At 73.0% G+C, this 57,671-nt stretch carries 47 protein-coding genes (1 of these 47 running past the window's edge); 23 read left to right on the forward strand and 24 right to left on the reverse strand.

The features are described 5' to 3' along the window. Positions 1-723 precede the first annotated feature (723 nt). Positions 724-1,044 (forward strand): Lsr2 family protein, encoded by a 321-nt coding sequence (locus AB0I04_RS44545; protein WP_360899084.1) that lies wholly within the window; start codon positions 724-726, stop codon positions 1,042-1,044. Here the strand turns inward: AB0I04_RS44545 and AB0I04_RS44550 are convergent. After that, entirely contained in the window at positions 986-1,513 is a 528-nt protein-coding gene (locus AB0I04_RS44550) for a DUF6879 family protein (RefSeq protein ID WP_360899087.1), read from the reverse strand. The genes AB0I04_RS44545 and AB0I04_RS44550 overlap by 59 nt on opposite strands. 128 nt (positions 1,514-1,641) lie before the next feature. Between AB0I04_RS44550 and AB0I04_RS44555 the strand changes: the two genes are divergently transcribed. Beyond that, positions 1,642-2,289 carry a spermidine synthase gene (locus AB0I04_RS44555; RefSeq protein ID WP_360899090.1) on the forward strand — a complete coding sequence of 216 codons (648 nt, stop codon included), beginning with the start codon at positions 1,642-1,644 and terminating at the stop codon, positions 2,287-2,289. Here the strand turns inward: AB0I04_RS44555 and AB0I04_RS44560 are convergent. Next, on the reverse strand, positions 2,262-3,200 hold the full coding sequence (locus AB0I04_RS44560; protein WP_360899093.1) for an SRPBCC family protein: 939 nt from the start codon (positions 3,198-3,200) through the stop codon (positions 2,262-2,264). The genes AB0I04_RS44555 and AB0I04_RS44560 overlap by 28 nt on opposite strands. Positions 3,201-3,292: 92 nt before the next feature. On the opposite strand from AB0I04_RS44560, the gene AB0I04_RS44565 reads away from it, so the two are divergent. Further along, on the forward strand, positions 3,293-4,492 hold the full coding sequence (locus tag AB0I04_RS44565) for a transposase (protein WP_360899096.1): 1,200 nt from the start codon (positions 3,293-3,295) through the stop codon (positions 4,490-4,492). Between the two features lie 42 nt (positions 4,493-4,534). On the opposite strand, the gene AB0I04_RS44570 is transcribed toward AB0I04_RS44565, so the two are convergent. Genes AB0I04_RS44570 through AB0I04_RS44585 form a run of 4 tightly spaced genes read right to left on the reverse strand, consistent with a single transcriptional unit; the run spans position 4,535 to position 8,830 of the window. Continuing rightward, positions 4,535-4,852, reverse strand: coding sequence for a metalloregulator ArsR/SmtB family transcription factor (locus AB0I04_RS44570; RefSeq protein ID WP_360899099.1), 318 nt, complete (start codon positions 4,850-4,852; stop codon positions 4,535-4,537). A gap of 54 nt (positions 4,853-4,906) precedes the next feature. Then, on the reverse strand, positions 4,907-6,025 hold the full coding sequence (locus AB0I04_RS44575) for an alkene reductase (RefSeq protein ID WP_360899102.1): 1,119 nt from the start codon (positions 6,023-6,025) through the stop codon (positions 4,907-4,909). 28 nt (positions 6,026-6,053) lie between these two features. Next, positions 6,054-7,511 carry an aldehyde dehydrogenase family protein gene (locus tag AB0I04_RS44580; protein WP_360899105.1) on the reverse strand — a complete coding sequence of 486 codons (1,458 nt, stop codon included), beginning with the start codon at positions 7,509-7,511 and terminating at the stop codon, positions 6,054-6,056. Between the two features lie 17 nt (positions 7,512-7,528). Beyond that, the gene (locus AB0I04_RS44585) at positions 7,529-8,830 is read right to left on the reverse strand and encodes an MFS transporter (protein ID WP_360899108.1); all 1,302 of its coding nucleotides are present in this window, start codon (positions 8,828-8,830) and stop codon (positions 7,529-7,531) included. A 93-nt stretch (positions 8,831-8,923) separates the two neighbouring features. On the opposite strand from AB0I04_RS44585, the gene AB0I04_RS44590 reads away from it, so the two are divergent. Then, a complete protein-coding gene (locus AB0I04_RS44590; protein WP_360899111.1) occupies positions 8,924-11,623 on the forward strand; it encodes an AAA family ATPase in 2,700 nt (899 codons plus the stop codon). Between the two features lie 52 nt (positions 11,624-11,675). Further along, the gene (locus tag AB0I04_RS44595) at positions 11,676-12,476 is read left to right on the forward strand and encodes a class I SAM-dependent methyltransferase (protein ID WP_360899114.1); all 801 of its coding nucleotides are present in this window, start codon (positions 11,676-11,678) and stop codon (positions 12,474-12,476) included. 45 nt (positions 12,477-12,521) lie between these two features. Here AB0I04_RS44595 and AB0I04_RS44600 read toward each other — a convergent pair whose 3' ends face one another. Beyond that, positions 12,522-13,379: a M23 family metallopeptidase gene (locus tag AB0I04_RS44600; RefSeq protein ID WP_360899117.1), complete on the reverse strand. Its 858-nt coding sequence runs from the start codon at positions 13,377-13,379 to the stop codon at positions 12,522-12,524. Between the two features lie 23 nt (positions 13,380-13,402). Continuing rightward, entirely contained in the window at positions 13,403-13,927 is a 525-nt protein-coding gene (locus AB0I04_RS44605; protein ID WP_360899120.1) for an ArsR family transcriptional regulator, read from the reverse strand. Between the two features lie 158 nt (positions 13,928-14,085). Between AB0I04_RS44605 and AB0I04_RS44610 the strand changes: the two genes are divergently transcribed. The 5 genes from AB0I04_RS44610 to AB0I04_RS44630 all read left to right on the forward strand — a co-directional run bounded on the left by AB0I04_RS44610 (position 14,086) and on the right by AB0I04_RS44630 (position 19,242). Next, positions 14,086-14,868 carry an SAM-dependent methyltransferase gene (locus AB0I04_RS44610; RefSeq protein WP_360899122.1) on the forward strand — a complete coding sequence of 261 codons (783 nt, stop codon included), beginning with the start codon at positions 14,086-14,088 and terminating at the stop codon, positions 14,866-14,868. Positions 14,869-15,012: 144 nt separating this feature from the next. Beyond that, complete coding sequence (locus AB0I04_RS44615) at positions 15,013-15,765, forward strand: FadR/GntR family transcriptional regulator (RefSeq protein ID WP_360899125.1); 753 nt, start codon at positions 15,013-15,015, stop codon at positions 15,763-15,765. Between the two features lie 194 nt (positions 15,766-15,959). Then, complete coding sequence (locus AB0I04_RS44620) at positions 15,960-17,966, forward strand: beta-galactosidase (protein ID WP_360899128.1); 2,007 nt, start codon at positions 15,960-15,962, stop codon at positions 17,964-17,966. Positions 17,967-18,013: 47 nt separating this feature from the next. Then, positions 18,014-18,193 carry a hypothetical protein gene (locus AB0I04_RS44625; RefSeq protein ID WP_360899131.1) on the forward strand — a complete coding sequence of 60 codons (180 nt, stop codon included), beginning with the start codon at positions 18,014-18,016 and terminating at the stop codon, positions 18,191-18,193. A 23-nt stretch (positions 18,194-18,216) separates the two neighbouring features. Beyond that, the gene (locus AB0I04_RS44630) at positions 18,217-19,242 is read left to right on the forward strand and encodes a Gfo/Idh/MocA family oxidoreductase (protein ID WP_360899134.1); all 1,026 of its coding nucleotides are present in this window, start codon (positions 18,217-18,219) and stop codon (positions 19,240-19,242) included. A gap of 195 nt (positions 19,243-19,437) precedes the next feature. Here the strand turns inward: AB0I04_RS44630 and AB0I04_RS44635 are convergent, their stop codons facing one another. After that, positions 19,438-20,370 (reverse strand): LysR substrate-binding domain-containing protein, encoded by a 933-nt coding sequence (locus tag AB0I04_RS44635; protein WP_360899137.1) that lies wholly within the window; start codon positions 20,368-20,370, stop codon positions 19,438-19,440. Between the two features lie 101 nt (positions 20,371-20,471). Here AB0I04_RS44635 and AB0I04_RS44640 point away from each other — a divergent pair, with 101 nt between their 5' ends. The 3 genes from AB0I04_RS44640 to AB0I04_RS44650 are packed head-to-tail and all read left to right on the forward strand — an operon-like array spanning position 20,472 to position 23,866. After that, on the forward strand, positions 20,472-21,599 hold the full coding sequence (locus AB0I04_RS44640; RefSeq protein ID WP_360899140.1) for a diaminopropionate ammonia-lyase: 1,128 nt from the start codon (positions 20,472-20,474) through the stop codon (positions 21,597-21,599). Positions 21,600-21,647: 48 nt separating this feature from the next. Then, positions 21,648-22,790, forward strand: coding sequence for an ArgE/DapE family deacylase (locus AB0I04_RS44645; protein WP_360899143.1), 1,143 nt, complete (start codon positions 21,648-21,650; stop codon positions 22,788-22,790). A gap of 41 nt (positions 22,791-22,831) precedes the next feature. Further along, positions 22,832-23,866 (forward strand): alcohol dehydrogenase catalytic domain-containing protein, encoded by a 1,035-nt coding sequence (locus tag AB0I04_RS44650; RefSeq protein ID WP_360899146.1) that lies wholly within the window; start codon positions 22,832-22,834, stop codon positions 23,864-23,866. Here the strand turns inward: AB0I04_RS44650 and AB0I04_RS44655 are convergent. After that, positions 23,853-24,308, reverse strand: coding sequence for a MarR family winged helix-turn-helix transcriptional regulator (locus AB0I04_RS44655; protein ID WP_360899149.1), 456 nt, complete (start codon positions 24,306-24,308; stop codon positions 23,853-23,855). The genes AB0I04_RS44650 and AB0I04_RS44655 overlap by 14 nt on opposite strands. Positions 24,309-24,367: 59 nt before the next feature. Here AB0I04_RS44655 and AB0I04_RS44660 point away from each other — a divergent pair, with 59 nt between their 5' ends. Then, entirely contained in the window at positions 24,368-24,772 is a 405-nt protein-coding gene (locus tag AB0I04_RS44660) for a VOC family protein (protein WP_360899152.1), read from the forward strand. A 27-nt stretch (positions 24,773-24,799) separates the two neighbouring features. Here AB0I04_RS44660 and AB0I04_RS44665 read toward each other — a convergent pair whose 3' ends face one another. Beyond that, complete coding sequence (locus AB0I04_RS44665; RefSeq protein WP_360899155.1) at positions 24,800-25,441, reverse strand: sulfotransferase family protein; 642 nt, start codon at positions 25,439-25,441, stop codon at positions 24,800-24,802. Positions 25,442-25,521: 80 nt separating this feature from the next. Next, entirely contained in the window at positions 25,522-26,124 is a 603-nt protein-coding gene (locus AB0I04_RS44670) for a hypothetical protein (RefSeq protein ID WP_360899158.1), read from the reverse strand. A 561-nt stretch (positions 26,125-26,685) separates the two neighbouring features. Here AB0I04_RS44670 and AB0I04_RS44675 point away from each other — a divergent pair. The 4 genes from AB0I04_RS44675 to AB0I04_RS44690 all read left to right on the forward strand — a co-directional run bounded on the left by AB0I04_RS44675 (position 26,686) and on the right by AB0I04_RS44690 (position 31,364). Then, positions 26,686-27,204, forward strand: a complete 519-nt coding sequence (locus AB0I04_RS44675; RefSeq protein WP_360899161.1) for a hypothetical protein — start codon at positions 26,686-26,688, stop codon at positions 27,202-27,204. 522 nt (positions 27,205-27,726) lie between these two features. After that, on the forward strand, positions 27,727-29,223 hold the full coding sequence (locus AB0I04_RS44680; RefSeq protein ID WP_360899164.1) for a tryptophan 7-halogenase: 1,497 nt from the start codon (positions 27,727-27,729) through the stop codon (positions 29,221-29,223). A 558-nt stretch (positions 29,224-29,781) separates the two neighbouring features. Beyond that, positions 29,782-30,018 (forward strand): phosphopantetheine-binding protein, encoded by a 237-nt coding sequence (locus AB0I04_RS44685; RefSeq protein ID WP_360899167.1) that lies wholly within the window; start codon positions 29,782-29,784, stop codon positions 30,016-30,018. A gap of 674 nt (positions 30,019-30,692) precedes the next feature. Beyond that, positions 30,693-31,364: a TetR/AcrR family transcriptional regulator gene (locus AB0I04_RS44690; RefSeq protein ID WP_360899170.1), complete on the forward strand. Its 672-nt coding sequence runs from the start codon at positions 30,693-30,695 to the stop codon at positions 31,362-31,364. Between the two features lie 57 nt (positions 31,365-31,421). Here AB0I04_RS44690 and AB0I04_RS44695 read toward each other — a convergent pair whose 3' ends face one another. The 3 genes from AB0I04_RS44695 to AB0I04_RS44705 form a co-directional block, all read right to left on the reverse strand. After that, positions 31,422-32,933, reverse strand: coding sequence for an acyl-CoA carboxylase subunit beta (locus AB0I04_RS44695; protein WP_360899245.1), 1,512 nt, complete (start codon positions 32,931-32,933; stop codon positions 31,422-31,424). Between the two features lie 83 nt (positions 32,934-33,016). Next, positions 33,017-34,084 (reverse strand): NAD-dependent epimerase/dehydratase family protein, encoded by a 1,068-nt coding sequence (locus AB0I04_RS44700; RefSeq protein ID WP_360899173.1) that lies wholly within the window; start codon positions 34,082-34,084, stop codon positions 33,017-33,019. Positions 34,085-34,116: 32 nt separating this feature from the next. Next, entirely contained in the window at positions 34,117-35,436 is a 1,320-nt protein-coding gene (locus tag AB0I04_RS44705; RefSeq protein WP_360899176.1) for a salicylate synthase, read from the reverse strand. 275 nt (positions 35,437-35,711) lie between these two features. Between AB0I04_RS44705 and AB0I04_RS44710 the strand changes: the two genes are divergently transcribed. From AB0I04_RS44710 to AB0I04_RS44730, 5 genes are all read left to right on the forward strand, one after another. Beyond that, positions 35,712-37,130, forward strand: coding sequence for a condensation domain-containing protein (locus AB0I04_RS44710; RefSeq protein WP_360899179.1), 1,419 nt, complete (start codon positions 35,712-35,714; stop codon positions 37,128-37,130). A 23-nt stretch (positions 37,131-37,153) separates the two neighbouring features. Then, entirely contained in the window at positions 37,154-40,462 is a 3,309-nt protein-coding gene (locus AB0I04_RS44715; protein WP_360899182.1) for an AMP-binding protein, read from the forward strand. A 10-nt stretch (positions 40,463-40,472) separates the two neighbouring features. Beyond that, on the forward strand, positions 40,473-42,077 hold the full coding sequence (gene cmdF, locus AB0I04_RS44720; RefSeq protein WP_360899185.1) for a tyrosine 2,3-aminomutase: 1,605 nt from the start codon (positions 40,473-40,475) through the stop codon (positions 42,075-42,077). Positions 42,078-42,162: 85 nt separating this feature from the next. Beyond that, entirely contained in the window at positions 42,163-42,672 is a 510-nt protein-coding gene (locus AB0I04_RS44725) for an SRPBCC domain-containing protein (protein ID WP_360899188.1), read from the forward strand. 285 nt (positions 42,673-42,957) lie between these two features. Then, positions 42,958-44,595 (forward strand): AMP-binding protein, encoded by a 1,638-nt coding sequence (locus tag AB0I04_RS44730; RefSeq protein WP_360899191.1) that lies wholly within the window; start codon positions 42,958-42,960, stop codon positions 44,593-44,595. A 112-nt stretch (positions 44,596-44,707) separates the two neighbouring features. Here AB0I04_RS44730 and AB0I04_RS44735 read toward each other — a convergent pair whose 3' ends face one another. The 9 genes in view from AB0I04_RS44735 to AB0I04_RS44775 are tightly spaced (at most 8 nt apart) and all read right to left on the reverse strand, a layout consistent with a single transcriptional unit that may run on beyond the window. Further along, entirely contained in the window at positions 44,708-45,484 is a 777-nt protein-coding gene (locus AB0I04_RS44735) for an alpha/beta fold hydrolase (protein ID WP_360899194.1), read from the reverse strand. Beyond that, the gene (locus tag AB0I04_RS44740) at positions 45,484-46,542 is read right to left on the reverse strand and encodes an HAD-IIIC family phosphatase (protein WP_360899197.1); all 1,059 of its coding nucleotides are present in this window, start codon (positions 46,540-46,542) and stop codon (positions 45,484-45,486) included. Before AB0I04_RS44740 ends, AB0I04_RS44735 begins: the two co-directional genes overlap by 1 nt. Next, entirely contained in the window at positions 46,539-47,726 is a 1,188-nt protein-coding gene (locus tag AB0I04_RS44745; protein ID WP_360899200.1) for an acyl-CoA dehydrogenase family protein, read from the reverse strand. Before AB0I04_RS44745 ends, AB0I04_RS44740 begins: the two co-directional genes overlap by 4 nt. After that, positions 47,723-47,971: a phosphopantetheine-binding protein gene (locus AB0I04_RS44750; RefSeq protein WP_360899203.1), complete on the reverse strand. Its 249-nt coding sequence runs from the start codon at positions 47,969-47,971 to the stop codon at positions 47,723-47,725. Before AB0I04_RS44750 ends, AB0I04_RS44745 begins: the two co-directional genes overlap by 4 nt. 8 nt (positions 47,972-47,979) lie before the next feature. Continuing rightward, positions 47,980-48,849 carry a 3-hydroxyacyl-CoA dehydrogenase NAD-binding domain-containing protein gene (locus AB0I04_RS44755; protein ID WP_360899206.1) on the reverse strand — a complete coding sequence of 290 codons (870 nt, stop codon included), beginning with the start codon at positions 48,847-48,849 and terminating at the stop codon, positions 47,980-47,982. Continuing rightward, the gene (locus tag AB0I04_RS44760; RefSeq protein WP_360899209.1) at positions 48,849-54,245 is read right to left on the reverse strand and encodes an SDR family NAD(P)-dependent oxidoreductase; all 5,397 of its coding nucleotides are present in this window, start codon (positions 54,243-54,245) and stop codon (positions 48,849-48,851) included. Before AB0I04_RS44760 ends, AB0I04_RS44755 begins: the two co-directional genes overlap by 1 nt. Beyond that, positions 54,242-56,131: a non-ribosomal peptide synthetase gene (locus AB0I04_RS44765; RefSeq protein ID WP_360899212.1), complete on the reverse strand. Its 1,890-nt coding sequence runs from the start codon at positions 56,129-56,131 to the stop codon at positions 54,242-54,244. Before AB0I04_RS44765 ends, AB0I04_RS44760 begins: the two co-directional genes overlap by 4 nt. Next, entirely contained in the window at positions 56,122-56,817 is a 696-nt protein-coding gene (locus tag AB0I04_RS44770) for a dihydrodipicolinate reductase C-terminal domain-containing protein (protein ID WP_360899215.1), read from the reverse strand. The genes AB0I04_RS44765 and AB0I04_RS44770 overlap by 10 nt, the downstream gene beginning before the upstream one ends. Before the next feature lies 1 nt (position 56,818). Next, on the reverse strand, positions 56,819-57,671 hold the 3' portion of the coding sequence (locus AB0I04_RS44775; protein ID WP_360899218.1) for a hypothetical protein. It continues 116 nt past the right edge of the window; 853 of the gene's 969 nt are visible here — the last part of the coding sequence; the start codon falls outside the window, past its right edge — the gene reads right to left on this strand; its stop codon occupies positions 56,819-56,821.

Below are 57,671 nucleotides of genomic sequence, written 5' to 3' on the forward strand. Positions count from 1 at the left end.
CCCACCGCCGCCTGGCCCGCGACTACGAACGCCACCCGGCCACCTCCGAAGCCATGATCCGCTGGGCCGCCATCAACACCATGGTCCGCCGACTGGCACGCGGCCGACCCGCCACCCGGCCCGGACCACGGCCCCTGGAATACGAATGAGATCAACTTCTCAAACACTCACTCAGATTGGGCGGCTCAGCGCCTTGTGAATGCCAAGGATGAAATCGCTCTTCACCGGGCTGCGCGAGTTCTTCCGATCCTGCGACGAATCGTGCTTCACCTGACCAACGAGCCGAATGGGACACGGTGGATCCACGACCTGGGTGGGTTGCGGCGCACCAACTAGCACAGTCGGGCATGCGCACCAACCCGAGACTGGCTGATGCTCGTGGCGCTGCACACCGGCCTTCATCGGCACTTGGCTGGTCGTGCGGGGTATGAGCGAGCCTGGTGGTCTTCGGCCGAGGTTTCCTCTCGCCGCCGTACCGGGAAGCCTCTAGTGGTGCGCACGTCGATTCGACTGACGCACAGCAAGAGGCCGACGAGCATCTTTGACCGAGTGAATATCGATGCGGGTGTGCATTACTGGCTGTGTTGCCGAAGGCGGTGACGCTGGCTTCGCTGCCGCCTTGCAGGCCAGATGGGTACTGCTGTCGACTCCGACTTAGCACGCCAGGCAACGAATAATGCTACATTAGTCCGCACCGATTACTCAGAAACCCTAGGTGGGAACATGGCACAGCAGGTCATCAAACGACTTATCGACGATCTGGACGGCACTGAGGCTGAGAAGACCGTTCCGTTCTCGATCGACGGCGTGGCCTACGAGATCGACCTCAGCGCCGATAACGCGAAGAAGCTGCTCGCCGGCCTGTCGCCGTTCATTGAGCATGCGCGCCGAGCCGGTGGCCCGAAGCGCCGCCAGGCCCGTGCCGCCTCGAGCCGCGAGCGCGGCGCGGACATTCGTGCGTGGGCCAAGGCGCGGGGCATCCAGGTCAACGAGCGCGGCCGTATCCCGGCGACTGTCGTCGAGGAATACGAACGCGCCAAATGACGGATCGCTGAGCCGCTCCAATCCCGAGCGACCAGTCGTATGGTCGGGTAATCTGAAGTGTGTTCGCGGTGACGAACAGTCCATGTATGTCGTGGGCGGCGGCCTGTATTACGTGCGCGTCGGTGATCTTCCGGGCGCCCCGCAGGTCACCCTTATCATCGTAGATGACCTCGTAAATGACCTGAGAGCCGATGATGACGGCCTCGGACAGGGGCGCTCCTCCTCCTAGGTGGCGAATCGCGCCTGCGTCAAGGACGTGGATCTGTTCGCCGGCCTCGGCTCGCAATCGAATGTAGTAGAGCTCCCATTGCGGGTAGGGCGTGTAAGGCTTGTCCACGATCCACAGACGCCGCAGTTCGACGCCGGGATAGCGCGGCACGGGGTCTTGGATGTCGTTTCGGCGTCCGTCGATGAGCCGTATGGCTTCGGGCCAGTCTCCAGCATCGAGTGAGCTGTACGGGCTGGTCATTCCCCTTCGTTGCCGACCTATTCGGCCGCCGGACCTCCGGAAATGACCCTGGGTGACGCCGCATTCACAGGGGCTCGCGCCCTCGGCGGAGCCGGTGACGATCTTGAATCGGGGTAGGCTGACGGCCCGTGGAGGTTCTCGATCAGCGGAAGGGCCCGCACGGGGAGTTGGTGCTGCGCGGCGACGGCGAGCACTACGAGATCATCAGCAACGGCGTGTTCCTGATGGACACCCGGGCCGGCGCGTCGGAGCGGCTCCTGGTCCGTGCGGCGCTCGACCGGCTGGCCCGGCCCGCCGACGTGCTCATCGGCGGGCTCGGTGTCGGCTTCTCCCTCGCCGAGGCGCTGCACTCGCCGTACACGCGCCGCGTGACCGTCGTCGAGTGCGAGCCCGCAGTGGTCGACTGGCACGCCGGCCCGCTGCGGCCCTACTCCGAAGGCGCGCTGGACGACCCGCGTGTCCGCGTGGAATGCGCCGACCTCCTCGCCTGGCTGCGCGCGACGCCCGAGGCGTACGACGCGCTGTGCCTGGACATCGACAACGGGCCGGACTGGACGGTCAGCGAGGCGAACGCCGCGCTGTACGGGGACGAGGGCCTGGACCTGCTGGCCCGCCGGATGCGGCCCGGCGGCGTCCTCGCGGTGTGGAGCGCCGCCGCCGTCCCGGCGTTCGAGGACCGGCTGCGGCGGAGGTACGCCGAGGTCGGCGTCTGCCTGGTCGAGGTGGCCCGCGGCGAACCCGACGTCGTCTACCTGGCCTCGACGCGCGCCGCGTAACGCCGCTCCAGGTCCGCGGCCCGTCCGCCGCGATCGGGACGCTCGGCGTCCCGCAGCCGGTCGGCCAGCAACTCCAGCCGCAGGTGCCAGGCGGTCAGGGCTGCGGCGCACCGCCCCCGCTCCCCCGCCGGGCCGGTCTGGGTGAGCACCACCCGGGTGCCCGCCGGATGGCCTCCGGTCAGCTCCCACCGCACTCGCCCGAAGGGCTCGCCGCCGGACGGCCAGGCGTACTCCAGAAGCTCCGGAGCGGCGACCGCCGTCACCTCGCCGGCAGGCACCCCGTCGACGACCGCCCCGGGCGGCGGGAATCCGCCGGCCTCGGGCGCCGTGGACCCCACGAGCGCGGGCCAGACCTTCTCGATCGGATGCGGGATGTTCCGTTCGAACCGGACGGTCCAGCCGTCGGCGTCCTCGCTCAGGTCGCCTTCGTCCAGGCCGAACGCCTCCGCGTACGCGTCGTGCCGCCCGGCGTAGCCGTCGGGCGCCGGCTTCAGCCCCGTCGGATTCCCGGCCAGGGCCGACTCGAGCGCCGACAGGCAGCTCTCCCATCCGGCGGCGAAGCTGCCGGCCATCGGCCGGTCGGCGAAGGTGTGGGTGAGGACGAAGACGCAGCCCGGCCCGTCGGGGCGCAGCTCCCAGCGCAGCGGGTCGTCGTACCAGGTGAAGGCGAGCACGCGTGGCGGATCGAACTCCGTGATCTCGCCCGTGCCGAGCGGGAGCTCCGGATGCGTCCCGCCGAACCGGATCTTCCCGCCGGGCCGGAGGTCGATCTCCTCCACCGGCGAGGGGAACCAGTGGGCGAGGTGGACGGGGTCGGTCAGGGCTCGCCAGACCTTCTCCATCGGGTGCGCGAACCGGCGCTCGATCCGCAAGACGTTGCGGCCGTCGGCGGTCTCCAGAGTCGAATTCATCTGCTTCGCGGCGTGGAGACCCCGGCGTTGAGGCCGGGGAGGAAACGCCGCTCCCTCCTTAGATTGTCGGTGGTGGTGGTTAGTGTGCGGGCATGCGGTTCCGGCTTGCGCCCACGCCCGCCCAAGAGCGGGCGCTGCTGGAGCACTGCTTTCACGCCCGATATGTGTGGAACCTGGCGGTCGAGCAGCATCAGCACTGGCGACCGGGCCGGAAGAGCGCACCGGGCTATGCCGAGCAGTCCCGCCAGCTGACCGAAGCCAGGAAAGAGTTCGACTGGCTGGCGGCGGGGTCTCAGACGGTGCAGCAGCAGGCGTTGCGTGACTTCGCCCAGGCGATGAGTAACTTCTTCGCTGGGACCCATCGGCGGCCGACCTGGCGTAAGGCGGGCGTGCATGAGGGGTTCCGGATCGTCGGAGGTCGTGGCCGGCACTGGGATGTGCGGCGGCTGTCTCGCAAGACGGGTGAAGTGCGGATCCCGAAGGTCGGCTGGGTCCGGTTCCGCTGGTCCCGTCAGTTTCTTGAGGAGGCCAAGTCGTTCCGGGTGAACCGGGATCGGGCAGGCCGCTGGCATGCGGCGTTCGCGGTGATCCCGCCACCGGTCAATGGGCCGGGTACCGGTGAGATCGTCCGCGTGGACCGTGGCGTGGTCGTCTCGGCCGCACTGTCCACTGGTGAGCGGTTGTCCGTGCCCGGCCTGCGCGAAACCGAGGCCGAACGGCTGCTGCGCTTGCAGCGCCGGCCGGCGCGCGCAAAGCCCGGGTCGAACCGCCGCACGCGGGTCAAGGCCGCGATCGGCCGGTTGAAGGCTCGTGAGACCGACCGGCGTAAGGATTGGGTGGAGCAGACCTCCACCCGCCTCGCCGCTGATTTCGATCTCATCCGGGTCGAAGACCTGAAGATCAAGAACATGGAGCGGTCCGCGCGCGGCACCATCGCCGCGCCGGGCACGAACGTGCGCGCCAAGGCCGGGCTCAACCGCTCCATCCACGCAGCCGGATGGGGCCTTCTGGTGACCCGACTGGAGCAGAAGACGCCGGACCGGGTAGAAAAGATCAACCCCGCGTACACCTCCCAGATCTGTCATGCCTGTGGGCACTGCGCTGCGGACAACCGTGAGAGCCAAGCGGTCTTTCGCTGTCGCGCCTGCGGGCATACCGATCACGCCGATGTGAACGCGGCCAAGAACATCAGAGACATCGCCGTCGGACGGACGGTGACAGCGCGGGGAGCCCTCCAGCCACCAGGCGGGGCCATGAACCGCGAACCTCAACCTGTTCTCACCTCCGGGTAGGACCGGGTTGGAATCCCCCCGCCTTCAGGCGAGGGGAGGACGTCAAGCCTCGTCGTCCTCCATCGTGTCCAGGTGACGCTCCAGGGCGTCGAGCGCGTCCGTCCACAGCCTCCGGTAGGGCGCCAGCCAGGCGTCGATCTCGGCGAGCGGCTCGGGACGGAGCTCGTACCACCGCCGTTGCGCCTCGGGGCGTGCCCTGACCAGGCCTGCCTCCCGCAGGACCCGGAGGTGCTTCGAGGTGCCGGGCTGGGTCAGGCCGAGTTGCTCGGTCAGCTCGCCGACCAGGCGGGGGCGCTCGAGCAGCAGGTCGAGGATGCGGCGGCGGGCCGGTTCCGCCAGTACGTCGAAGGTTGTGGTCACGCTGGGAACATAACCGCAGATGCATATTACCGTCAAGGAATACAGGGAGATCGGTCAGTGGGCCGCCGCTTCCTTCACCATGGTCGGGTAATCGGTGTACCCCTCGGCACCGCCGCCGTACAGCTTGGTCAGATCCGCCACCGCGAGCGGATGACCGGTGCGCAGCCGGTCCACCAGGTCCGGGTTGGCCAGATAGGAGCGGGCGAAGGCGATCATGTCCGCCCTGCCGTCCGCGACGGCCTTCTCCGCCGACGGGCCGTCGTACCCGCCACCGAGGATCAGCGTGCCGTGGTAGGCCTCGCGGACGTCGGCGATGAAGTCGTCGCCGAAGGCGAGGCCGAGCCCGTTGCGCTCACGGAAGCTCGCCTGCGCGGTGACGTTGAGGTACGCCGCCCCGAGACGGTCCAGCTCTGCCGCGACGCGAAGGTAGAGCGGCCGCCAGTCGTCGAACGGCGCGGCGCCGTTGACGACGCCGTTCGGGGTGACCTTCACGCCGACCGGCAGTCCCGCGGCGGAGGCCGCCTCCGTCACCTCCAGCAGAAGGCGGATCCGGTTCGCCGCCGACCCTCCGTACGCGTCGGTGCGGTCGTTGACGTTCGGGTCGAAGAACTGGTCGAACAGGAACCCGTTGGCCGCCTGGATCTCCACGGCGTCGAAGCCGGCCGCGTCCGCCCGCTCGGCCGCCGCGGCGAAGTCGGCCGCCACCGACCGCACCTCCTCCGTGGTCATGGCCCGGGGGACTCCCGCCGGGACCAGCCCGGGGGTGCCGTCCGGGGTCCAGGCGAGCACCTCGGCGCGGGCGGGGACCTCACTGGCCCCGGAAGGCGGCGTGCCACCGGGCTGGAGGGAGGCGTGGGAGACCCGGCCGGTGTGGATGAGCTGGACGGCGATGTGCCCGCCGCGTGCGTGGACGGCATCGGTGACCATCCGCCACGCCGCGGCCTGCTCGTCGGTGTGGAGCCCTTCGGTCCACAGGTAGCCGCGGGCCTGGAGGGAGACCGCGGTGGAGCCGGTGACCATCAGCCCGGCGGTGGCGCGCTGCGCGAAGTACTCCGCGGTCAGCTCGGTCGCCGTGGCCTCCGGCCAGCGCGCCCGGTTGCGGGTCATCGAGGACATGACGATCCGGTTCGCCAGCCGCAGCGAGCCGAGGTCGTACGGTTCGTACAGGGACACGGGCGTTCGCCTCTCGGTTCGGTCGGAGTCAGAAGGGAAGGGGTTCGGACTGCTCGGCGAGGGTGATCCAGCGGGCCTCGGTGAAGAAGTCGATCTCCTGGGGGCCGCCGAAGGCGCCGAACCCGCTGTCCTTGATCCCGCCGATCGGGGCCTGTGGCTCCTCCTGGATGGTGTGCGCGTTGACGTGGGCGGAGCCGTGGCGCAGCCGGCGGGCGATCGACAGCGCGCGGGCGGTGTCCCGCGTGAAGACCGCGCTGGTGAGGCCGTAGTCGGTGTCGTTGGCGAGCGCGACCGCCGCGTCGTCGTCGGCGACGGTGTAGAGCGAGGCGACCGGGCCGAACGTCTCCTCGTGGTACACGCGCATCTCCGGCGTCAGCCCGTCCAGGACCGTCACCGGGTAGTTCCGGCCGTCGGCCCCGCCACCGAGCAGCGTCCGTGCTCCTTTGCCGACGGCGTCGTCGACGAGCGCCGCGATCCGTTCGACGGCGCGCTCGTTGATCAGCGGTCCGATGACGGTGTCCGGATCGGCGGGGTCGCCCTGCCGGAGGCTCGCCGCCTTCTCGACGAACCGGGTGGTGAACTCCCCGGCGATCGCGCGGTTCAGGATGATGCGGTCCACCGCCAGGCAGACCTGCCCGGAGTTCTGGAACTTCGCGTACGCGATCGCGGAGACGGCGTGGTCCAGGTCGGCGTCCTCGCAGACGATGATCGGGTTCTTGCCGCCGAGCTCGAGGGCGGCCGGTTTGAGGTGCTCCCCCGCCAGCCGTCCGACGATGCGGCCGACCGCGGTGGAGCCGGTGAAGGCGACCCGGCGCACCCGCGGATCGGCGATGAGCGCCTCGATGACGGCGGGCGCGTCGTCGCGGTCGTTGGTGACCACGTTGAGCGCCCCGTCGGGCAGCCCCGCGTCCCGCAGCACGTCGGCGAGGAACAGGCCGGAGGTGATCGGGGCGTCCTCGCTCGGCCGCAGCACGACCGTGTCGCCGACCGCGAGCGCCACCATGATCGTGCGGGCGCACAGGATGAGCGGGGCGTTCCACGGCACGATGGCGGCGACCACGCCGGCGGGTTCGCGGACCGCGAGGGACCACTGCCCGGTCCGGTCGGTCGCGGGCAGGTGCCCGGCCGGGGCCGTGGCCGCGGTGGCTGCCTGCCGCATCTGGTCGGCGGTGACCTTGACGTTGACGCGTGCCCAGGCGCGGGTGCCGCCCGTCTCGTTCAGCATGATGTTGGAGAACTCGGCCAGCCGGGACTCCAGCAGGTCGGCGGCGCTCATCAGGAGGGCGCGGCGGGCCGAGGGCGGTGTCGCGGCCCAGCGGGGGAAGGCCGCATGCGCCGCGCCGACGGCCGCCCGTACGTCCTCGGCGTCCGCCGCAGCCACGAGGGCGTACACCTCGCCCGTGCAGGGGCCCCGGTCCTCGGTCGTACGCCCGGACCGTGCCGGGACGTCACGGCCGTCGATCAGCAGTGCGCGCTTGACGGTCATCATCGTCTCCTGTCGTCTCAGCGGTGCCGGGCCAGGGCGGGGGTTCCGCCCGGGCACGGGGGAAGTTGGTGGTGCGGGCTCAGCGGGGCGGTGGCCCTGGCGGTCGCCGCGCGGCGACGTCCGCGCAGCGAGGTGAGGACCGCCAGACCGGTGAGCGCGATGACGCCGACGCCGTATCCGTAGGCGGTGGCGAACAGCCCGGCGTGGGTCACGGCGACGCCGGCGACGACCGCGGGGACGCTCAGCCCGAGGTAGGCGGCGAGATAGATGGCGGTGACGACCTCGGCCCGCCGCTCGGCGGGGGCGAGACCGGTCAGGATCCGCAGCGCCCCGGAGAAGGAGGGCCCGAACCCGGCCCCGGCGACCATGGTTCCGGCGAAGAACAGCGCGGTGACGTGTGCGTTCAGCGCGAGCATGGCGAGTGCGACGCCCGCCATCAGGAGACCGGAGCCGAGGTAGAGGGCACGCTCGGGGGACCAGCCCCGGCCGAGCACGGACAACACCACCGCGGTGCCGTTCAGCGCCACGATGACCAGTCCGCCGACGAGGTGGTCGGTCGAGTGGGACAGCGTGGCCACTACGGACGGGCCGAGCGACAGGTAGAGGCCGGCGAGCGCCCAGGCGGCCACGATCGAGGGCAGCAGCGCGGCGTACGCGCCGCGGACGGAGGGCGGCACCGCCGCCCGCGGCCGCAGCGAACGCCGCCAGGCGCCGTCGGCCGTCACGGTCTCCGGCATCGCGAAAGCGAGCAGCAGCAGCCCGGCGAAGGACGTCAGGAGCAGCACGTACACGAGTCGGGTCGGCGCGGGCCCGTACTGCACCAGCAGGCCGGAGCCCAGCGCGCCGAGCGCGATCCCGCCCGAGGCGGCCACGTTCGTCATCAGCGCGCCGAGGCGGGAGCCCGGCTTCTGCAGATCGATCAGCATCGCACTGATCGCGCCGGACGCGGTCCCGGTTGCGACGCCCTGCAGGACGCGTCCGGCGACCAGCCAGGCGACGCCGTCGGCCATGGCGAACGCGGTCATCGCCGCGACCTCGGTCAGCGCCGCGACGAGCAGCACCGGACGCCGCCCGACGTGGTCCGACAGCGAGCCGACGAACAGCAACGTCACCAGCAGCGCCAGTGCGTTGGCGGCGTACACCGCGGTCAGCGTGACCGGGGAGAAGTGCCAGGCGTGCTGGTAGATCCCGTACATCGGCGACGGTGCGGCGGAGGCGAACTGCAGCAGGCACAGCATCGCCGCCAGCGACCAGAACGCCACCGTGCCCGGCAGCCCGATCCGCCGGTTCGCGGGCCGCACAGCGACCTCAGTGACCATGAACGATCCTTTCCTCGTACTGGTGACGAAGCTACGGATCGCGTGATCAACTCGAATCTGTCATGCATTAGGTAGTTCCGTATGATCTGCACCGTGCTCTACGGCCGCCGGACCGAGCAGACGGTCCTCGACGAACTCGTCCACACGGCGCTCGGCGGGCGCAGCGGCGTCCTGGTGCTGCGCGGCGAGCCCGGCATCGGCAAGACGGCCCTCCTCGACTACGCCGCCGGCGCGGCGTCGGGCACTCAGGTGATCCGCGGGGCCGGCGTCGAGGCCGAGACCGATCTGCCCTACGCGGGCCTGCACCTGCTCCTCCGGCCGGTCCTGCACCTGACGGACCGCCTCCCCGAAGCCCAGCGGGACGCGCTGCGCTCCTCCCTCGGTCTGGGCACGATCGATCCGGACGCGCGGTTCCTCGTCGCCCTGGCCACGCTGTCGCTGCTGACGGAGGCGGCCGCGGAGGGCCCGCTGCTGTGCCTGATCGACGACGCGCAGTGGCTGGACGACGTGTCGGCGGAGACGCTGGTGTTCGTCGCCCGCCGCCTCCACGCGGAGCCGATCGCGATGATCTTCGCGGTCCGCGACGACGAGACGCACGCGTTCCCCGCCGCGGGACTGCGCACGCTGCGGCTCGACGGCCTCGATCGGGAGGCCGCGGACGTCCTGGTACGGGCCGCGCGCACCGAGCTGTCCGGCGCGGACCGGGAGCGCCTGGTGGCCGGGGCGGCCGGCAATCCGCTGGCCCTCCTCGAGATGCGACCCGACGGTGACGCCCTGTCGCTGACCGACCGGCTCCGGGAAGCCTTCCTCGGCCGGGTCCGCCGGCTGCCGGACACCACCCGGCGGCTGCTGCTGCTCGCGGCGGCCGAGGGCGCCGGTGACCTGGGCGTCGTGCTCCGTGCGGCGGCGACCCACGCGCTGTCCCTCGGTGACCTGGAACCCGCAGAAGGGGCCGCCCTCGTCCGCGTCACCGACACGGAGATCGCGTTCCGGCATCCGCTCGTACGGGCGGCCGTATACCAGTCCGCGACGCGGTTCGAGCGGATCGCCGCCCATTCCGCGCTCGCGGACGCTCTCACGGAGCCGGAGGACGCCGACCGCCGGGCCTGGCACCTCGCCAAGGCCGCGAGCGGGACGGACGAGAAGGTCGCGGCCGAGCTGGAAGGGACCGCGCTCCGGGCGCGGGCCCGGGGCGGCTACGAGGCCGCCCTCGCGGCCTACGCGCAGGCGGCCAGGCTCAGCCCCGCCCTCGACGATCAGGCGCGACGGCTGGTGCTGGCCGGGGAGATGGCGGCCGAGACGGCCCGGCTGAACGAGGCGCGGACCGCCGCCGAACAGGCGGCACGGCTGCCGGGCGACCCGACGCTGGCGGCGAGGATCGCGCGGGTGCGCGCGACGGCCGATTTCAAGCAGGGACGTCCGCGCTCGGCCCACGCGTTGCTGACCGAGGGCGCTCACCGGATCGCGGACGCCGACCCGCACCAGGAGCTGCGGATGCAGCTCACCGCGGTGAACGCCGCGTGGGTCGCCGACGACGCGAGCCTGCTCGCGACGACCGCCGCCCGGCTGGACGGGCTGCGGCTGCCGCCGGGCGACCCGATGACGCCCGTGCGCGCCTTCCTGGTCTGGATGACCTCCTTCGCGCTGGACCGTCCGGGCAAGGAGCTTCCGCCGCTCGGCCGGGTCGTCGCGGAGGCGCGGGAGGCGTCGGTGCGCTGCCCACACGACCTGTCGCTCATCGCCATCGGCGGCCTGGCGGCGGGACACGACCGGGAGACGCGCGACATCACCGAGGCCATGGCCGCCGACAGTCGGATGCGCGGGCGGCTCGGCTGGCTCACCGCGATGCTCAGCCTGCGCGCGGCGGCCGAGACTCTCCTCGGCGAGCACCGTGACTCCCGCACCATCGCGCAGGAGGCGCTGCGGCTCGCCACGGACACCGGGCAGGTCCGTTGGATCCGGCACTCGGCCGGGATCCTCGCCTATCTCGCTGCCGTCGAAGGCGACGAGGACGGCTGCCGGGCCCTGGTCGCCCAGGCCCTGGGCGGCCCGGTCTCGGAGTTCACGTCGCCGGGCGGGACCTGGGCGCACTGGGCCCTCACGATGCTCGACCTGGGGGCCGGCCGCGCGGAGTCGGCGGCGGGCCGCCTGGACGTGTCCGCCGCCGGACCCGTCCGGTTCGGCCCTCCGATCATGCGGGGCATTCCCGACGTGATCGAGGCGCTGGTGCGCGCCGGGCGGCCTGCGGACACCGCCGCCCCGCTGGCCAGGCTGGAGGAGTGGGCCGGACAGGTCCACCGGCCGGGCGCCGACGCGCTGGTCCTGCGGTGCCGGGCGCTGACGGCTCCCGGCACGGAGGCGGAGGACCACTACCGCGCCGCCCTCGAGCTGCACCGGGCGGACCTCCGGCCCTTCGACGAGGCGCGGACCTCCCTGCTGTACGGGGAATGGCTGCGCCGCGGCCGCCGCAAGGCCGAGGCCAGGCCGTACCTGTCCGCCGCGCTCGGTGCGCTCGAGGCCCTCGGCGCGCGGCCATGGGCGGAACGCGTACGCGGCGAACTCGGCGCGGCCGAGGCGCGCCGGTCGCCGGAGGCGGCTCTCGGCCCAGGACTCACCGCGCAGGAACGGCAGATCACGAGGCTGGCCGCCGAGGGACTGTCGAACCGGGAGATCGCCGCACGGCTGTTCCTCAGCCCCCGCACGGTCGGCTACCACCTGAGCAAGGCCTACCAGAAGCTGGGCATCGCCTCGCGGGCCGAGCTGGTGACGGCGACCGCCGACGGCGCCCTGTGACCCTCCACGGAGGCGGGGACCGCGGGCTCCGCTGGTGCGTAAGCTTCGGGACATGACGACCTTCGACGCGTACGAGCGCGAACTGTGGGCGGGACGGGCCGAGGCGTACGAGCAGGGCTTCGCACGGCTGTCCGGCTGCACCGTCGAGCGGCTGCTGGACGCCGCCGGGGTGCGGGCGGGCCACCGGGTACTCGATGTGGGGACCGGCCCCGGTCCCGTGGCCGCCGCGGCGACACGCCGGGGTGCGCAGGTGTCGGCCGTCGACGCCGAGCCGGAGATGGCCGAGACCGCGGCGCGCAACGTGCCCGGCGCGGACGTGCGCGTCGCCGTCCTTCCCGAGCTGCCCTTCGACGACGCGTCGTTCGACGCCGTGGTCGGTAACTTCGTGATCAACCATGTCGGCGAGCCGGTGACGGCCCTCGAGGCGCTGCGCCGGGTCCTGCGGCCGGGCGGTGCCCTGGCGCTGACCTGCTGGACGATGCCGGGCAGTGGTGTGCTCGCCCTCGTCCGGGAGGCGATGGACGAGGTCGGCGTCCCGTGGCCGGAGGACGTGCCGGTGAGCCCGTTCATGGAGTACGGGCGGCCGGGGGCGTTCGGTGAGTTGATGGGCCGGGTGCTGCGCGACGTGTCGGTCGAGGAGCTCGACTGGGAGTTCGAGTTCGAACCGGAGGACTGGTGGCGGACCGGGGCGATGGCCAGAGTCGGGTCGAACGGCGTCGTCCTCACGCGGCAGGACCCGGCGACCATCGCACGGGTCAAGGACGCCTATGACCGCATCCTCCGCCCGTACGCCGCCGGCAACGGGACGGTGCGCGTGCCTGCGCATGCGCTGCTGGCACGCGGCGTGCGCTGAGCCGGGCGCACCCGGGTCTTCCCGGCCCGGCGACGGACGCCCGGTTCAGCCCCGCCGGTCGGCTCCTGTCTCGGGGGTGGGAGCGGACGAGGGCACCGTGAAAGGCTGCCGCCCGCCGGGGACGCCCGCCTCGGGGCCTCCGTCGATCTCGAAGCGGTCGAATCGGAACGGCACGCCACCCGCGGCCAGGAGGTGCGGGGCGTCCATGAGCTGGAAGTGGACGTGCGGCTCGCTGGAGTTCCCCGAGTTGCCGCACTCGGCGATCTGCTCCCCGGCGGTGACGCGTTGCCCGGCGGTCACCCGGGCCGACCCACGGCGCAGGTGCGCCAGGACCGCGTAGCCACCGCCGTCCATCGCGATGACGATGTGGTTGCCCAGGAGCCTGCCCGGCCCGAACAGCTCCCGAACCATGCCTTCGACGAGAAGATAGATGACCCCCGGCACGGAGTCGCGGCTCCAGTGATCGCGGCTTCGGCGTCGTACCCGGACCACGACGCCGTCGACCGGCGCGAACACCGGCCGGCCGAAGCCGGGGAAGCGTTCAGGGCTGCGGGTCGGCGGCCAGGCGGCCCGCACGCCCTGCCACTCCCGCTCGGTGTCGGGGTGGTGGACCAGGTCGATGGCGTACGTCTGACCGTAGGCGTGCACGCCGTGGCTCGGGACCCGGTCGGCGGGACTGTTGACCGCCACCCAGCGCCCCCGCACGGGCGGGCTCACCAGGACCGGTTCACGCTCGGCGGGACGGAGGCGCACGAACAGCGCGGCCACCCCGGCGACCCACACGGCCAGGCCTGCCGGCCACAGCGGGCCAAGGCCCCCGAAGGCGGCGACAAGCATGAGGACCGTGCCGGGCAGGGGCAGGAGCTTGCCGAGCGCCACGGTGCGCGCCCATCGTTTGGACATCAGCGTCCTCCTCGTCATCGGCTTCATCGGCGGGCCGCCAGGAGCAGAGCGAGCAGCGGCACGACGCGTTCGCCGGGGACGGCGTACTCGCCCCGGCTCTCGGTGCGCAGCCAGCCCGCCGCGACCAGCTGCCGCAGGTGGTGGTACAGCTGGCCGCTGGTGCCGAGCTGCTCGTGCTCGCCCAGCGCGGCGGTCGTACGGGTGCCGAGGAGGATCTCGCGCAGGAGCAGCAGCCGGACCGGATGCGCCAGCGCGGCCAGTGCGGCCGCGCCCTGCGTCCAGTCGGCTCCCATCAGGTCCTCGGTGGTCCTGCCCTCCTGCCACTCGTAGTGCTCCCCGGTGGGCAGGTCGACGGCGCCGGTGAACAGCACCGCGCCCGTCGCCGGCACGCGGTCCTTCAGCCCGGCGAGCGCCCACAGGGCGCCGGCGTCGGCGGAGGCCGCGACCGGCTCGGCGAGTGACCCTCCTGTCTCGAGCCGGGCCACGCGCTCCTCGAGCCGCGCCAGCCGCTCGACCAGGGAGGACTCGTCCGGCCGCTCTTCGCTCATGGCTCGAGTATTACGTAAGAACGTAATTACGTCTATTTGTCATTTCACCCTCCTTCGTCGAGGTGGCCCCCGGCACGGTCCGACCACCGACCTGGATGCAGACATTCAGTGATCTTGAACCGTATGGTCGGACTTTCCGCACCATGAGGAGACGGACCTTGGCACTCGAGTCCGCACCGCCCGGCGTCGACATCACCCGACCGTCCCCGGCACGTGTGTACGACTACGTGCTCGGCGGTTCGGCCAATTACCCGGTCGACCGGCAGGCGGCGGAGGAGGTGTGGCGCGTCGCACCGGAGACGCGGCAGCTTGCCAGGGACAGTCGCGGCTTCCTGATCCGCGCGGTCCGGTTCCTGGCCGAGGAGGTCGGGATCGACCAGTTCCTCGACATCGGCGCCGGCCTGCCGACGGCGGACAACGTGCACCAGGTCGCCCGCAGGACGAACCCGCGTGCCCGGGTCGTCTACGTCGACAACGACCCCACGGTCCGGATCCACGCGGAGCGCCTGCTCGACGGCGATCCGAACGCCGTCTTCCTTCCCGGGGACGTACGCCGGCCGGCGGAGATCATCGAGCGCACGCGGAGCCTCCTCGACCTCGACCGGCCCGTCGCGCTGCTGCTCGTGGCGGTCCTGCACTTCGTCGCCGAGGACCCGCACGGCATCGTCGACCGCCTCATCGCGGCGCTGCCTCCCGGAAGCCACCTGGTGATCGCCCATACCACCTCGGCGGACATGGACCCGGCGTTCCGCGAGCGGCTCGACCAGACCTACGCCGGCGCACCGGCACCGCTCATCACGCGCACGCCCGAAGAGATCGAGTCGACGTTCCGCGGCCGGACACCGCTCCCTCCGGGACTGGTCGACGTCGCCCGCTGGCGGACCGCGTACCCCCGCACCCCGGGCCCGCTGCGGGTACTCGGCGGCGTGGCGCGCCTGTGAGGCGGCCCGGCGACCATCGCCGGAAAGGTCGGACGTGGGATGTAACGACGACAGGACGCGTACGATGCTCCGGAAGGCGCGGCGACGAGCACATCCGGACGTAGGGTGGGAGCTTATGATCCCGCGCGTTGCCGGGAGGTGCGAGTGACGGACAGGCAGGCCCCGCGCGGCCTTGCGCGGCGAGTCGGTGGACAGGTCCAGCATGAGATCATGCAGCTGATCCTCGACCGGCGCCTGCGGTCCGGCGACCTGCTGCCCACCGAGACGGAGCTGATGGAGGACCTCGGCGTCAGCCGCAACTCCATCCGCGAGGCACTGAAGGGCCTGCAGGCGCTCGACATCGTGGAGGTCCGCCACGGCTACGGCACATACGTCGGGCAACTGTCACTCACCCCCCTCGCCGACGGACTGACCTTCCGCACGCTGCACGAGCTGGGCAGCGACGTCCGCGCGCTGAGCGAGATCCTCCAGGTCCGGGAGATCCTTGAGGCCGGGCTGATCAGGCGCGTCGCCACCACCATCCCCGACGATGACCTCGCCGCGCTGGACGCCGTCGTCCGCCGGATGGAGACGCGGGCACGGGCGGGCGAGACCTTCGCGGAGGAGGACCGGCAGTTCCACGAGCTGCTGTACCGCTCGCTCGGCAACGCCCTCGTCCCGCAGTTCCTCGAGGTGTTCTGGAAGGTCTTCGACCGCGTGTCGGGCATCCGCGGTTGGAACCACGACCCCTCCCCCATCGGCACCGTCCGGCGGCACCGCGCGATCGTCACCGCGCTGCGGCGGCGGGACGTCGAAGCGGCCGAGCAGGCTCTGAGCAAGCACTTCCGCAACATCGACACCCGAGTGGAGAAGGCCGCCCGCCGCGACCAGTCCGCCGACGAGGCCGACCGCGGCTGACCGGGTCGCGGCCTGACGACCGGCCGGGACCTCACGCGGATCGGTAACGGCCGGACCCCTTGACCCCTTTTTCGCCCTGCGGTTATGTTACGACGGACGTGGGACGTCCTATGTCCGGCTAGGACGTCCCACGTCACGCGGACAGAAGGCGGCCGGGCGCCTGGACCAAGACCACGACAGGAAGCGGCGGGAACGTGAACAGCATCGACGGCCTCCGGGACCGCCTGGGGCGCATCGCCTACGGCGGTGACTACAACCCCGAGCAGTGGCCCGAGCACGTCTGGGATGAGGACCTCCGGCTGATGAAGGAGGCCGGCGTCTCGCTGATCAGCGTCGGGATCTTCTCCTGGGCCACCGTGGAGCCCGAGCCCGGCACGTACGACTTCGGCTGGCTGGACCGCGTCATGGACCTGCTCGCCGACGGCGGCGTCGCCGCGTGCCTGGCCACGATGACGGCCTCCCCGCCGCCCTGGCTCACCGCGCGGCACCCCGAGATCCTGCCGACCGGCGCCGACGGCACGCGGATGTGGCCGGGCGGGCGGCAGCACTACTGCCCGTCCAGCCCGGTCTACCGTGAGTACGCCGCGGGTCTGGCCGAGCGGGTCGCGACCCGCTACACCGGCCACCCCGCGCTGGCGCTCTGGCACGTCGGCAACGAGTACGGCAACGTCGCCCCGTGCTACTGCGACGTCTCCGCCGACGCGTTCCGGCGCTGGCTGCGGGAGCGGTACGGCTCGGTGGACGCCCTCAACGACGCCTGGTCGACGACGTTCTGGTCCCAGCGGTACGCCTCCTTCGACGAGGTGCTGCCGCCGCGCAGCCCCGCGCCGTTCGCCAATCCCGCCCACGCCGTCGACTACGCGCGGTTCTCCTCCGACGAGCTGCTCGCCTGTTACCTCGTCGAGAAGGAGGTCCTGCGGCGGGTGAGCCCGGACGTGCCCGTGATGACCAACTTCCCGCCGTCGCTGCGGCCAGCCGACCTGTGGACGTGGGCGCCGCACCTGGACGTCGTCGCCTACGACGCCTACCCCGACCCGAACGACGCCGCGGCCGACGCCAAGGTCGCCTTCTCCTACGACGTCATGCGCTCGCTGCGCGACGGGCAGCCCTGGCTGCTGATGGAGCAGGCGCCGAGCGCGGTCAACTGGCGTGCCCGCAACGCTCCCAAGCCCGCGGGCGCCATGCGGCTGTGGAGCTGGCAGGCCGTCGCGCACGGGGCGGACGCGGTGATGTTCTTCCAGTGGCGGCAGTCCCGGGGCGGCGCCGAGAAGTTCCACTCGGCGATGGTCCCGCACGGCGGACCCACCGGCCGGGTCTTCGAGGAGGTCCGTGAGCTCGGGAACGAACTCGCCGCCACGACGGCGCTGCCGGGCGCGCGGGCCCCGCGCGCGGACGTCGCGCTCGTGCTGGACTGGCCGAACTGGTGGGCGCTCGAGCAGGACGCCCACCCGAGTGCGGACGTGCGGTTCCTGGACGCCGCCTGGGCGCTCCACGGCCCGCTGTACGACGCGAGCGTCGCCTGCGACATCGTCCGCCCGGACGCCGACCTGTCCGCCTACCGGCTCGTCGTCGTACCCAACCTCTACCTGGTCGACGAGGAGGCCGCCCAGGGCATCGAGCGGTACGTCGAGGACGGCGGCACGCTGGTGATGTCGTTCTTCTCCGGCATCGTCGACCCGCACGACCGGGTGCATCTCGGCGGCTATCCCGGGCCGTTCCGGCGGGTGCTGGGGCTGCGCGTCGAGGAGTTCGGGCCGCTGCCGGAGTCCGGGACGATCGGGCTGTCCCAGGGCACCGGCACCGTCTGGTCCGAGGACATGCACCTGGAGGGCGCCGAGGCCGTCGAGTACTTCACGACGGGTGAGCCGGCCGGGCGACCGGCGGTCACCCGCCATCGGTACGGCCGGGGCACCGCGTGGTACCTGGCCACCCGGCCCGACCCGGTGACGATGCGCCGCCTCCTCGACCGGATCCGCGAGGAGGCGGGCGCGCGCCCCGTCCTGCCGGGCCTGCCGGAGGGCGTCCAGGCACGGGCCCGGGTCACCGGCGACGGGCCGTGCTACATCGTCCTGAACCATCGGACCACCCCCGTGACGGTCGATCTTCCCGGCCCGATGAGCGACCTCGTGGGCGGCACGGACGCCGCCGCTACCGTGCGGCTCGCACCGCGCGGCGTCGCGGTCCTCCGCCCGGCCGGCTGACGACACGGACCTTCGACCGGCCCTCTCCCGAACCCGGGAGAGGGCCGGTGGCATTCGGGCGAGCGGGTCGAGGTGGACGCCTTGGCCGTGCGCCCGGCCTGCATGTGGCGTTCACGCACAGTGGTGCGACGCTGGGACTGATCGCCGGTGAGCTGCTCGCCGACGAGATCGTGACCGGGGAGGCCCAGCCGCTGCTCGAGGCGTTCCGCCCCGGCCGTTTCCAGTGACCTCGAGAAAGGACGGACCCACGATGACCGAACCGCTGCGCATCGGCCTCGCCGGATACGGCTTCGGCGGCCGGTACTTCCACGCGCCGCTGCTCGCCTCGGCCCCGGAATGCGCGTTCCTGGGCGTCGTCACGACGTCCCCAGAACGCCGGAAACAGGTCGCCGCCGAGCTGGACCGGCCGGCGCACGCCTCGCTGGAGGAGCTGGCCGCCGCCGGCGCCGAGGCGGTGGCGATCTCGACACCGGCGGACACGCACATCCCGCTCGCGCGGCAGGCGCTCGAACTCGGCCTCGCCGTGGTCTGCGACAAGCCGTTCGCGCTGGACGCGGACGCCGCGCGGGAGACCGTCGAGCTGGCCGAACGGCTCGGTGTGGCCTTGACGGTGTACCAGAACCGCCGCTGGGACTCCGACTTCCGTACGCTGCGGCGGCTGGTGGACGCGGGGACGCTCGGCACGCTGACGCGGTTCGAGTCGCGGTTCGAGCGGTTCGCGCCCGACCCGGGTCCGCCGGCGGCGGGCGGCGGCACCCTGCTGGACTTCGGCAGCCACCTCGTCGACCAGGCGCTCGTGTTGTGCGGGCCGGTCGAGCGGGTGTACGCCGAATGGCACGTCGGCGACGGCGGGCTCGACGACGACGTGTTCGTCGCGCTGACCCACCGCGACGGCGCGCGGTCCCACCTGTCGGGCAGTTGGCGGCAGGGCGCGCCGGGCCCGCGGTTCCGCGTGAGCGGCACCACCGGCGCGTACGTCGTCGACGGCGTGGACGGGCAGGAGGCGGCACTGCTCGCCGGCGCCACTCCCGCCTCCGAAGGCGACCGCTGGGGCGCGGAGCCACAGGAGCGCTGGGGCCAGGTGTTGCGCGGGGACCACGCCGAGCCCGCGCCGTCGGAGCGCGGCCGATGGGACCTGTTCTACCCGGCGTTCGCCGCGGCGGTGCGCGGGACGGGACAGCTGCCCGTCGACCCCTGGGACGCGATCGCGACGGCGAGGGTCCTGGACGCCGCGCGCACCGGCGCGACGACCGGTCAGGTCGTCGCCCTGTCCTGAACGACAGGACGCGGGGAAGCGACTCCCGTGCCGAGGACCTCGCGCGCCTACCGGACGCGGAACCGGGCCGACGCTCCCGGTCGGGCATGTACCGGCGCACTCCCGCGCGAGGGCGTCCGGCCGGCCGCGCGGCGACGTCGGCCGGCCGCACCCGCAGCGACCCGGGTGCCGTCCGCCGACGCGGAACGAGGTCCGTCAGCGGATCGGGGTCGCGTCGTCGGCCGGGTGCCGCTCGCCGGCGGCCAGGCGGAGCGCCTGGCGGCAGGCCTGGATCGCGGGGTGCGGACCGCGGCCTCGGCGCACCGCGGTGAAGACCCGGCGCGCCCGCCGGCCTCGGGGAAGGAGCCGCAGGGGGACGGTCGGTTCACGCCCGCTCCAGATGAGGTCCGGCAGCAGGGCGACCGCGTGGCCCTGTTCGACGAGGCGCAGGTGGAGCAGGAGATCGGCGGACTCGAACCGTACGTCGGGCTCGAAGCCGGTGTCACGGCACAACGTCATGGCCCAGTGCCGGGCGGCCGTGCCCTCGGGCTCCATCGCCCAAGGGCCGCCCGCCGCCGCGCGCAGCGCCGCCGTCGGTCCCACCGTGCCGTCGTCCGGCTCGGGCAGCGCGAGGCGCAATGGGTCTTCGAGCAGGTCCTCCTGCTCCAGTTCGGCGGCGCGGGGGTTCGGGTTGCCGGGGTACTCCTCGGCGATGACCAGATCGAAGTCACGCGCTTGCAGGGCCGGAAGCGCCTCTTCCGGCTCCATCTGGGTGACGTGGACGCGCAGGCCGGGGTGGGTGTCGCGCAACAGGCTCAGCGCCGTCGGCATCAGGGCGAGGGCCGCGGTCTGGAACGACGCGATGCGGAGGGTTCCGGTCAGGTCGGTCAGTGAGGCGGCGATGTCCGCCTCGGCGCGCTCCAGGCGTTCCAGTACCGCCTCGGTGTGGGCGACGAGGATCTCGGCCTGTGGGGTGAGCCGTACACGACGCCCCACCGGTTCCAGCAGAGGGACGCCGGCTTCCGCCTCCAGCTGCGAGAGCTGTTGTGAGACGGACGAGGGGCTGTACGAGAGGGCCGCGGCGACGGCCGCCAGCGTGCCCCGGTGCTTGAGCTCGCGCAGCAGGCGCAGCCGGTGAAGGTCGAACATCGGCGGACCATTTCGAGGGGTGATTCGTCGGCTTTTACGACGAATATACGTTGAAAACATTTGCTGGACCGACGGAACCCGTGTGCCGCACGCTTGTTCCCATGCCTGAACACGCCTCCTCTCCTCGTACGGTGCCGTGGTTCTCCCGGCCCGCGGCACGGTCGTGGACGTGCGCGCCCGCGCCCGCCGGCGTGCGGGACTTCCACGCCGCGCTGCCCGGCTACGCGCCCACCCCGCTGACCGAGGTCCCCGCCGTCGCGGCCGAGCTGGGGGTGGGCCGGGTCTTCGTCAAGGACGAGTCGTCGCGTCTGGGACTGCCGGCGTTCAAGGCGCTGGGCGCGTTCTGGGCGGTGCATCGCGTTCTGGCCGAGCGGGCGGCGAACGGCCGGGCACCGTCCGGTCCGCTCACGTTCGTGACCGCCACCGATGGCAACCACGGCCGGGCCCTGGCCCGCGCGGCACGCCTGGCCGGCGGGCGCGCCCACGTCTTCGTGCCCGAGGGCGTTCACCCGATGGCCGTGGCCGCCATCGCCGGCGAAGGGGCCGAGGTCACCGAGGTCGCGGGCCCGTACGACGGTGCCGTCCGCCGGGCGGCCGAGGCGGCCGCCGTCCCCGGCGCGGTCCTCGTCCAGGACACCGCCTGGCCCGGCTACGAACGGATCCCCGGCTGGATCGTCGAGGGCTACTCCACCCTCTTCGCCGAGATCGACGCCCAGCTGGCCACGGCGGGGACCGGCCCGCCCGACCTCGTCGCCGTTCCGGTGGGCGTGGGCTCGCTGGCCCAGGCCGCCATCACTCACTACCGCAGCCGCGTCGCCGACCCGGCGCCGACGCTGCTGTCGGTCGAGCCCGAGGCCGCGCCCTGCGTCCTCCAAAGCCTCCTCGGCGGCGAGCCGGTCAGCGTCACCACGGGCGAGACCATCATGGCGGGCCTGAACTGCGGTACCCCGTCCGACATCGCGTGGCCCTTCCTGCGCGACGGGCTCGACGCCGCCATCGTCATCACCGACGCCGAAAGCGCTCGCGCCGCGGGTGACCTCGCCGCCCTGGGCGTGTCCTGCGGGCCGTGCGGCGCCGCGGCACTGGCCGGAGTCCGCGCCGCTCTCACCGGCGACGGCGCGCGGCGCCGCACCGCCCTGGGACTCGGCCCCGCATCGACCCTCGTCCTGCTCAGTACCGAAGGCGCCGACGCCAACCCCTCTCCGTTCGCCGGAGACCCTGGCATCTGACGAGGCCGGGCCCGCATCGTTCCCGAGCACATCTCCCGAAAGGTCGCCATGCCCGACGAAACGGTTGAACTCCTAGGCCGACTCATCGCCATCGACTCCGTCAATCCGGGTCTCGTCTCCGGCGGGGCGGGCGAGACCGCGATCGCCGACTTCTGCGGTCGGTGGCTGGCCGCCCATGGCTTCGAGGTGCACCGGCTGGAGAAGCGCCCGGGTCGTCCCTCGCTGGTCGCGATCGCCCGCGGCACGGGGGGCGGCCGCTCACTGATGCTCAACGGTCACCTCGACACCGTCGGCCTCGCCGGCTACGACGGTAATCCGCTCGCTCCGCGGATCAGCGACGGCAGGATGTTCGGGCGCGGGGCCTTCGACATGAAGGGCGGCGTCGCGGCCATGATGGTCGCGGCGGCCCGGGCCACACGGCGCGGGCCGCTGCGCGGAGACGTGCTCGTGGCCTGCGTCGCCGACGAGGAGCACGGCAGCCTCGGCACCGAGGAGGTCCTGGAGTCCTTCGGCGCCGACGCCGCGATCGTCACCGAGCCGAGCCAGTTGCAGCTGACTCTCGCCCACAAGGGGTTCGCCTGGTTCGACGTGGAGATCGAGGGGCGGGCGGCCCACGGCTCGCGCCCCGACCTGGGCGTCGACGCCATCACCAAGGCCGGCCGCTTCCTCGTCGCGCTGGAGGACCTGGGCCGCCATCTGGCCGGAGGTCCGGCACATCCGCTCCTGGGCACCGGGACCGTGCACGCCGGCGTCATCCACGGCGGCGAGGAGCCCTCCACCTACCCGGCGCGCTGCCGGATCACGCTGGAGCGCCGCACGGTCCCCGGCGAGGACGAGGGGAGCGTCCACGCGGAACTGACCGCGGTCCTCGAGGACCTCGCCGCCACCATCGCGGACTTCCGCTACCGTCTCGTCCCCGGCCTGCACCGGGAGCCCTTCCAGGCCGACCCGGACGCGCCGATCGTGCGCACCCTCACCCGCCACGCGGAATCGGTGCTCGGGCAGCCGCCCGTGATCCGCGCCGAGGCGTTCTGGACCGACTGCGCCCTCTTCGCCCGCGCGGGCATCCCCTGTCTTCTGTTCGGCGTCGCCGGTGAGGGCGCCCACGCGGCCACCGAATGGGCCGACATCGCCTCGCTGCACCACCTCACACGCATCCTCACCGACACCGCGGCCGACTTCTGTTCCTGAGCGCCGATACGGTTGGGCCGAACTGACGGAAGGGGCGGGCCGTGCGGGCGGTGGTGTACGACGGGTTCGGGCTGATGCCGGAGGTACGGGAGGTGCCCGATCCGGAGCCGCCGCGCGCCGGCGTGGTGATCCGGGTCGAGGCGACCGGGCTGTGCCGCAGCGACTGGCACGGCTGGATGGGCCACGACCCCGACATCACGCGGTTCCCGCACGTGCCGGGTCACGAGCTGGCGGGTGTCGTCGCGGCCGCCGGGCCGGACGTGACCGGGTGGCGGCCCGGCGACCGGGTGACGGTGCCGTTCGTGTGCGCGTGCGGCCGGTGCGCGGCGTGCGCGGCCGGTGACCAGCAGGTCTGCGAACGCCAGACCCAGCCCGGCTTCACCCACTGGGGGTCGTTCGCGGAGTACGTCGTCATCGACGACGCCGACGTCAACCTGGTGGCCCTCCCCGACGACCTGGCGGCCACCACTGCGGCGGCGCTGGGCTGCCGGTTCGCGACCGCGTTCCGGGCCGTGACCGCGCAGGGGCGCGTCGGGCCGGGCGTGTGGGTGGCGGTGCACGGGTGCGGCGGGGTCGGCCTGTCGGCGGTGATGATCGCCGCCGCGTGCGGGGCGCGGGTCGTCGCCGTCGACGTCTCCCCCGCGGCTCTGGAACTGGCCCAGCGCTTCGGCGCCGCCGCCAGCGTCGAGGGCCCGGACGGCGTGGCGGAGGCCGTACGCGAGATCACCGGAGGCGGCGCCGACGTGTCCCTGGACGCGCTCGGCAGCCCGGCGACCTGCGCGGCGTCCGTGGAGAGCCTGCGCCGCCGGGGACGTCACGTCCAGGTGGGCCTGCTGCCGCCGGCGGCCGGCCCGGCCGCGGTGCCGATGCACCGGGTCATCGCCCTGGAGCTGGAGGTCGTGGGCAGCCACGGGATGGCCGCGCACGCCTACGGGCCGATGATGGCGATGGTCGCGGCCGGGACCCTGCGGCCCGACTTGTTGGTCACCCGCACGATCGGCCTCGCCGACGCCCCGGCCGCCCTGGCGGCGATGGGCACCGCTCCGTCCGCCGGGGCCACGGTCATCGTTCCCTGACCGTTTCCTCGTGCAGGTGGGCGAACAGTCGCAGCAGCAGGTCGTGCAGCCGGGCGCGTTCGTCCTCGTCGAGCGGCGCGAGGACCCCCTCCTGGACGGCCGATGCCTCGGAGGTCAGGTCGGCCAGGGCCGTCCGGCCCGCCGGGGTGATCGTGACCACGACGCGGCGCCGGTCGGCCGGGTCGCGGGCGCGCTCGACGTGATCCGCGGCGGCCAGCTCGTCGAGGACCTTCACCACGTCGCTCGGGTCGATGCTCAGCCGGGCGGCGAGGTCGCGCTGCGCGTGCGGGCCGAAGTCGGCCAGCGCCGCGAGAACGGCCATGTGCCACAGGCGGACGTCACGCGCCGCGAGCCGCTCGGTGATGCGCATGCGCGCCGTCTTGCCCACCCGGGACAGCAGGTAGGTGGTGAGCGCCAGCAGGCTGGGCGGTGTCTCGTGCATGCCACCAGAGTGTAGGGTCTGCACCAATAATGGGTTCGCACCTATGAATTGGAGTGGACATGGACGTCCTGCACCCGCGCCTGCTCGTGACCCGGTTCGCCGAGTGCTTCGCCTTCTACGACGCGGTCCTGCCCGAGCTGGCGGGCGCGCGACTGGCGCGCGGCGGCGTGACCGGGCCGTACGCAAGCTGGGACGTCGGCGAGGATGGCGTCCTCGCGCTCTTCGACCGCGCCGCGATGGCGGCGGTCGTGGGCACGGCGGGACTACCCGCCGAGGCACCCGCCCAGGACCGGGCCATGTTCGTCAGCCGGGTCGCCGACGTCGACGCGGCATTCGCGTTCTGCCTGAGCCACGGCGCCGAAGCGGTGGCCGCACCGACGGACCGGCCCGAGTGGGGGCCGACGCTCCGCAACGCACTGGTCCGCGACCCGGACGGCACCCTGCTGGAGCTGCAGTCCTACTGATGTCCGCCGGTCGGCATGCTCATGTGCTCAGCCCTCCGCACCTTTCTCGTGGGGGAACGGCACGTCCGGGACCGGGAGGCCGAGTGCGGCGCACAGCGGATCCCAACCGTCGGCGGGCTGCCACTCCAGCAATCGATGCGCCGGTACCGTGGCACGGACCTCGGCGAGATGCCGCTCGTAGGCCGCGGTGACGCTGTCTCGGTCATAGGAGTCACCGAACGCGCCGGCGAACATGGCCCGAGCCATCTCGGTCCGAGCACGGTCCTGTTCCGGGGTGCCGGTGGCCAGTCCGGGCGGCTGTCCGCCGCCGGAGTCCCCCCGCGCCAGGCCGCGCGCTCCTTGCAGCACGGTGCGGTCCATGCTCTGATACCAGCGCTCGCCGTTCTCCCGCCGGGACAGCAGCACCAGCGCGTCCGGGAATGCGTCGGACAGCTCACGCCAGAACTGCGACATCGGCCAGTCGACCCCGGCGGCGTACCCCGCGAGGAATCTGCGCCAGTCCGGCATGACACCCGCGTAGGCATCCCGCCAGACCATGGCATCCTCGAGCCGACCGAACAACAACTCCGTCATGTGGTAGCAGGGCGCTCCGAGCAGCCGCTCCAGCGCGACCTTCAGCGACGTCGTCCCGGTACGCGGAAATCCAGCCCCCACGACTCGCAACCCCATTCGGCCCTCCCTCGTCTCGATCGCGGCGATCCCGATCATCTCTCGGCGTTCTCCGGCGACGAACTCGTACTGAGGTCCGGTCAGCGCCGTCCGACCATCCGGCCGGCGGACCGCGGATCGATGGCGGGGCGGATGGGCACCGCAGTCAGTCTCCGGACGGCGGCCAGGACCTCGTCGAACGGCATCGCCATGTCCTCGGGGCGCACGAAGATCGGGCCGCCGAGTCGCTTGATGCCGCTGCGGGCGAACTGTCGTGGCATGCCGCGCAGTCCCGCGACGACCCGATCGGCGTCGACGGGCACGAAGACGATCAGCTTCGCGGTCCGGCGGTCCGGCGCCCGGTTCACGATCCGAACCTCGGCGACGTTCGACCACGGCAGCGCCACCCGCGCCGAGTGCAACACGACCCGTTCGGAGTCGAGAGTGAGGAGAGGGCGCCGCCGAGCGGCGCGCCACATCGCTCGCGCGACGCCCCCACCCAGCCACGCGGTCCCCATCCCGCAGATGACGCACAGGACCACGGTGACGGGGTTGACGATCCCCTTGTTCGTCGCCATGAACCCCAGGAAGACCGTCGCGAAGAGCCCGATCAAAGGGAAGGCGACGATCTCACGCAGCCCCGGCCAGGCATAGCCGATCTCGACGACGGCGTAATCAGGTCCTCTGTCGGTGCTTCCTGGCACGGGCGTCCTTTCCGGAAGGCCGGGTTGCGGGTCGCCGCCGACCGTGGGCATCCTACGACGGGCGGCGACTCCGGTCTCCGGTCAGCCGGTCAGGTCGTCGTGAGGTACGTCTGGAACACACCACACGGGTCGTACGCCTCCCGTACCGCCGCCAGACGCTCCCAGGCGGCCGGCGTGAACGAGCGCCGGGCGCGCGACGGGGCGGCCGGCCGGCCCGGGCCGCTCTGGGAAGCGGTGCGCTACCACAAGAAGGGCCCCAAGGCGGCGGCGGAGTTCATCTCCAACGACGAGGCCAAGGACCTGGGGGGACAAGTCGAAGGATTAGTGCTGCGTTCCTTAAAGGGCGTGAAGTTGCCCCGGGCTTATGGATACCTTGGCGTGTCCCGGGAGAGGGTATTCCCAAGATCGAGACACTGAAAGCGACCAAGCGGCTACCCCGACGGTACCGGATGCGATGGGACCGCGGCCGGTTTCGTTGCGATCGGCGACCGATCGTCTCCACACTTTCAGGGGATTGACAAGAACCTAACGTCAGTCGATATGCCGGGCTAGGCTAGGCTTATGACGACCCTCGCCCAGCTTCGCAAGGCTGCCCTTTCCTATCCCGAGACCGCCGAGCAAGTCATCGACTCAGGAATCGTCGCATTCACGGTGAACGAGACGCGGTTCGCGTCGTTGGGCAAAGACGCCCTGGTGGAACTCCTGCTTCCCGTGCCGGATGCGGACGAGGTCCTTGCCGCGCATCCGACAGCGCAGCGGCTGGACCGCGGCGCGATGCCGGTCGGCGTACGTGTCCCGATCGGGGACATCAACGGTCAGCAGCTCAACCACTGGGTGCGTCGCGCCTGGCTTTCGCAGGCGCCGAAGCGACTGGCAGCGCGAGTGGCCGCTGGGGACACCGCGATGCCCGGTGAGGTCGGCGACCTGCCCAAGGCCATCGGAGGGCCCGCCACCCGAGCCCTCACCGGCGCAGGCATCACCACGCTCGCTCAGGTCGCCGCCCTGACGGACGCCGAACTGCTGGCGCTGCACGGAGTCGGTCCAAGGGCGGTTCGCATTCTCCGCGAGGCGCTCGCCTAAGCTCACCGGCGCCAAATCAGGGATCTGGGTTCTGGCCGACATCGCGCTGTCGGCGATCGTCCAGTCTCGGGTCGCCCTGACCCAGGGATCCGGTACCGGCGCGACCAGCTCGGCGAACCGGTCACCGACCGGCGGACATCGTCCCACTGCGGCGAGGTGACGACCTGCCGCGCGCCGTGCTGGTCCAGGGGCTATGCCGTACGAGAGAGCGTAGGTTCGGGTCGTGCGCCGCTCGATGGCCGCCAGATGAAGACGCCGGCTGAGTGAGGCCATCCGCATCGCGGCGTAACCGTCACGAGCCGCGGATCTTGGTGCGGGCGGCCTGCGCAGCGCGGTCCCACTCGTTCTGGACCAACTGCGAATACGACGCTTGGCCGCCGTCCTGGTTCTTTCGCTTCACCTCCTGCAAGAACATATACCGGACCCCGATCTCAACTCTTCAAATGCGGAATTCATGCCTTCGCTCAGCCACTATTCCTGTGCAATTCTGACCCGAAGGGTGGCAACGTCCCAGGAGGTCGAATGAGTACGGCGCAGCGCGAAGAATTCGACGTAGTGGTGGTCGGTGGCGGCCCGGCAGGCTCGACGCTGGGATCGTTGGTGGCGATGCAGGGGCACCGCGTCCTGTTGTTGGAGAAGGAGACCTTTCCCCGATACCAAATCGGGGAATCGCTGCTTCCGTCCACCGTGCACGGCATCTGCCACATGCTCGGCATCACCGACAAGATCGCGGCGGAGGGCTTCACGCTGAAGCGTGGCGGCACCTTCCAGTGGGGTTCCAGCCCGACCCCGTGGAACTTCGCCTTCGCCGTCTCCTCCAAGGTCTCGGGGCCGACCTCGTTCGCCTACCAGGTCGAACGCAGCCGGTTCGACAAGATCCTGCTGGACAACGCGGCCCGCAAGGGCGTGGAGGTCCGCCAGAACCACACGGTGCTCGATGTCGTCGAGGACGGCGACCGCGTGACGGGCCTGCGCTACGCCGATCCGGACGGAACCGAGCGGCAGGTGTCGGCCCGGTACATCGTGGACGCCTCCGGCAACACCAGCCGCATCTACAAGCGGGTCGGCGGGACGCGCAAGTACTCGGACTTCTTCCGAAGTCTGGCGCTGTTCGGGTACTTCGAGAATGGCAAGCGGCTGCCAGCGCCCAACTCCGGAAACATTCTGTCCGCCGCGTTCGAGAGCGGCTGGTTCTGGTACATCCCGCTCAGTGACACGCTGACCAGCGTCGGGGCGGTCGTCCGCCGGGAGGACGCCGCGAAGATCCAGGGCGACCCGCAAACGGCATTGCTCGGGCTCATCGACGAGTGTCCGCTGATCAAGGAGTATCTGGCCGGTGCCACCCGCGTCACCACGGGCCAGTATGGGCAACTGCGGGTGCGTAAGGACTATTCGTATCACCACACCTCTTTCTGGCGCCCCGGCATGGTGCTCATCGGAGACGCTGCCTGCTTTGTGGACCCGGTGTTCTCCTCCGGGGTCCACCTGGCCACTTACAGCGCGCTGCTAGCCGCCCGTTCCATCAACAGCATCCTGGCCGAGACCGTCGACGAACGGCGGGCCTTTAACGAATTCGAGGCGCGGTACCGCCGTGAGTACGGCGTCTTCTACGAATTCCTCATGTCGTTCTACGACATGCACATCGACGAGAAGTCCTATTTCTGGTCGGCGAAGAAGGTGACCAACAGCAGCCACACCGAGTTGGAGGCGTTCGTCGAGCTGGTGGCCGGGATGTCCACCACGGACTTTGACCTCAACGACGCCGAGTCGGGCGCCATCCGCCTCAAGGAACGCTCGGCGGAGTTCGCCGAGGCGATCGACACCCTGGCCGGCGAGGCGCAACAGAACGTAACACCGCTGTTCAGGTTGCCTGTGGTGCGTCGGGCCATGCAGGAGGGCTCGCAGGTCCAGGCCCGGGCACAGCTGGGCGAGCGCGCCGGCCCGAACACGCCGGTGTTCGACGGCGGCCTCGTGGCCTCACCCGACGGCATGTTCTGGCAGGACCCGGAACCGGCCTGACGGTTCCTCGCCGCATCCCCGACCCGGACCGGGGCCATATCAGCGGCAGTGCGGCCACTACACGCTGGTCAACGTGGTGCACTGCGCCAAGCGGTGCACCACGGCGGGGTGGGTGATGCACCACGCCGGTGCCCCGCCGCAGCGCCTCGGCCGACCAGGGACGCGCGACCTCCCCGCTCGGCCCGCGCAGCAGCAGGCGGCGCCGGTCGGCCACGAGCTCGGCCACCGGATCCATGGCGACGGCGAACCCCTCCGGTCCCTCGTAGCATAAGTAGTCGCCGCTCTGTCGTCCCGAGGCCGGCCGCCCGACCGCCGCCAGCGGGGACGGGGGCGACGGTCCGTTCGTGGTACTTGCGATCACCAGCCATCTGCTTCCTCCAGGCAGGTCCGGCTCGGTTCCGGGCATCGCGGCGCGCCCGTCCGGCGAGCGTTTCCGACGCTAGAAGCGGCGGCCGGTCCAGCGCTTCTTCGAGCCTGCGGAACGGCCGCCGCGCGCTCGTCCACGTCGGGCAATCCGGAAGATGTGGCCGCCCGGCGGGCGGTGTCACGATCTGCCGTGTGGACCTGCCGACACGGATCGCCGCCATCTGGCGCGAGGCGCTCGACGTGCCCGAGGGCGCGGAGCACGCAACGTTCTTCGAGCTTGGCGGCCATTCGATCACCGCACTCGTGATCACCGCATGGCTGGAGGGCGAGCTCGGCGTCACCTCAGTGGGGGTGGACGAGCTGTTCGACGACCCCGACCTGGAGACGTTCACCCGCCTGGTGGTCGCCTCGCTCGAACCCCCCGCCTGAAGCCGGTCGTGCCCGCGACCGGAGAGAGGAAGAGCCGATGCCGCCCGACGCCCGCTGATCGACCTGACCGCGACACCGGAACCCGCCCAGGGGGACGCCGTCGGACGGCTCTGTGCCGCACTCGCTGGGGCCCTGCACGCGCGGGACGGCGGCCCACTGGCGCGGTTCACCGTGGTCAGGCTCGGCCTGTCCGAGCACGTCCTGCTCCTGGTCCTGCACCGGCTGGTGGCGGACGAGAGCTCGACGCCAATGCCTGCATTGCTATCGCCCACACGCCTCCACGCCGGTCATCGCAGTCGACGTCCGGGGATTTCCTGGCAGTGCTCCTCTGTTGAAGCGCTGACCCGAGTGAGACACATCAATGGCATATGACACACGCAGCAATTTCGACTATCCAAGATCATCAAATTAGCGGACATGTTCAGCTGAGCGCACTGAAGCGTCCAGGCTCGCGCATCTGGCGGTGACCTGCGGATATCTAATCGCCTCCCGATCATACATCGCAGGGAACGCCTACATCCCCGATCCGATGCGACCTATCTCGGACAGTCATAAAGCTTGAATATTTCTAACGAGAACGCCGAATATGGCGAGGAAAGCCCTCCGAGATCGGAGTCAGAATCCACAGGTCCAACGCTTCATGGCCGGGTTTGAGACCCTTCAGGAGGCGCCCGTTGAGTCCACGTCGATCCGAACCCGACCCGCGGCCCGCCCTCACCGAGGTCGCCGCCCGGCTGCTCCATCAGGAGGGCCCGCGAGCGCTCACCGCGCGCCGGGTGGCCAAGGAGGCGGGCTGCTCCACCATGATGGTCTACACCCACTTCGGCGCGATGAGCGGGCTGGTTCGGGAGATGGTCCATCTTGGCTTCGCCCGGCTGGCGCGCTGCTTCGTCCGGGTCGCGCAGAGCGGCGACCCGGTCGCCGACATGGCCGTGTACGGCCGCGCCTACCGGCGCAACGCGCTGGACAACCCGCATCTCTACAACGTGATGTTCGGGGCGTCCTCGCTGCCGGTCTTCTCGCTGTCCGACGCCGACCGGCAGTACGGCCGGTACACCCTGGTCGACATCGTCCACTGCGCCCAGCGGTGCACCGCGGCCGGGCGCTTCACCTGGACCGACCCCGACCTCGTCGCGCACCACATGTGGATCACCATGCACGGGCTGGTCAGCCTCGAACTCGGCGGCTACCTCGCCGAGCCGCACACCGCGGACAGTTGCTTCGAGACCCAGCTCCGGGCGCTGATGATCAGCGCCGGCGACGACGCCGAGGCGGCGGCCCGCTCCGTGCTCGCCTCGCGGGAACGGTTCGACCTGGAGTTCGTCCCCGAGCCCGACCGGGTCTGACCCGGCACGGGCTCCGGGGCGGGCTCCGGAGCCCGTCGGCTCACCGCGGGCGTCGCCTCACTGCGGGCCGTTGCCGTGCTTGCGGCCGCGCGGGGCAACGGCCTTGTTCCGGAGCATCGCCAGCGCGCGGGCGACCTCGATCCGGGTGCGCGCCGGGTCGATCACGTCGTCCACCAGGCCGCGTTCGGCCGCGTAGTACGGGTGCATGAGCCGTTCGCGGTACCGCTCGACCAGCTCGCCGCGCAGCGCGGCGGGGTCGTCGGACGCCGCGAGATCGCGCCGGTGGACGACGTTGACGGCCGCCTCCGCGCCCATCACCGCGATCTCGTTGGTCGGCCACGCGAGCGACAGGTCCGCGCCGATGGAGCGGGAGTCCATCACGATGTACGCGCCGCCGTACGCCTTGCGCAGGATCACCTGGACGCGCGGGACGGTGGCCTCGCAGTACGCGTACAGCAGTTTGGCGCCGTGCCGGATCACGCCCGCATACTCCTGCTCCGTACCCGGCAGGAAGCCGGGCACGTCCACGAGCGTCACCAGCGGGATGCCGAACGCGTCGCAGAACCGGACGAACCGTGCCGCCTTCTGTGCCGCGTCCGCGTCCAGCACCCCCGCGAGGACGATCGGCTGGTTCGCCACGATCCCGACGGTCTCGCCGTCCACCCGGGCCAGCGCGCAGACCACGTTGCGCGCCCAGTCCTCGTGCACCTCCAGAAAGTCGGCGTCGTCCACCAGTTCGGCGACGACGTCGAGCACGTCGTACGGGCGGTGCGACTCGACCGGGACCAGCTCCGTCAGCCGGGGCCGCAGGTCGCCATCCGCCCCGCGAGCGGGCGCGGACGGCGCGGACTCCAGGTAGTTGGACGGCAGCAGCGACACAAGGTAGCGGACGTCGGCCAGGCAGGTCTCCTCGTCGTCGCGCACGAACGCGGCCACGCCCGTCCGGGTGCCGTGCACCTGCGCGCCGCCCAGCTCGGCGTGCGTAACGCGCTCGCCGCTCACCGCCTCGATGACGTCCGGGCCGGTCAGGTACATCTGCGCGCTGCCCCGCACCATGAAGGTGAAGTCGGTCAGTGCGGGCGAGTACGCCGCTCCGCCGGCGCACGGCCCGAGCACGACGCTGATCTGCGGGACGACGCCGGACGCGGCGACGTTGCGGCGGAAGATGCCGCCGTAGCCGTCCAGCGCCATGACGCCCTCCTGGATCCGCGCGCCGCCGCTGTCGTTCAGCCCGATCAGCGGCGCGCCGTTGGCCACGGCCAGGTCCATCACCTTGTGGATCTTGGCGGCGTGTGCCGCGCCGAGCGAGCCGCCGAGGATGGTGAAGTCCTGCGCGTACACGAACACTCGGCGGCCGTCGACGGTCCCGGAGCCGGTCACCACGCCGTCGGTCGCGGGCCCGTCCGCCTGCCGCCGGAACAGGTCGAGCTCGAGGAAGGAGCCGTCGTCCAGGAGCAGGTCCAGGCGTTCGCGCGCGGTGCGCTTGCCCTTCGCGCGCTGCCGCTCGACCGCTTCCTCCCGCCCGGCGACGATCTCGGTCCGCCGGCGCTCGCGCCGCTCCCGCAGCATCGCCATGTCCGGCCTCGCGGGCGGCGGCGGGACCGGTTTCAGGCGGGCGACGGGAACCGGGACGTAGTCGGCCTCGGACGTGCTCACCGGTCGCCTCCGTCCGGAACGAGCGTCACGGCGTCCGGCGCGGGTCGCGCTGCGTGTCCCGCCTGACGCGCGGTCAGCAGGCTCTCGGCCCGCAGCCAGCGGACGGTGTCGGCGACGGTCCGCCGTACCGGGCGCGGCGCGACCCCGCAGGTGTCGGCGTCGGCCGCGACCGGTGTCGCGTGCGCGCAGGTGTAGACCGCACCGTACTCGGCGGGGATGTGCCACGGCCAGAACGGCTGCGCGAGGTCGGCTGCGGCCCCCACCGGCAGGACGGCGCGGGCGGGCAGGACGAGCGCGGGCAGACGGCGGCCGGTGACCGCGCGGGCGACCGCGAGGTACTCCCGTGTGGACAGGTAGCGGGACGGCCCGAAGACCCGGTCCGGCCCGGCGCCGTACGGGCATTCCAGCAGCGCCGCGTGCATCGCCGCCGTGTCCCGGACGTCCCCGACCGGGAACCCGCCGGACGGCCAGACCGGCATCAGGCCGCGCAGCACCGCGCGGAGCCGCGCCGTCTGGTCGCCGAGGCGCGGGTCATGCGGGCCGAGCAGCGCGGGCGGATAGCTGACGACGACGGGCGCGCCGCGCTCCTGCCAGGCGCGCGCGAGGCGTTCGGCGTCGGCCTTGCTGCGCAGGTACGCGCCGCGCGGCGCGCCGATCGGGGACCGTCCGGACAGTTCCCGTCCCGGCGACGGGAACAGCGCCCCGACGGTGGACACGTGCACGATCCGGGGCACGCCCGCGCGGACGGCGGCCTCCAGCACCACGGCGGTGCCAGGCGCGTTGGTGCGCCGGATCCGGGCGCGATCGCGGCTGTCGAAGGAGTACACCGACGCCGCGTGCAGCACCGCGTCCGCGCCCTCGACGGCGCGCTGCACGGCCGCCGCGTCGGTGACGTCCCCGGGCGTGATCCGCACGGCAGACCGGTCCACGCCGAGCGGGACCAGCGCCGTGTCGATCCGCGACCCGTCCCGGACGAGCATGCGGACCCGGTGCCCCCTCCGCACCAGCTCGGCGATGGAATGCGCGCCGACGAACCCGGTCCCACCCGTCACGGTCACCAGCATCGAAGCACCTCCTCGTCTGTGGTCACGGCGGGTCATCCGGCCTGGGGGACGAGGTAGTGCGCGATACTGGCCAGCTTCTCGCGCGTCTCGGTCAGCTCGCGCTCGGGACGAGACTGGGCGACGATCCCGGCCCCGGCGCGCAGCCAGGCCCGTCCGTCACGCTGGAACACCGTCCGCAGCACGACGGCCGCGTCCATGGTGCCGTCGGCGTCGTAGGTGAGGACCGCGCCGCCGTACGGTCCGCGCCCGGAGGTCTCCAGCTCGTGGATGACCTCGTAGGCTGCCTGCTTCGGCGCACCCGAGGTGGTCACGGCGGGAAAGAGCGCCGCGAAGGCGTCCCAGGCGTGCGCGGGCGCGGTGAGCGTGCCGCCCACCGTGGACGCCAGGTGCTGCACCGAGCCCCGGTCGCGCACCGCCATGAACTCGCCGACCAGCACAGGATGGTCCGGGCACAGCTCGGCCATCTCCTCCACCGCGATCTTGAAGGAGAGGGCGTGCTCGAAGCCCTCCTTGGCGTCGTTGAGCAGCTCGTACCGGAGCTCGGCGTCCCGGGCGGGCTCGCCGGTGCGGGCGCGAGTGCCCGCCACCGGCTGGGTGGTGACGGCACCCTCCTTGGACACCTCCACAACCGTTTCCGGGCTGAACCCCGCCGAGGCGAGGCCGCCCAGCGAGAACAGGTGCGAGCGCGCGGGCGAGTTGGCCCGGCGGCCCAGCTCGTAGCTGGCGACCAGGTCCACCGGGAACCCGACCGGGACGGTCCGGGACAGGATGACCTTCTGCAGCCGGCCGTCGCGGATGTACCGGACGGCCTTCTCCACCGCGTTCAGGTAGGCTCCGGCGTCCCGGTCCGGCACCGCGCCCGGACGTGCCGGCGCGGCGGGCGGCGGCGCGGTCTCGACCCGCTCCTGGAGCGCGTCCAGGTCGCCGGGGTCGAGCGCGCGCAGCAGCGTGCCGGACGTGTGGAACCGCACCTCGGTGCGCGGGATCATCAGGTGCAGGAACGGCTCGTCGCCGACCAGGCCGGTCAGCCCGTCCCGAGCCGCGGCGAGGTCGAACCCGGCCCAGCCGTAGCAGCGCCACGCCTCCAGCGGCACCTCGTCCAGCAGGGCCGGGACACGCCGCAGCGCCTCGGCCGACCAGGGCCGCTCCTCGTCGCCGTCCGGGCCGCGCAGCAGCAGGCGGCTGCGGTCGGCCACCAGCTCGGCCACCGGGTCCGCGGCGACGGCGAAGCCGTCCGGGCCTTCGTAACAGAAGTAGTCCGCACGCCCTTCCCCGGCCAGCCGACGGACCGCCGCCAGCGGCTCGGGGACGGGGGCGACGGTCCGTTCGTGGTACTTCCGATCACCAGCCATCTGCTTCCTCCAGGCAGGTCGAGCCCGGCTCAGGGCGTCGCGGCGCGCCCGTCCGCCAGGCGTCTCCGACGCTAGGAGCGGCTGCCCGCCGGTCGCTTCTTCGAGGCTGCGGAAGGGCCCTGGCACCCCCTCCAGCGTCGGGCAATCCGGAAGATGTGGCCGCCGCGCGGCCGGTGTCACGATCGGCGCTGTGGACCTTGGTGGTCGCCTCGCTGGAACCCGCCGCCTGAACCCGCCGCCCGGACACCGCCGCCCCGATCGGAGAGGAAGAGCCAATGCCGCCCGACGCACCGTTCCCGCTCTCGCTCGAACAGGAGTTCCTTCGCCTGCAGCACCAGAACGATGGCTCGGCCGGCGACTTCGGTCCCCGGCTCATCTCCAGCGGGGGGTGGCGGCTGACCGGCGACCTCGACCTAGGGGTCTTCCGGCGGGCGCTGGACGACGTGGTGGCCCGGCACGAGGCGCTGCGCACGTCGCTGCTGCACGACGCCGACGGCTGGCGGCAGCGGGTCCACCCGCCGGGGGCGTCGCCCGCGCTGGAGGTCCGCGACCTGTCGGGTGAGGACGGGACGTCCCGCCAGGAGCGGGCCGAGGCGTTCCTCAACGACGTCGAGGCGCAGACCTTCGACATGAGCCGCGTCCCGGCCTTCTGGGCGCACGTCGGGCGGCTCGCCGACGACGACTGGATCGTGGTCCTGATCGCGCACCTGCCGGTCGTGGACGTGTGGTCGCTGAGCCTGGTCATGCGCGACCTCGTCGAGCTCTACGCCGCACGGCGCGAGAGGCGCGAGCCGGAGCTGCCCGAGGCACGGCAGTACCGGGAGTACGCGGCGCACCAGCGGACCGGGGCCGACGAGAAGACGGCCGCCAGGTCCTACGACTACTGGCGGGACCGACTGCGGCACGCGCAGGCGGTGACGCTGCCCACCGACCATCCGCCCGTGGCGGGCGCGCCGTCCGGAACGCGCTGCGACCGGTTCGCCGTCGACGCGGAGCTCGGCTCGGCGGCGGTGGAGTTCGGCCGCTCGCTGCGCTGCACCCCGTTCATGGTGCTGTTCGCCGCCTACCGGGTGCACCTGCTCGCCCGTACCGGGCAGGCCGACGCCGTGGTCTGGACCCTGTCCCCCGGCCCCGGGCGGCACCGCCGCTGGATGGCCGACACGGTCGGCTACTTCGTGAACTTCTTCCCGCTTCGCACCGACCTGACCGGCTGCCGGACGTTCCGCGACGTGGTCGAGCGGGTTCGGGAGGCGTGCCTGGCCGCGTTCAGGCATGAGGTGCCGTTCGTGCGGCTGGCGGCCGAGGCGGCGGAGCAGATCGCCGCGCTGGAGCAGGCCGACCGAATCACCGAGCGGGCGCGGCCCGGCTTCCAGATGTCACCCCACCCGTTCATGCTGCGTGAGCGGGAGTCGGGCGGCGTCGGCTGCGTCGCCGCGCAACGCCGCACGTCCCAGCCGCTCGGCCCGGACATCCCCGACGACGCCATCCTCTGGACAGCCGAGCTGGGCGCCGAAGGCGAGCTGGTGTTCGCGGTGAACAGCAGCGTGGACCGGTTCGACCAGCCGTCGATGGACGCCATGGCGGACGAGTTCACCCGCGTCCTGCGCGCCGGAGTGACCGACCCGGACATCGCGCTCGACGCGCTGACCGCCGCCATCCGTCCCGCCACGGCGAGCCGGGGAGACGTCGCGTGAGTTCCCCCCGAAGGCGCACCGGGATGAACGACGGACGCAGGTCCGGGGCCCTGGCGCTCGCCTCCCGCGCCCAGCAGGGGCTCTGGTACCTGGAGCGGTTGGCCGCCGAACCGTCGGCGAACACCATAGGCCGGGCCTACGCCGTCTCCGGCGAGCTGGACGTCCCCGCGCTGTACGCGGCGTGGCGGGCCACCGCCGCGCGGCACGAGGCGCTGCGCACCCGGTTCACCGAGATCGACGGCGTGCCGTGCCAGCGGATCGAGGCGGGCTGCGACGCGCCCGAGCTGATCGACCTGACCGCGACACCGGAGCCCGCCCAGGCGGACGCCGCGGCCCGGCTTCTCGCCGGGCTCGCCGGGGCCCTGCACGCGCGGGACGGCGGCCCGCTGGCGCGGTTCACCGTGCTCAGGTTCGCCCCGTCCGAGCACGCCCTGCTCCTGGTGCTGCATCGGCTGGTGGCCGACGAGAGCACGATGCGGATGCTGGTGGCGGAGCTGGCCGAGTATTACTCGGCCGCCGTCGAGGGACGCGAGGCCGAGCTGCCGTTCGTCCCGCTCCAGTACCGCGACTACGCGATCTGGGAGGACGAGCGGCGCGACAGCTCGGAGCTTCGCAGGCTGGCCGGGTGGTGGAGCGCGACACTGGCGTCGCTGCCGCCCGAGCTCGACCTGCCCGGCGACCGGCCCGCCGACCGGGAGCCCGTGCACGCCGCCCGCGCGGTGCACTTCGACTGGGGCCGGGAGACCGCCCAGCGGCTGCGCGAGGTGTGCGCGGCGGAGGCGACCGCACCGGCCGACGCGCTGCTGACCGCCTTCCAGGCGCTGCTGTTCCGGCACACCGGGGAGGAGCGGATCGCGGTCGGATACCCGGCGGTGGTGCGTCCCCGGCCCGAGTTCGCGCAGACGGCCGGGCCGTTCGAGAACCCGCTCGTGCTGTGCGCCGACTTCGCCGGGGCGCCCACCTTCCGGCACATGCTCGCCCGGACGGCGCAGACCCGGCAGGCCGCGCTCGACCACCGCGACCTGCCGTTCCCCACCCTGGTCGCCGCGCTGGACGTGGACCGCGCCGCGCACCGCACCCCGCTGTTCGACGCGGTCTTCGCGTGCGACGAGACGGCAGAGCCGGCGCCCCGGCTGGCCGGGGTGTCGGTGCGCCCGCTGGCCGCGCCCATCACCGCCGTGCCGTCCGGGCTGGAGCTGCGGGTGCGGATGACGGAGCCGACGGTCGCCGGGACGCTCGCCCACCGCGCCGACCTGTTCGACGAGAACTCGGCGGAGCACCTGCTCGACCAGTTGCGCACGCTGCTGGAAGCGGCGCTCAAGGACCCTGACCAGCCGGTCACGGCGCTGCCGCTGGAGACCCCGGAGCAGCTCCGCGCGGCCGTCCATACCGCCGACCGCGTCGCCGACGCGCCCAACGTCCACCCGACCGTCGCGGCGGCGGTGCACCAGCACGCCGGACGCGCCCCGGACGCCCCGGCCCTCGTCTGGCCGGACGCGACGCTCTCCTACCGCGAGCTGACCGATCTCGCCGCGTCGATCAGCCGCGGGCTGCGCCGCCTGGGCGGCGTGGCGGGAGCCGCGGTCGCGGTCCGGACGCCGACCGGCCCTCGCCAGAGCGCGGCGCTTCTCGGCGTCATGGAGGCGGGCGCGCACCTGGTCTGGCTCGGCACAGGTGAGGCGGGCGAGCGCGGACAGCTGATCCTCGGCGACCTGCGCCCGCCGTACCTGCTGCTGGACACCGCGCCGGAGGACGACCCGCTCGCCGTCTGGTTCCGCGACGAACTGGGCGGACGCCCCGTCACGCTCGCCGAGCTCGCCGAGCGTGACGAGCCGCCCGCCGACGGGTCGGCCGACGCCGAACCCGACGCCGAACCCGACGCCGAGTCGGGCACCGAACCGGACGCCGAGGATCCCGGCCGTGGTCTGGCCTACATCGCGTACACGTCCGGGTCCACCGGGCGGCCGAAGGGCATCACGCAGTCGCATGACGGGTTCGCCCAGTTCTGCGAGTGGATGGCCGCGCACTTCGCGATGGCGCCCGGGAGCCGGGTGGCGCAGTGGGCGGCGGCGGGGTATGACGCGGCGCTCTGCGAGATCTTCGCCGCGCTCGGGTCCGGGGCCGCGCTGTGCCCGGTCCCGGAACGGGTCCGCGTCGATCCGCGCAAGCTCGTGCGCTGGCTCGCCGAGGAGCGGATCACACACTTCCAGACCGTGCCGAGCTTCGCGCGCGAGGTGCTGCGCGCGATGACCGCGCTGGCCCCCGGTGAGCGTCCCGACGCGCTGGAGCACCTCCTGCTCGCCGGGGAGCCGCTGCCGGGCGAGCTGGCGGGGCGGCTGCGCGAGGCGCTGCCCGGCGTGCGGCTGACCAACCTCTACGGGCCGACCGAGGTCGCCCTCGCGACCTGGCACGAGGTGACCGGGCCGGTGCGCGGCACTGTGCCGGTCGGCGAATCGATCCCGGGCCGCCAGGTGATCGTGGTGGACGGACAGGACCGCCCGTGCCCGGCCGGGGTGACCGGGGAGCTGGTCATCCGCAGCCCGTACGTCAGCCCCGGCTACGTCGGCGCGGACGGCGGCGACGCGTTCGCCCCGCTGCGCCGCCGAGAGGAGTTCGGCATCGCGCCCGGCTCCTGGTACCGCACCGGGGACCTCGGGCGGCGGCGCTGGGACGGACTGCTGGAGTTCCGCGGCCGCCAGGACTTCCAGATCAAGTTCTTCGGCACCCGGCTCGAGCTGACCGACATCGAGGCGGCGCTGAGCGGCGCGGACGACGTCGCCGAGTGCGCCGTCGTGCCCGTCCGTGACCACGCCGGGCTGGTCGTCAGGCTGGTGGCGTACGTGGTGCCGCACGCCGGATCCGAGCCGGAGGGCGACCCGTCGGCGGGCTGGCGTGCCCAGCTCCGCCGGCGGTTCGGCACGACCGTCCCGCCGGTGACCTTCCGGACCATGACCTCCCTGCCGCGCAACGTGGGTGGAAAAGTGGACCGGCGGAAGCTCCCCGCCCCGGCGTCGCTGCGCGCCCCCGGCGACGACCGCGCCGCGACGCCGACCGAGGCGGCGCTGGGCCGGATCTGGGCAGAGCTGCTCGGCACCGACCAGATCCTCCCGGAGAGCTCCTTCTTCGCGCTCGGCGGGCACTCCCTGCTCGTCCCGGTGCTGCTGCACCGGGTCCGGGAGCGCGCCGGGGCCGCGCCCACCGCGCGCGCGTTCCTCGCCGACCCGACCCTGGCCGGGCTGGGCGCGCTCGTCGACGCCGCCCCACGACCGGCGGCGGACCAGGCCCGGTCCCGGCGCGGGCGACCGCCCCGCCGCGGCTCCGACAACATGTGAGGTGGAAGGCATGACATCAGTGCAGGTGGAACCGGTCCAGCTCGACGGCGGCAGCGTCGCGGCCGACGGCATCCGGCGGATCGCCGAGGACGGCGCACCGGCCGCCCTGTCCGCGGAGGTGCTGAAGCGGGCGGCGGCCAGCCGCGCGATGTTCCAGGACATCGTCGAGCGCGGCATCCCGGTGTACGGCATCACCACCGGGTACGGCGACCTCGCGTACATGATGGTGGACACCTCGGTCGAGGCCCAGCTCCAGCTCAACCTGGTGCGCAGCCACTGCGCCGGGGTCGGGCCGATGTTCGCCGCGGACGAGGCCCGCGCGATGGTCGCGGCCCGGCTGAACGCGTTCGCGCGCGGCTACTCGGCCGTCCGGCCGGAGCTGCTCGAACGCCTCGCGCTGCTGCTCAACCAGGGCATCACCCCGGCGATCCCGGAGTACGGTTCGCTCGGCGCGAGCGGCGACCTGGCCCCGTTGTCAGCCATCGCGGCCGTGGTGATCGGCGAGGGCTACGTGCTGCGCGACGGCCGGCCCGCCCCGACGGGCCCGGTGCTACGCGAGCGCGGCATCGAGCCACTGAGCCTGCGGTTCAAGGAGGGCCTGTCGCTGATCAACGGCACGTCCGCGATGACTGGGCTCGCGGCGCTGCTGGTCGGCCGGTCGTGGGAGCAGGTCCGGCAGGCGGAGGTGGTGACGGCGCTGGTGCTGGAGACGATGCGCGCCTCGACCGGCGCGTTCGCTGCCGAGGGTCACGACCTTGCCCGTCCGCACCCCGGCCAGATGGACACCGCCGCCAACATGCGCACGCTGCTCGAAGGCAGCGGGCTCGCTTTCTCGCACCAGGAGATCCGCAAGCAGGTCGAAGCGCAGAAGGACGGCGACTCACCCGTCCAGCGCGGCGAAATCTACCTGCAGAAGCCGTACACGCTGCGCGCCATCCCGCAGGTCGTCGGGGCTGTCCGGGACACCCTGCGGCACGCGACCACGGTGGTGGAGACCGAACTCAACTCGTCCAACGACAACCCGCTGTTCTTCGAGGGCCAGGAGGTCTTCCACGGCGCGAACTTCCACGGACAGCCGGTCGCGTTCGCGATGGACTTCCTGACCATCGCGCTGACCCAACTCGGCGTGATGTCGGAGCGGCGGCTGAACCGGCTGCTGAGCCGGCACCTCAGCGGCGGGCTGCCGGAGTACCTGGTGGCGAGCGAGCCGGGCCTGCACAGCGGGTTCACCGGCGCGCAGTACCCGGCGACCGCGCTGGTCGCCGAGAACCGAACGATCGGCCCGGCCAGCACGCAGAGCATCCCGTCCAACAGCGACAACCAGGACATCGTCAGCATGGGCCTGATCTCCGCGCGCAACGCCCGGCGGGTGCTCGCCAACAACCGCCTGATCCTCGCGGTCGAGTTCCTCGCCGCGGCGCAGGCGGTGGACCTGCGCGAGGTCAAGGACCGGCTCAGCCCGGCCGGGCGGGCCACCTACGACCGGATCCGCTCGATAGCCCCGTTCCTCGCCGAGGACCGCTTCATGAGCGACGAGATCGAGGCCGTCGCCGCCGAGATCGCGCGCGGCGGCTTCCTGGCGGCGCTGCCGGACGGCGGCTCCGGGCTACGCTGACCGCGCAGCACCCGAAAGGCCGAACCATCCGGACGTCCCGGCCCCCGCGCGGGGCCGCGACGACGACCCCAGGAGGCCAGACCTGATGGACCCGCGCACCTTCCGTACCCGGACCACCCTGCACACCACCGACGACGGAACGCCGATGCTGCGGTTCGAGCACGCCTACGGGCACGCGCCCGAACGCGTCTGGCGGGCGATCACCGACGGCGAGCAGCACTCGATCTGGTTCGGGTTCCCGGTGGCGGTAGAACCGGTCGTCGGCGGGCGCTTCTCGGTCACCTTCTCGCCCGAGATGGTGGAGGAGGGACGGGTCCAGGTTGTGGACGAGCCCCGCCTGTTCGTCTACACCGGGCGCGGCGACGTCTACCGGTGGACGCTGACCCCGGACGGGGACGGCTGCCGGGTCGTCATGGAGAACGAGCTGGGCGACCCGGGCCACATGCCCTACAGCGCGGCGGGCTTCCACCTGTCCCTGGACGGCATGGATGAGATGCTCGGCCAGGAGGCCGGGCGTCCGGCCGCGCGGGACGGCAAGCTGGAGTTCGACGATCTGGTCGCGCACTACTCCACGCTGCGCGAGGAGTCCGCCTGACCCGACCACCGCCCGGCCACCTCGGCCGCCTGACCCGACCACCACCCGGCCACCTCGGCCGCCCGGCTCTCAGCCGCCCGGCCATCTCGACTGCCCGCGCCGTTCTCCGGCGCGGGCAGTCGTCGTTCCGGCCCGCGTTCGTCCTTGCCGTGACCTCGGCAAATTCGGAGATGCCCCGGCGGAGCACCCCGGAGATATTCGGAGAAAGCCCAGCCCGAGGGGGACGCTGTGACGGGAGAGCGGAGCCGGCCCAGCCGTGAGGGCGTCACGCCCTGGCCGCCGGAGATGACGGAACGGTACGAGGCCGCCGGATACTGGCAGGGGCGTCCCTTGGGCGAGCTGGTCAACGCTGTCGCCGACGCCGCACCGGACGCCGTGGCTCTGGTGAGCGGGAGCGTCCGGATGACCTACCGGGAGCTGGTGCGGCGGGCGGACGGGGCGGCGTTGCGGCTGCTCGGGCTGGGCCTGCGGCCGGACGACCGGATCATCATGCAGCTCGACAACCGGTGGGAGTTCGTCGTCCTGACACTGGCCTGCCTGCGCGCCGGAATCCTGCCGGTGATGGCGCTGCCCGCGCACCGCCGCCGCGAGATCTCCCACCTGGCCGAGCGGGCGGAGGCGAGGGCGCTCGCGGTGCCCGCCGGGAACGCCCGCTTCGACCACCAGGACCTCGCGCGGCGGATCCGCGCGGAGCAGCCCGGCGTCGCCCGCGTGCTGGCCGCCGGGGACCGCCCGGACGACGACACCGTGGACCTGCGGGCGCTGTGCCGTCCGGCGGACGACCCGGACGCGGCCCGGTACGCGCTGGACGCCGTCGCGCCGCACGGCCGGGACGTGGCGCTGTTCCTGCTGTCCGGCGGCACCACCGGCCTGCCGAAGCTGATCGCGCGCACGCACGACGACTACGCCTACAACGTGCGGCGCAGCGCCGAGGTCTCGGGCTTCGGCCCGGACACGGTGTACCTCGCGGCGCTGCCGATCTCGCACAACTTCCCGCTCGGCTGCCCGGGCGTCCTCGGCGCGCTGCTCTCCGGCGGACGCGTGGTGGTCGCGCCGTCCCCCGCGCCGAAGCGCGTGTTCGACCTGATCGAGCGGGAGCGGGTCACGGTGACCGCCGCCGTGCCTGCGGTCGCGCAGAGCTGGCTGGCGTTCCAGGAGACCGGGCCCGGCCACGACCTGGGCTCGCTGCGGGTGCTCCAGGTCGGCGGCGCGCGGCTGGCCGACGAGGTCGCGGTCAGGGTGCGGCCGACCCTCGGCTGCGGGCTGCAGCAGGTGTTCGGCATGGCCGAGGGCCTGCTCAACTTCACCCGCCTGGACGACTCGGACGAGGTGGTGTGCCACACCCAGGGGCGGCCCATCTCCCCGGACGACGAGATCGCGATCGTCGACCTGAACGGCCGGCCGGTGCCGGACGGGACGCCCGGCGTGCTGCTGACCCGCGGCCCGTACACGCCACGCGGCTACTACCGGGCGGACGGGCACAACCGGGTCTCGTTCACCGACGACGGCTGGTATCGCACCGGGGACATCGTCCGCAGGCGTCCGGACGGGAACCTGGTGGTGGAGGGCCGGGACAAGGACATGATCAACCGGGCGGGCGAGAAGATCTCCGCCGAGGAGGTGGAGAACCTCGCCTACCGGGTGCCCGGCGTGGCGTTGGCCGCGGCCGTCGCGATGCCGGACCCGGACCTCGGCGAACGGGTCTGCCTGTACGTGGTCCTCCAGCCGGGCGCGCGCGTGGAGCTGGCTGAGGTCCGCGCCGAGATGGAGCGCGCCGAGGTGGCCCCCTACAAGCTCCCCGAACGCCTGGTCGTGGTGGACGAGCTGCCCCGCACCAACATCGGGAAGCTCGACAAGAAGGCGCTGCGCACCGACCTCCGTGACCGGCTCACCGACGAGCGGATCGCGCGCTCCGGGTACTGAGCGCATCGCGGACGCCGAAACCCCGTCCGGCCGCGGCACGGGCCGGACGGGGTTTCGGCGTTCAGACGGGGTTCGGTTTCAGACGGGGTTCGCTTTCAAACGGGTTCGGCGTTCAGCGGGCGGAAAGGGTGTCCCGGACGAGGCGGAGCACCGCCTCCGGCTCGTCCCGCAGGTAGAAGTGGCCGCCCTCGAACAGGCGCATCCGGAAGGACCCGGTCGTGTGCGTCCGCCATCCGGCGAGCGCGGCCGGGGAGATCTCGGCGTCCGCGCGTCCGCCCAGGGCGCTGACCGGGCAGTCGAGCGGCTGCCCCGGCCGGTGCAGGTAACCGTCGTTGACGGCGAAGTCGGCGCGCAGCACCGGCAGCACCAGCCGCATCAGGCGGGCGTCGGCCAGCACCTCCGGCGGGGTGCCGCCGAGTTCGCGCACCCGTTCGAGCAGCCGGTCGTCCGAGAGCAGGTGCGCGCCGGACCGGGGCGGCGGCAGGTGCGGCGCGGGCCGGGCGGAGACGAACAGGTGGACCGGCATGGGCCGCCCGCCCTCCCGCAGCCGGCGGGCGAACTCGAAGGCGGCCAGCGCGCCCATGCTGTGCCCGAACAGCGCGAATGGCCGGTCAAGCTCGGCGCCGACACTCGCCTCAAGGGCCGCCACCAGCTCTTCGACGTTCTGGAAGGGCGACAGCCCGATCCGTGCCTCCCGGCCGGGCAGCTGGACCGCGCAGACCTCGATGTCCGGGCCCAGGCCGTCCGGCCAGTCGGCGTAGGCCGCCGCGCCGCCGCCCGCGTGCGGGAAGCACAGCAGCCGGACCGCCGCGCCGGGCCGGGGCCGTGGTCTGACCAGGCCGATCGCGGAAGGGACGGCCCGTGCGCCCACGGCCGGTTCGGCCGGCATCAGCGGCCGCCCGGGGTCTCCACCCGCAGGTGGTCCGGGAACGAGGGGACATCGGTGAGGTCGCATTCCAGGAGCCGCGTCTCGCCGCCCCGGCTGATCTCGGTGAACTGGTTGAAGCGGTAGGTCACGTACATCATGCGGTTGCGGCCGTTCGGCACGAACTCGGCGAGCAGCCGGGCCCCGGCGTCGCGGGCCAGGCGGCGGAGGAACGTGATGACGACGCTCCCCACGCCGCGCGACATCACCCGGCAAGACATCAGGAGCAGCCGGATCGTCCAGTCCGCGCCGTCCCGCTCCAGCAGGGTCAGCCCGATCGTGCCGTACGGGCCGTACCGGTCCTCCAGGCGGACGACGTAGAGCCGATGCCGTTCGGAGTTCCGGAAGGCGTCCAGTTCGGCCATCGAGTAGGTGCGGCCGGTGGTGTTGAGCTGATGGGTGCGCACGGTCAGCTCCTCGGCCCGGCGCAGGTCGTCCACGCCCGCTTCGGCGATGGTCAGCCGCATGTCCAAGGTGGCGAGGAACTCCTCGGCCGGTCCGTCGAAGCGCTCCTGGACGGCCCGCCGCTCCGACTCGGCGCGGTACATCAGGCGGCGCCGCCTCGCGTCGACGGTGACGACCTCGGGGGTGAACTCCGGACGGTCGGCGAGGCCCGCCACGTCCGCCGCGTCGATGCAGCGCACCTGCGGCAGCTTGAAGCCGACCTCCTCGCGCTCGAACGCGTCGTCGTCGACGAAGGCGATCGCGTCGAGCCCGATGTTCAGCGCCTCGGCGACGGCCTCGACGGACGTGGACTTCACGCCCCAGCCGATCTGCGGGTGCAGGAAGTAGTCCGCGACGCCGAGCCGCCGCAGGTTGTCGAGCGCGGCGTCCGGGTCGTTGCGGCTGGCGACCGAGTGCACGATGCCGCGCTCGTCCAGCGTGCGCAGCACCTCGGCGACGCCGGGGCGCAGCCGGTCGGCCCCGCCCTCCAGCAGCACCCCGTCCCAGAGCGTGTTGTCCAGGTCCCAGACGACGCACTTCAGCGTGCGGCGGACCGGGCTCGCCTGGTCGGCGGTCATCCGCTCGTCCTTTCCGTGTCGTACGAGTCAACCGGGAACATCTGGTAGGCGGACTCGGCGAGCATGATCTGCTGGAGCTGGGTGCTGCCCTCGATGATCTCCATGACCTTGGCGTCGCGCAGGTACCGCTGCACCGGCTCGTCTGGGCCGATGCCACGCGCGCCGTGGATCTGCACCGCGTCACCGGCGGCGCGGGCGGCGGCGGTGGACGCGAAGTACTTGGCCATCCAGGTGGCGTGCACCGAGGCCGGGTCGCCCGCCTCGCGCAGTCGTCCGGCCCGCAGGCAGAGCAGGCGAGCGGCGGTGACGCCGGTGCCCATGTCGGCCAGCATCCGCTGGACGAGCTGGTGCCCGCGCAGCGCGCTGCCGAACTGCCGCCGCGCGGCCGCGTGGCCGAGGGCGGCGCGCAGGCACGCCTCGGCCAGCCCGACGCAGCCCCAGGCGACGCTGTACCTGCCGAGTTCGAGAGCCGTCGCGATGACGGCCGACAGCCCGAATCCGGGTCGTCCGACAAGGTTGGCCGCCGGGATGCGGCAGCCGTCCATCTGGACGCGGGCCAGCATGGACGCGCGGGTGCCGAGCGCGCCGGTCATGGGCCGCACGTCCAGGCCGCCCCGGTCGCGCTCGACCAGGAACGCGGCGGGCCTGTCGTCCAGCCGGGCCAGCACGAGGAACAGGTCGGCGTACTGGCCGAAGGTGATCCAGTGCTTGCGCCCGGAGAGGACGTAGTCATCGCCGTCGCGCCGGGCGGTGGTCGCCACGGCCTGCAGGTCGCTGCCCGCGTCGGGCTCGGTGACCGCGAACGCGCCGAGGGCCGTGCCGTCCGCCAGCCGGGGCAGCCAGTGCCGCCGCTGTTCGGGCCGGCCCCAGCGGTCCAGCGCGTGCGCGACCATGCTGTGCACGGTGAGCAGGCTGCGCACGGACGAGCAGGCGCGTCCGACCTCGGCGTGCAGCAGCCCGAAGGTGACGGCGTCCAGGCCGGCGCCGCCGTACCGGATGGGGACCGCCGCGCCCAGATGGCCCTCGGCGGCCAGGTGTTCGGTCACCTCGCGGGGAAGGCGTTCCTCACGGTCCCAGCGGTCGGCGTACGGGACGAGGTGCTCGTCGGCGAACGCCGCGAACCCCGCCCGCGCCGTTCGCTGGGCTTCGGTGAGGTCCGAAGCGGTGTCCGGGGGCGTCCTCATCCGCCCACCGCCTCCGGTCGTCCGGCGGTGAGGGCGGCGATCGCGTTCACGCTGCTGAAGTTCGCCAGCACCAGGTCCTCGTCCCGCACCTCGCAGCCGAGCTCGTTCTCGACGAACAGCACCAGCTGCATGACGAACAGGGAGTTGACGTGCCCGGCGGCGAAGATGTCCTCGTCGTCGGCGATCTCCCAACCCTGGATGTACTGGGCGAGAAAGTCGCGGACCCGGGGTCGGACGTCGTCCATCGGTTTCCTCACTTCGCGTGGTCGTAGACGTAGAAGCCCCGGCCGCTCTTGCGGCCGTGCAGCCCGGCGGCCACCATCCGCCGCAGCAGCGGGCAGGGCCGGTACTTACTGTCAGCGAACGCGGTGTGCAGCCCCTCGATGGACGCCAGGATGGTGTCCAGGCCGATCAGGTCGGCGGTCTCCAGCGGCCCCATCCGGTGGCCGAAGCAGCCCCGGAACAACCGGTCGATCTCGGCCGCCTCCGCCACCCGCTCCTGTACGAGGAACGCCGCCTCGTTGACGGTCAACATCAGCACCCGGTTGGTGACGAAGCCGGGCGAGTCCGCGACCACCACTGCCTCCTTGTCCAGCGCGTCCAGCAGGGCCTTTCCGCGTTCGACCGTGGCGTCCGAGGTGTGGTGGCCGCGGATGACCTCCACCATCGGACGCATCGGGACGGGGTTCATGAAGTGCATGCCGAGGACGGCGTGCGGACGGCCCGTCATCGCGCCGATCGCGGTGATCGAGATGACCGAGGTGTTCGCCGCGAACACGGTGTCCGGCGGGCAGACCTCGTCCAGCCGCTCGTACACGCCCTGTTTGAGCGCCATGTCCTCGGTGATGTTCTCCACCACGAAGTCGGCGCGGGCGAGGGCGGCGAGGTCGGTCCGGTAGTCGATGCGCTTCTGGATCTCGGCGCGGTCGCCGCCGGGGACGGCGTCGCGGGCGAGCAGGCGGCGCATCCGCAGGCCCTCGTCGATCGCCCGGCGGGCCCGGTCGAGGATGTCGTCGCCGGTGTCCACCAGGACGACGTCCATCCCGGCCTGGGCGACCGCCTGGGCCACCCCGGTCCCCATCACCCCGGCGCCCACCACGCCGACCGTCGTGAACCGCCCCATCATTCCTCCCGGGTCTCGAACTCGGCGGACGGTGCCGCCTCGCGGTGCAGCAGGTCGGCGAGCTGGGCCACCGTGCGGGCCTCGAAGAGCGCGCCGAGCGGAACGGTCAGCCCGAGGTCGCGGCCGATCCGGTTGACCATCTCCAGGCCGAGCAGTGAGTGCCCGCCCAGCTCGAAGAACATGTCGTCCACGCCGATCCGATCGATGCCGAGCAGGTCCTGCCAGAGCGCGGCGAGCTTCTCCTGGAGCGGGTCGGCGGGAGGACGGTACGGCGTGCCGATCCGCGGTCTCGGGTGCGGTGCCGACCGCCGGACGGCCCGCTCCGCGCCGGGCGTCAGCGCTGAGGCGGCGATGTCGGCGGCGACCGCGTCGAGATCCTTGGCGACCACCGCCACCTGCGGACCGATCCCGGCCGCGAGCAGGCGGCGCAGGGCGTCGGCTCCCTCAGCGGGTTTCAGCCCGGTGGCCAGGTGCCCGGCGAGCGGACCCGGCACGGCCGTCGTTCGCGGCGTGTATTCGAGGAACGCGGCGTCAGGGCCGGTGCCGGCGCGGGCGTCGTCGAGGGTTCGTCGCAGGTCGGCCACCCGTTTGAGGACGAAGTCGTCGATCTGAGCCAGCACCCGGCCGTCCTCGTCGTAGAGGGTGATGTCGGCCGTCCGGGTCTCGTTCTCCGGCCGGTCGTCCTCGGTGTAGCAGTGGTGACTGAAGATCCGGCGGGTGAGCGGCCGGTAGAGCCGCAGCCGCCCGTAGGAGATCGGGATGCGGAAGGTCTCCGCCAGCCGCGTCCCGACGAACCCGGCCGCGAGGTCGAGCAGCGAGGGGTGCAGGTGCAGCCGGTCGAGGTCGTCCAGGTACGGGTCGGGAAGGACCAGCTCCGCCAGGGCCTCCCGGTCGCCCTGCCAGACGCGGCGAAGGCACCGGGAGCGCCCGCCGAAGCTCATCAGATCGGTGTGCTCGGGCAGGCCGAGGTCGCGCATACCGCCGGTCAGCTCGTCGATCGGACGGTCCGGAGGCGGCGGGTCGTCCCGCGGCGCGATGCGGCCGGTCGCGTGCACCTGCCAGCGGGACTCGCCGTCCGCCGGGCGCGGGCCGACGACCGTGACCCACGCCGGTTCGGCGGACAGGTCGAAGACCACGCGGAGCGGCCGTTCGCCGTTCCGGTCGAGGACGACCGGGGTCGCGAAGCGGAAGTCCGTCAGCTCGACCTGGTCCGCGCCGGTGAGGTCGGCGAACGCCGCGCGGGCCAGTTCCAGGTGGCCGGTGCCCGGGACGACCGGGTCGCCGAGCATCCGGTGTTCGTCCACCAGCCAGGCGGTCGCGCCGCTGACGGACGCGTCGTACACCGCCTGCGCCTCGGCGCGCTCCAGGCGCGCGCGCAGGAGCGGATGGTCCGGGACGGGCGGGGCTTCGCCGGCCAGGTGCCGCTGCGCCATGCCGACGTCCTGCCAGGCGTCCCAGTCGACCGAGATGACCTGGGGCTTGCCGTCCTTCGCGGCGGCGTGCTGCGCGAGCGCGTCGAGGAAGGCGTTGGCCGCCGCGTAGTCCGCCTGGCCGACCGCGCCGGTCAGGGCGAGGGTGGACGAGCACAGCACCACGGCGTCCGCGCCGATGTGTCCCGCCATGGCGGTGACGGCGAGGCCGCCGCGCACCTTCGGCGCGAGGACGCGGGCCGCGTCGGCGGGATCCCGGAACCGGACGAGGCCACCGCCCGCGACGCCCGCAGCGTGGACGACGGCATGCACAGGGCCCAGCTCCGCGACGGCCAGCTCTCCCGCCCGTCGCAGGTGTCCGGGTTCGGTGACGTCGGCGGCGAGCACGACCACGCGTGCGCCGAGCCGCTCCAGTTCCCGGACGGCTTGGACGCGGGTCGCCGTCTCGCCGTCCTGGTCGTCCCACCGGTCGCGGGGTGGCAGGCCGGTCCGCGAGACGAGCGCGAGCCCCGCCCCTTCGACGCGGGCCAGCTCACGTGCGATGGCGAGGCCCACCCCTCCCAGCCCACCGGTGATCAGGTAGTTGCGCCCAGGCGGGACGTCGCCCGCGGGCTCCAGCCGGACGGATTCGAAGCCGGTGGTGAAACGCCGCCGGCCGCGCAGCGCGACCACGGCGGTCGCCTCGCGCTCGGACAGTTCGGCCATGAGCCGGTGGGCGGCCTGCGCGGGCGTCGCGCTCGACAGTGACACGTCCACGCTGCGGCAACGCAGGTGCGGGTGCTCCAGCGGCAGCACCCGGCAGACACCGAGGACGGTGGCGCTCAGCGGCGACCCGGCCTCGGTGCCCGCGACCACGTGCAGGTCGTCGGTGACGACGGTGAGCTCCACCGGTTCGTCGGCGGGCTCGCCGCCGAGCGCCCGACCCAGCGCCAGCAGGCTGCCGAAGCCGCGGTCCAAGCCGTCCGGCTCGTCCGCGTCGGGGCCGAGGCCGACCGTCCAGAGGTGGACGATCCGGTCGGGGCGGCGGCCGTCACGGCGCAGCGTGGTCAGGAGTTCGGCGTGGTCGCCGGCGTCGGCGCGGGTCATGGTGGTCACCGAGGCGGCGGTGTCGGCGAGGGCGGCGGCCAGCTCTTCGCCGACTCCGGCGTCGTCCACGAAGAGCAGCCAGTGCTCCCCGCCGGACGGCCTGCCGACCGGCTGTGGGGGAAGCGTCCGCCAGGACGGCACCTGGAAGAAGTCCGCCACGTCGGTCTTCCTGACCAGTGCCGGGGCCGGAGCCGGCGCGGGCTGACCGCTCACCGCCGCCCAGTGCCGACGGCGTTGGAACGGGTACGTCGGCAGCGACACCCGCCGGGGCGTCCAGCCTTCGGGGACGGGGACGTCGGGTTCTGCGCCGAGCAGCCACAACCGGCCCACGGCGGACGGAAAGTGCCGCTCCTCGGGGTCGGTGTCGAAGGCGCCTGGCAGGCTCGGCACCGCGGGCTCGGCCGTGGGGCTCACCTGCGCGGCGAGACTGCCGAGGGACTGGCCGGGGCCGAGTTCGACGAGCAGCCGGTCGGCGGACGGGTCCAGCGCGGCGAGCCCGTCCGCGAACCGCACCGGCCGCAGCAGGTGCGCGCCCCAGAACGCCGGGTCCGTGGCCTGCTCGGCGGTGACCCAGGTTCCGGTGACGTTGGAGACGTACGGCACCTCGGGCGGACGGCACGGGACGGTGCCGACGAGCTCGGTGAAGTCGTCCACGACCGGGGCCATCATCGGCGTGTGGAACGCCTGCGTCGCCGGTAGCCGCCGGAACGCGACGCGCGCGTCCGCGAGCCGCCGCCCGACCTCGGCGACGTCGGCCGCCGGGCCGCCGACGACGCACAGGTTCGGACCGTTCACGGCGGCGACCCGCACGTCCGGCGGGAGGTACTCCGCGACGTCCTGCTCGGCCATCGGGACGGCCAGCAGCGCACCGGGAGGAAGCTCGTCGATCAGCTCCGCACGCCGCGCGACCAGGCGCAACGCGTCCGGCAACGTGAAGACGCCGGCCAGGCACGCCGCGACGTACTCACCGAGGCTGTAGCCGATCAGGGCGTCCGGGCGGATCCCGTGCGCCGCCCAGAGGCGGGCGAGGGCGTAGCCGGTGACGAACGCGGCCGGCTGCGCGTAACGCGTCCGGTGCAGCGGGTCGGCGGGCTCGGCGGCGCGGCGGCCGAGCATCGCGCGCAGGTCCGTTCGGTTCGGCGCGGCCTCGCCGGACGCCGGATACAGCAGCTCGCGGAGGTCCCGGCCCAGCAGCGGTTCGAGCAGGTCCACGCACTCGTCCACGACGGCGCGGAAGACGGGCTGCGTCCGGTAGAGCCCGTGGCCGAGCCCCCGGCGCTGGTCGCCGACGCCGGGGATCAGGAACGCCACCGACGGCCGGGACGAGGCCGGTCCGCCGGTGCGGACGGCACGCTGGTCCCGCGCGGCGAGCGCCTCGGCAGCCTCGGCGGGGTCGGCCGCGACGACCGTCCGGCGGTGCGGCAGCGCGCGCCGTCCACGCGCCAGGGTGTGCGCGACGGCGCTCAGGTCGGCGCCGGGATCCGCGGCGAGGTGCGCGGCCAGCCGACCGGTCTGCTCCTCCAACGCCTGCTCGGTGCGCGCCGACAGGCGCAGCAGCCGGACGCCGGGCGGGCCGGGCGGCGGCGCGGGCGGGGCCTCCTCCAGCACGACGTGCGCCCCGGTGCCGCCCATCCCGAAGGAGCTGACCCCGGCGCGGCGTGGCCCGTCCCGGTCTGGCCAGTCCCGGGGTTCGCGGACGACCCGGAACGGCCCCGCGGCGAAGTCGATCTCGGCGTTCGGGCGCTCGTGGTGCAGGCTCGGCGGGATCAGCCCGTGCCGCAGCGCCAGCACCGTCTTGATCAGCCCGGCCACTCCGGCGGCGGCGTGGGTGTGCCCGATGTTGGTCTTGACCGAGCCGAGCGCGCAGCCGCCGGGGGCCGCCCCGGCGGCCCCGAACACCCGGGTGAGCGCCTCGACCTCGATCGGGTCGCCGAGCCGCGTCGCGCTGCCGTGCGCCTCGACGTACGCGACGGTGGCCGGATCGACCCCGGCCGCCGCGTACGCGGCGGCGATCACCCGCGCCTGGCCCGCGACGCCGGGCGCGGTGAACCCGGCCCGGTCGCCGCCGTCGTTGCCGATCGCCGAGCCCCGGATGACGGCGTGCACCTGGTCGCCGTCCGCCAGCGCGTCCGCCAGCCGCTTCAGTGCCACCATGCCGACGCCGTTGCCCGGAACGGTGCCCTCGGCCCGGTCGTCGAACGCCCGGCAGTGGCCATCGGACGAGAAGATCCCGCCGGGCCGGAAGAGGTATCCGGTGACCTGCGCGGCGCGCGCCGTCGCGCCGCCCGCGAGCGCGAGGTCGCACTCGCCGCTGAGCAGCGCCTGGCAGGCCAGGTGGACGGCGACCAGCGACGTCGAGCAGGCGGTCTGCACGGTCAGCGCGGGGCCGGTGAGGTCGAGCCGGTGGGCCAGCCGCGTGGCGACGTAGTCCTTCTCGTTGGCGATGGCGCGGGCGAACCGCTCGCCGTCGTCGTCGGTCGGCGGCAGCAGCGGCAGGTAGGAGTTGTAGTAGGTCCCGGCGTAGACGCCGACCGGGCCGCCGACGCGGTCCGGGTCGTAGCCGGCGTCCTCCAGCGTCTCCCAGGCGCACTCCAGCAGGACCCGCTGCTGCGGGTCCATGAGGTCGGCCTCGCGGGGGCTGATGCCGAAGAACTCGGCGTCGAACCGGTCGGCGTCCGGCAGCACCCCCTGCGCCCGCACGTAGTCCGGGTCGGCGAGGACGCGCTCGGGCACGCCCGCCCCGGCCAGCTCGGCGTCGGTGAACCGGGTGATCGACTCGATGCCGTCCCGGAGGTTGCGCCAGAACCGGCCGGTGTCGCCCGCACCGGGAAACCGGCCCGCCATGCCGATGATCGCGATCTCCAGGCCGGTCTCCGTCAACGGTCCTCCCCCGCCACCGGGCCGCGCCGGCGCCGCCGGGCCTGGAGGCGCTCCCGCCCGGCGGCCAGGCGCCGCACGTCGGCGTCGCCCGCCGTGTCCTCCGCGGCGGTCCCGTCCAGATGCTCGGCGAGCGCGCGGACCGTGCTGTACATGAGCAGCGTCGACTTCGGGACGGCCCGTCCGGTCTCCTCGCGCAGCCGCTCGGCCACGCGGGCGAGCGCTAGCGAGTCGCCGCCGAGCTCGAAGAAGCTGATGGTCGGATCGACCTCGGGCACGTCCAGGACGGCGACCCAGATGGCGGCGATCCGGCGTTCGGTGTCCCTGACCGGGGACGGCGGTGCGGGCGTGGGCCGCGCGGCCGTCGTGTAGCGCTCGGTCAGCCGTACCCGCTGCACCTTGCCCGTGGTGTTGCGGGGCAACTCGTCCACGAAGAACACCCGGCTGGGCACCTTGTGGTCGATCAGCCGCCGCGCGGCGAACGCGCGCACGCTGTGCTCATCCACCTGGATGCCGGGGCGCGGCACGACCGCGACCGCGACGTCCTCGCCCAGCGTCGGGTGCGGCAGCCCGAACGCCGCGACCTCGGCGAGGCCGGGATGCCCGGTCAGCGCCTGGTCCACCTCGGCGGGCGACACCTTCGAGCCGCCCCGGTTGATGATCTCCTTGGCCCGGCCGATGACGAACAGGTAGCCGTCGGCGTCGAGGTAGCCGTAGTCGCCCGTGCGCATCCAGCCGCCGGTGAAGGCGGCCTCGTTCGCGGCCGGGTCGCCCGCGTACCCGGCGGTCACGTTGCCGCCGCGGATCGCGATCTCCCCCGCGTCGCCCGGCGGCAGCGCGCGGCCGTCCGGGTCCAGGATGCCGACCGGCCCGCCCACCGGCACGCCCACCGAACCGACCTTGCGCGGACGCGGCGGAAGCGGGTTGCAGGTGACCAGCGAGGCCGCCTCGGTCAGCCCGTACCCCTCCACCACCGGGGCGTCGAAGAGCTTTTCCAGCCGGGCGAGGACGCTGTCCGGGAGCGGCGCGGACGCCGAGCGGATGAACCGGAGCGGGATGCCCGGCCGTCTGCCGGTATGGTCCGCCTCGTCCAGCAGGGCCGTGTGCATCGCGGGAACGGCCGTGTACCAGGTGGGCCGGAACTCGTCGAGCCAGTCCATGAACGCGGTGGCGTCGAAGCCCGGCGGGCACACGATCCCCGCGCCGTGCACGAAGGATGCCAGGAGCGTGCTGGTGAGGCCGTGCGCGTGGAACATCGGCATGACGTTGAGGCAGCGGTCGTCGGGCGTCAGTTCCAGCGCCCGGCCGGTGTTCCACGCGGCGGTCAGCAGGTTGGCGTGAGTGAGCGGGACCATCCGGGGACGGGCCGTCGTGCCGGAGGTGAACAGCGTGAGGGCGACGTCCTCGGGCCGGGTCTCCGCGTCGGGGACGGGCTGTCCGACCGGGTCGCCCGCGAGCGTCCAGACGCCCGCCGGATCCCCGGGGCGGACGGCCATCTCCAGCGTCGGCACGCCGAGCCGCCTGGCCGCGGCCACGGCGTCCCCCTCGTCGCCGGGCGGGACCACCAGGGCCTTGGCCCGCGTCCCGGCGAGGAAGTGCGTGAACTCCTCCAGCCGGTGCCCCGGGTTGAGCGGCACGCACGAGGCGTGCGTCGCGACGCCGAGGAACGCGGTCGCGAGGTCGGGGCCGGACGGCAGCGCGAGGGCCACCGCGTCCCCGGGGCCGATTCCCAGCTCGCGCAGCCGCCGCCCGGTCGCCGCGACCTGCCCGGCGAGCGCACCGAAGGTCAGGGCGGGCCGTCCCGGCGCGCACAGCGCGATGCCGTCCGGCCGCTCGCGGGTTCGCTCGGTGACCAGATCCCGCAGATGGTGTGGTGTGGCTAGCCGCATAGCGCCTCCTCCAGGGCATGGCGGCCGGGCGCGGCCCGGCCCGCGAAACGGATGGCCGCGAGCACGCCTGGGACGAACGCCGACCGGTCGTTGACCCGGTGCCCGACGTCGATCTGCTCGGCCGGGCCCCCCGCGAGCAGCCGGTGCTCGCTGACGGCGTCGCCGAACCGCAGGGACGAGATCGGCGCGTCGCCCCGGTGCTCGCCCCAGGCCCGCGACAGCGCCAGGGCGGTGGCGCTGGGCGCGTCCACCTTGGCGGCGTGGTGGATGTCCACGACGGCCGCGTCCCAGCCGGACGGCAGCGTCCCGGCGAGGTCGGCGACGAACCGCCGGACCAGCGCCAGCGCGAGACTGAAGTTGGCCTCCTGCACGACGGCGCGGTGCTCGGCCACCCGCCGCAGCAGCGCGTGGTCCGCGCCGGTCAGGCCGCTGGTGCCGATGACCAGGGCGCAGGGCGTGCGCTCGGCCGCCGCCAGCAGCCGGGCGGTCGCCGCCCGGTTCGTGAAGTCCACGACCACGGGCGGCCCGCCCGGCACCGCGCGCAGCCGGTCCGCGAGGTCGCGGGCGGTCCCGTCGCGCAGGTCGAGGTGGGCGGCGAAGTCGAGATCGGCGGCGTCCCGGACGGCGGCCGCGACCAGGCGGGCCATCCTTCCGGCGCGCCCGCAGACCAGGACGGGCGTACCCATGTCAGCGCCTCCCTTCGAGCAGGCCCATGCGTCGGGCGAGCTCGGCCTCGGCCATGCGGCGTCCGCCGAAGTGGGCGTGCGCGGCGGCGGGCCACACGTCGGGCCGGGCCAGTCCGAGCTCGGCGGCGAAGTCGGCGGCGATCCGCGCGGTGCGCTGGGTGAGCCGAGTGCACGCAGCCAGCGCGGCGGCGGCGGACGTGCCGCCGCGGTCCGGGCCGCGCAGCCGCGGACCGAGGCGGGCCAGCTCGGCGAGCAGGCTCAGCTCGATGTCCAGCCGGGACAGCTCGTGCGCGAGGAACTGCGAGCCACTGAGCGGCGCGGTGTCCCCGGACGGGACGGCCAGCACCCGGCGGAGCCCCGCGACGACCGAGGCGGCATGTGCGACCGCGAGGGTGACGTAGCTCCAGGTGTACGCGTCGAGCGCGGCCACCACCGGGGAGCCCGCGTCCCAGGTCACCGGCGGCGAGACGAGCCGGGAGTCGATCACGGCCTCCGCCGACTCGGCCCAGCCCCAGCCCTCGCCCGCTCCCCCGCCGCCGACCGACACCGCCGGATGGTCGTGCGAGACCAGGCAGAGCCGGAGCCCGTCGCCGAACCCGACCTGCACGAGGACCGCCTCCACCGCCGCGTTGCCGTAGCGGTGGCGGCCGTCCAGGACGACCCGGTCGCCGACGCTGCGGGCACGCACCGACGGGACCCGTGGCGACAGCTCCATGCCCGGCGTGAACAGGGCGAGCGCGCACGGCGACGCCCCCCGGCGGACGGCGTCCGGCAGCGGATGGTCGGTCGGGTCGAACAGATCGAGCAGCGGCAGGACCCCGGTGGTGTGCTCCAGGACGGTGGCGGCATCGGGG

The sequence above is a fragment of the Actinoallomurus sp. NPDC050550 genome (assembly GCF_040655075.1).
Lineage (GTDB): Bacteria > Actinomycetota > Actinomycetes > Streptosporangiales > Streptosporangiaceae > Actinoallomurus.

What these genes read in the sequence shown, in the direction of transcription:
- AB0I04_RS44545 (WP_360899084.1), top strand. Translation starts at nt 724, where the DNA reads ATGGCACAGCAGGTCATCAAACGACTTATCGACGATCTGGACGGCACT.
- AB0I04_RS44550 (WP_360899087.1), bottom strand. Translation starts at nt 1,513, where the DNA reads ATGACCAGCCCGTACAGCTCACTCGATGCTGGAGACTGGCCCGAAGCC.
- AB0I04_RS44560 (WP_360899093.1), bottom strand. Translation starts at nt 3,200, where the DNA reads ATGAATTCGACTCTGGAGACCGCCGACGGCCGCAACGTCTTGCGGATC.
- AB0I04_RS44565 (WP_360899096.1), top strand. Translation starts at nt 3,293, where the DNA reads ATGCGGTTCCGGCTTGCGCCCACGCCCGCCCAAGAGCGGGCGCTGCTG.
- AB0I04_RS44580 (WP_360899105.1), bottom strand. Translation starts at nt 7,511, where the DNA reads ATGACCGTCAAGCGCGCACTGCTGATCGACGGCCGTGACGTCCCGGCA.
- AB0I04_RS44585 (WP_360899108.1), bottom strand. Translation starts at nt 8,830, where the DNA reads ATGGTCACTGAGGTCGCTGTGCGGCCCGCGAACCGGCGGATCGGGCTG.
- AB0I04_RS44595 (WP_360899114.1), top strand. Translation starts at nt 11,676, where the DNA reads ATGACGACCTTCGACGCGTACGAGCGCGAACTGTGGGCGGGACGGGCC.
- AB0I04_RS44600 (WP_360899117.1), bottom strand. Translation starts at nt 13,379, where the DNA reads ATGTCCAAACGATGGGCGCGCACCGTGGCGCTCGGCAAGCTCCTGCCC.
- AB0I04_RS44605 (WP_360899120.1), bottom strand. Translation starts at nt 13,927, where the DNA reads ATGAGCGAAGAGCGGCCGGACGAGTCCTCCCTGGTCGAGCGGCTGGCG.
- AB0I04_RS44630 (WP_360899134.1), top strand. Translation starts at nt 18,217, where the DNA reads ATGACCGAACCGCTGCGCATCGGCCTCGCCGGATACGGCTTCGGCGGC.
- AB0I04_RS44635 (WP_360899137.1), bottom strand. Translation starts at nt 20,370, where the DNA reads ATGTTCGACCTTCACCGGCTGCGCCTGCTGCGCGAGCTCAAGCACCGG.
- AB0I04_RS44640 (WP_360899140.1), top strand. Translation starts at nt 20,472, where the DNA reads ATGCCTGAACACGCCTCCTCTCCTCGTACGGTGCCGTGGTTCTCCCGG.
- AB0I04_RS44645 (WP_360899143.1), top strand. Translation starts at nt 21,648, where the DNA reads ATGCCCGACGAAACGGTTGAACTCCTAGGCCGACTCATCGCCATCGAC.
- AB0I04_RS44655 (WP_360899149.1), bottom strand. Translation starts at nt 24,308, where the DNA reads ATGCACGAGACACCGCCCAGCCTGCTGGCGCTCACCACCTACCTGCTG.
- AB0I04_RS44660 (WP_360899152.1), top strand. Translation starts at nt 24,368, where the DNA reads ATGGACGTCCTGCACCCGCGCCTGCTCGTGACCCGGTTCGCCGAGTGC.
- AB0I04_RS44665 (WP_360899155.1), bottom strand. Translation starts at nt 25,441, where the DNA reads ATGGGGTTGCGAGTCGTGGGGGCTGGATTTCCGCGTACCGGGACGACG.
- AB0I04_RS44675 (WP_360899161.1), top strand. Translation starts at nt 26,686, where the DNA reads ATGACGACCCTCGCCCAGCTTCGCAAGGCTGCCCTTTCCTATCCCGAG.
- AB0I04_RS44680 (WP_360899164.1), top strand. Translation starts at nt 27,727, where the DNA reads ATGAGTACGGCGCAGCGCGAAGAATTCGACGTAGTGGTGGTCGGTGGC.
- AB0I04_RS44695 (WP_360899245.1), bottom strand. Translation starts at nt 32,933, where the DNA reads ATGCTGCGGGAGCGGCGCGAGCGCCGGCGGACCGAGATCGTCGCCGGG.
- AB0I04_RS44700 (WP_360899173.1), bottom strand. Translation starts at nt 34,084, where the DNA reads ATGCTGGTGACCGTGACGGGTGGGACCGGGTTCGTCGGCGCGCATTCC.
- AB0I04_RS44705 (WP_360899176.1), bottom strand. Translation starts at nt 35,436, where the DNA reads ATGGCTGGTGATCGGAAGTACCACGAACGGACCGTCGCCCCCGTCCCC.
- AB0I04_RS44710 (WP_360899179.1), top strand. Translation starts at nt 35,712, where the DNA reads ATGCCGCCCGACGCACCGTTCCCGCTCTCGCTCGAACAGGAGTTCCTT.
- AB0I04_RS44715 (WP_360899182.1), top strand. Translation starts at nt 37,154, where the DNA reads ATGAACGACGGACGCAGGTCCGGGGCCCTGGCGCTCGCCTCCCGCGCC.
- cmdF (WP_360899185.1), top strand. Translation starts at nt 40,473, where the DNA reads ATGACATCAGTGCAGGTGGAACCGGTCCAGCTCGACGGCGGCAGCGTC.
- AB0I04_RS44725 (WP_360899188.1), top strand. Translation starts at nt 42,163, where the DNA reads ATGGACCCGCGCACCTTCCGTACCCGGACCACCCTGCACACCACCGAC.
- AB0I04_RS44730 (WP_360899191.1), top strand. Translation starts at nt 42,958, where the DNA reads ATGACGGAACGGTACGAGGCCGCCGGATACTGGCAGGGGCGTCCCTTG.
- AB0I04_RS44735 (WP_360899194.1), bottom strand. Translation starts at nt 45,484, where the DNA reads ATGCCGGCCGAACCGGCCGTGGGCGCACGGGCCGTCCCTTCCGCGATC.
- AB0I04_RS44740 (WP_360899197.1), bottom strand. Translation starts at nt 46,542, where the DNA reads ATGACCGCCGACCAGGCGAGCCCGGTCCGCCGCACGCTGAAGTGCGTC.
- AB0I04_RS44745 (WP_360899200.1), bottom strand. Translation starts at nt 47,726, where the DNA reads ATGAGGACGCCCCCGGACACCGCTTCGGACCTCACCGAAGCCCAGCGA.
- AB0I04_RS44750 (WP_360899203.1), bottom strand. Translation starts at nt 47,971, where the DNA reads ATGGACGACGTCCGACCCCGGGTCCGCGACTTTCTCGCCCAGTACATC.
- AB0I04_RS44755 (WP_360899206.1), bottom strand. Translation starts at nt 48,849, where the DNA reads ATGGGGCGGTTCACGACGGTCGGCGTGGTGGGCGCCGGGGTGATGGGG.
- AB0I04_RS44765 (WP_360899212.1), bottom strand. Translation starts at nt 56,131, where the DNA reads ATGCGGCTAGCCACACCACACCATCTGCGGGATCTGGTCACCGAGCGA.
- AB0I04_RS44770 (WP_360899215.1), bottom strand. Translation starts at nt 56,817, where the DNA reads ATGGGTACGCCCGTCCTGGTCTGCGGGCGCGCCGGAAGGATGGCCCGC.